We start from the raw sequence: 57,671 nt of genomic DNA, 5'->3' as shown, positions 1-57,671 counted from the left end.
TGCTCAACTAATGCATAATCGATATATTGCATGGATTTAAGAGCAATTTCTTTAGCCTGAGCAACATTATTTTTATCAAGTTCCGACAATACTGAACGAACGATATCCAAGGAATAAGCTACTCTTTGAATAGTGCGTATAATAAGGACTTTACGAATATCAGCTGGACTATACATTCGGAATCCACTCTCATTGTGACGTTTAGGTTTTATTAACCCCTCCTTTTCCCAATGTCTAATAGAGGAAGTAGAGACTTTTGCTTCTTTAGCAACCTCTCCAATCGTAAATGAATTTTTATTACGATACTTTGGAATATCAGTTAATTCTTTTAAATCTAGCATTTCAACAGTTCGCTGTGCAGTTTCCTTTTCTGCTTGAAGGTCAACTTGTGCCTTGTTAATTAACCACAAAGCATCAAGTTTTTTTTCATTTATAATAAGTGGCATAACCTCTCGAACCAAATCCATCCCAAATCCAGAATATAGTGCACGAATACATTGAAAATAAGCCTCATGTTCCTTTGTATAGATTCGATAACCATTTTCTGCTCTCTCAACTTTAGGAACAAGTCCCCAAGATTCATAATGCCTTAATGCACTCGTGCTTATATTTAATTTGTTCGCTATTTCAATCCCTTTCATTTGAAACCCCTTCTTTAAAACTATAATTAATAATTAAACTACATGACAACTTTTTTTAAAAAACACCTTAATTAAAGGGTTAAAAAACCTCAAACATTATCATTTGCATGAATATTGTATTATAAAAGTATACGTTATTTCACAATCTTAATGGAGGTTGAAATTTTGTGGATAAAATCATTCCAATTTTGCCATGTCAATCAATAAGGGAACAAGTTTCATTTTATGAAAAACTTGGTTTTGAAAACGTTGAGGTTTATACTCGTCCAAATCCATATGCAGTTATGAGATACGGTACACTTGAGATGCATTTTTATGGAAGTAAAAAAACAGTGCCTTCTGAGAATCCCCATATGTGTTATTTAAGAGTAGATGATGTTAATCGTGTTTATGAAACATTTACTACCGGCTTGAAACAAAATATCGGAAAGATTCCACGTTCTGGCATTCCGAGGATTTCAAAATTGAAAGACCTAAAGGATGATAGAAGATTCAATATAACGGATGTTGGCGGCAATACGATTTTTGTTGGAACGCCAAATGCCGAGTTATCTGATGATGGTACTTTTTTTAGAACCATCGAAAGCAAGGAGCATGCCAAAAACTTTGAAATACTCTATGATTTGATTTACTCTAAAGAGGATAGCACTGTTGCACATAATATGTTAATGAAGTTCTTCCCTGCAAATTTAGATTCATTGAATATTGGGGAATTGGACTTAGCAAAAATATTATTAGTTGCGTTAGAGGTTCATCTTGAGAGAAATAAGATAATAGATAAAGAAATTAATAATAAACTTAAAAAGTTAATTAATGCCTGTGATAAAAAAAGGAATGATTGGAAAAAAATTATCCAGAAATATAATGAAATGATTATGGAAAGTTAAATAAAAGAGCCTACTAACAGATGATCTCGATATTGTGACGGGGTCATCTTATTTAATCTCCACTTATTGAAGTAACCTACATCCTTCAATCCTTCATAAACTCCATACTAACGTTAAGATAAATATCCAATTTCCTTGTTGAATATTATTCCAGAAAATGGCCCTAAAATGGAAAATGAGCGCTATATTAACGGACTGACCAATGCCATTCGAGGGCTTTTTTTTCTATTTTTTTGACAAAATCGTTTTTACCGTCACCATAGCCATCAATGTCAGTGGGATATTTTTCAGCTAATTTACTTTTTAATTCTCCATATTCTTTGCTTATTTCTGGATTTTGGCGAAGATAATCTCTAAACGATAGGTGTCTTTCGATTTCTTGAATATTATCATACTGGAAAGCATGAATTTGATGTGTCCGATTATCTCCGCCTTTACGGAAGTACTTTCTTCCTTCAATTCCAAATTCACCCATGACTTCATAACCAAGATTTTCAAATTGTTCAGAGTAAGTATCTAATTCACTGATGTCTTTGACCACAAGCAGAATATCGATGATAGGTTTTGCTTTTAGACCTGGAACTGATGTACTGCCAATGTGAAAACTATTTACCAGTTCTTCTTGAAGGAAAGTCTTAATAGACAGTTCTTCTTTTTTATACTCATTGTTCCAATTTTTGGTTATAATCTACAACTCTTATATTCATTAGATGCACCCCATTCCTTGATATTTAACATTTTTCCACATAAAAATCCGAATACATATAAAGATAAACCCTTCTTCCTTTGTCACTACTGCTGATTGTTAAAACTCCTACAAGGGTAATGAACAATTCATAAAAACTATTATTTTAAATCATAGAATTTCATATCATTGACTAGTGATAATAGAGAATTGAAAAGACCGACTTGTCTTTGGTCATCCCACCCTTCTTCAAAATCTGCCATCAACCAGATTACTTCATCCAAAAAAACATGTTTTACAACATCTTGCCAATGTTTTCTTTCAATATCAGTAATCTTCACAAACTGAAAATATCCCTTTTTAAACAAGAACCATTGTTTGATATCAAATACACGGCCGGGTGCTGTATCCAATACATTGTGAAAAAGGAGTAATGTTAGTGCTAAATCATAGATTCTTGGTAAAAAGACAGCGTTATCCGGGTCAATGAGATAAGGTTTTACACTGTCATTATAAATAAGATTATCTGCCTTATAATCATAAGGTGTAGCAACTGATGGTAAATCCAAAGCCTTTAAGGTGTCCTGCTTTTCAATAATTCTTAGCATTTGTCTTCTTAAATGACCTTCATCCAGTGACAATCCTCTTTTTTCAGCATAACCTTTTATTTTTTCCAGATCCTCCATTATTTCCTGTTCTTCTAAATCAAACTCATTATAGGTTCTCAGACCTTCTTCGTTATTCGTCGATGATAAGGAATGAATGTGGCCAAGCAGCATACCAGCCTCGTATATTTCCTCATCTTTTCCTGTGTAGGACTTGCCCTTGATAAAAGGATAAACGACCCAGACTATTTCATCTATTTGTTGTGGATTGTCAACACCAATTGGAACTGGGGTAACAATAGGAACACCAAGTTTACGCAATCGCTCAACAAAACTTGCAATCCTCATCGCCTTTTCAATAGGTGCACGCGTATTCTTTACAATGTAAGACTTATCTCCCTGTTCAACCTTGTAAACAGGAGAGAATGGATAAATACTTTTTGGTTCTTCAGTTACATCAAACAGAAATGTTTTTAACACCTTCTCCCCACTCATAAACACACTTCCTTATATTTTATTGGTCTATAAATCTAACAACGAAGATGCATCATGCCCGATGGTTCGTCATTTTTCATGCCGCAGTGATTTGTATAGCGTCTGTTGCCACTGATCTTCTATTGTCCATTCAATTCAGCCTTTGCTTGATCCATGGCTGACCAATAGATTTGATAAAATTCCTTGGATTTCTGTTCTTCAGCTGGCGTTTTGCCGTACAGCCAATGACCATTTACGCTGCTCATCAGCGTCTGGCCACCAACCTTGACTTCATAGTCGTAGCCACCTTGTGAATTGATGCTAGAACTAACGGTACCACCTGCTAGTTGCGTCGTATTTTTAGTATAAATCTCGTCCATTTCATTTAAATAATCGACAAGCGTCAACTCACGTGTCTGAGTCGGTTTTTCTGCTTCATACTGCTTAATCACCCTCATAGCTTGCTCATGTAGCGCTTTTCGATCCGGTGAGACGGGCGACAGATATTGCGTATGCAAGCGATTGAACTGGGCATGTAATTGATCAACATCTTTATGATACGGTGCGTTGGCCATCTTGGTAGCTAGCGCCTTGATTTGCGCAATCAGTTCTTCTTGTGAGGGAACCTGCATCCCTTTCGTCGGAATAAGGCTCCAATCTGGTTTATTAATATCTGTCGGCAACAACAAATTCCGACTATAGGTTGCCGAAACTTCCGTCACTGAATAATTCCACGACGGCTCTTGTGTCGATTTCGTATACGTTTCGTGCTGCACCGTTTGCTGACTTTGTTTAGACTTTTTATGTGCACTATCTATAGTCTGAGACTGTATAGGTAATGAATGTGTAATTTTCATCGCGTTTCCCTCCATTGACATAGTCGGGCTTGGCAAGGATAAATATACCCCTCTATAATCGCTTGATTTAATTAGTCATCAATACATTTTATAGCTGCCCTTTGTTTAACTAATAGACTATCGAAACACTCTTTCTTATTTAAAATAATAAAGCAATCCGGAGCATAGTCCGAGATTAACTCTCGGCACATACCACATGGGCTGACAACCTTTTATTCTCTTTCCTCTTCATCTGAACATGGGTGCCTTACAGCCACAATTGTATCAAAGCCTTTTTTGCAATTGCCCCTGCATATCCTGTGATACACCCTACATATGCCTCTATATGTACTGCAGAAACTACATTTCCAAATTTTGTTCTTAACGCTGCACCAACATGGTGTCTATCATCCTCATATAGTTGAGTAATCTTGGTTTTGGATTCTTCTAGTCATTCATAATCTATTGATGTTAATGGATAAGTTTTCATTTCTCATCCCCTTTCTTTTGAATTGACTCCCATTCATCTTAACATAAATATCCAATTTCCTTTAGAAAAGATACTCCTCAAAATGGCCCTTTAATGGAATAATTAAAATATGATCTCAATCCCTAAAATCTCTTACCTTCCTATTGAACAAACGCTACCATAGTTTAAGTATTTATCTTCATAAACTTGTGATCAAAAGACCTTTTCTTCATATATGTTTATTAACACAAAAAGGGACCATTGACTGATCCCTTATTTAAAACAAGCTATTTTAGGCAATTTCACCTTATTATTTGCTTAATTGACTTTTCTACAAATGATATTGCAAAATCTTCCGGTACTTTATTTAAAGGAAATGCAAAAACATATACCGTATTATTATCATATTTAAAAGCAAATGACATGTAATTACCTGTTTTATCTTCGGTTATTTTATAAATAACGGTATGTCCTGCGATTGTTTTTTTATCACCATATAAAAAGTAATTAATTAAGCTTCTGGTACTTACTTCTCTGCTTAAAATATGGATATAAGCCTTATGTTTTTCATTTTTTATAAAATCACCGTAAAGTAACTCAATTGGTGCTCCTCCTTTTACTCCTGGTTCTGTTATTTTTTCATATTCTTTAGCATCCGCTTCATCTGCATCTAAATTGCTGTAAGCAAGACCAGCAACTGTTGGCTTTCTTTCTATTATTTTCTCACCTACAATCATACTTTCCATCATGAGAATAGACATTTTTAATGGAAGTTCCTTATGATATGGAATATATACAGGTGTTTTCAATGCATCCGAAAGTTGTTTTTCAAGTTCGGTGTATGGGGATTTAACCTTTTCATCAGCACTTTGATTATCGTTTTCTACAAAAACAGCTAAAAAATAACCTGCAAAAATGATTAATATTCCTGACAGAACAGTTGTTAAAACTGACTGTTTATTCCACTTAACTTTTCGGCTTTTAGCTTTTTCTATCGATTTTATCATCTTAGTATGGATCATACTTTTATCTTCCCCATCTAAATCGATACTTTGAAAACCCTTAAATGCATCATCGAACTTAGTTTCTTCATTGTGTTTATTCATGTACATAACCCTCCTTTAGCATTTGTTTCTTTAAGGCATTTAAAGCTCTATACAAGGTAATTTTTACTTTCCCTTCAGACCAGTCTAAAATTTCTGCTGTTTCTTGGATTGTTAACTCCTTTATTTTCCTTAGAATGATTACCTCTCGATAGGACCTTTTTAATTTTAAAAGTGAATGGTAAAGTTCTTTCTCACTTTCTCCTAATTGTGTAACTTGCTCTGGAAGATAATCGTTTGTCGCAAGGGAGGCGTAGGAATCAACTACAAATCGCAAGGGCTTTCTTTTTCGTGCATCGTCAATTGTTGTGTTCCTTGCAATACGAAACAACCAATTTCTTACACTTGCTTCACCTCTAAAACTTTCCATGCTCTTATACGCTTTAATAAATGTATCATGCGTTAAATCTTTAGCTAATTCATGATCAGCAGTTAACATAAGGATATAGCGATAAATTTCATCGCTATAACTCCAGTACCAATCGTTTAACTTTTGTAATATCAATTCTTCCTCCAAATAATTCACCTCTTTCGAACTGAATTTCTAATAAATTTTTAGTTGCTTTAATGACGTATTAAGATACAAATAGTTACACTTTTAGTTTTAATAAAACTTTTTTGTTTACTTTCACTCAATAAAAAGGGACCGTCAAAAATAACGATCTCTTAATTAGATAAAGTATCGTTTGTGGTTTTACATTAGTTCAATATCCTTTTCTTTACATATTCCGCTATTATAGTGGAATAAAAAAAAGCGATGCTTCATTATTGAAGTATCGCACCTGGATAGAGCCCTTTAGCTGAATGCCCTATCTATATTTTTCTTTGTTGATTCCTTCTTTCAAATAAAAACACTGCTCTAAATTGATATCATATACATTGGCTTCTGAAAATAAGCATTTTTCTGATCAGACTTATAGTCCTTTGCCTTATATACATAAAGAAAGAGCGTAATTCTTGCTAATTGTGCAGACTCAGATAGGTATTAAAATTTAAGTAAACTGCAACTTTAGCTCAACAAGTTTTGTTCCAGTAAATTATCCTTTACACAAGGAATCGGCGCATTTCTTATTCCAGAAATGCGCCGATTGTAGAACAAAGAAAATTGAAGTCCTTTAGAATTAATTTTGAACCGCTGTCTCAAAATTGATCCTTTGACCCTTTTAGAAAATTCTCCGCGAATGTCTATATACATTCAAGATAACTAGCCAACTAATGACAATGATTCCTACAATGAGTAATAGTATATTACTGTACAAATAAGTCGATTGATCAACGTCAATAGGTAGCAACCTTCGATCTAGTAAGCGTACAGATAATAATCCGCCTACAATCGCAATACCCGTTCCTTCTAATAAAAAGCTGGAAAAATTAAGCAAACTCATTCCAGCACCAACTTCCTTTTGTTTCAAACTACTTGACACAATTGTAGAAATTACTGTTTTTGTGAACGAAAGCCCACCAAAAACAAAAACTAATATAATTGTCATAAGCCATGGTGTGGCTTCTATAAAAAAGGCAGCGATTATAAAGCTGATAGATAAAATTGCCATCCCAATGTTTAGAACATACAAAGAACCTTTCCTATCAACAAGTAATCCTCCAATGTAACCGAAAATGATGACACTCATTGTTCCGGGAAAGATAATCCCACTTCCAATTGCTGCAGTATTTAATTGGTGAACATCTTTCATCATATAAGGAACCATAGAGACAAATCCTGCTACTGCACCAAATATAATTCCTCCACAAAGGACTCCAATCACAAAAGAAACATTTTTTCCTAGTTCAGGATCAACAAATGGATTTGGTGCTTTCCTAATATGTTTTACAAATATCAGGAAAGACAAAAAACTAATGATCAGAAAAGAAATTCTATATGATGTAGTAAACAGCATAAAAAATACAATACCTACAGACATCAATATAATTCCTGCAATATCAAATTGATTTCTTATTCTTTCTTCCTTTTTCAAGAGTTTTATAAGGAATGGAACAGTAATAATTGTCACTGTTGGAATAAGCAACAAGTACGACCAATGGACATAATGGGCAATCATTCCACCAATAGCTGGTCCAACACCTTCCCCCATAGCTACTATAGACCCAATAAGGCCAAATGCTTTACCCCTGTTTTCTTTTGGAATATAGCGTGCAACTGTAACCATCACGAGTGCTGGAAATGCAGCTGCACCAGTCCCTTGAATAAACCGGGCTAAAATAAGTATAGGAAAGAAAGAGTGTCCAACAAACCCAATTACCGATCCGAAGCAATTTACTATAATCCCAAATAGGAATAGCTTTTTGATGCCCAACTGATCAGATAACTTTCCATAAACTGCAGTTCCAACGGAAAAGGTTATCATAAAAGCTGTGTTCACCCAGTTTGTACTCGCGGGTAGTTTATTGAAATCATTGGCAATATCAGGTAATGATACATTCAAAACCATTTCATTTAGTACACTGAAAAAAGACAGAACACACAGCCAAATTAAAACTTGGTTGTGTTGCAAAGTTGGTTGTGAATAAGAAATATTCACATATTCCCCTCCAATAATGAGGGTTGACGCAGTTTATAGGGCCTTTGATACGCTTCCCTCTTTTAAATTTACCCTGTCATATTTATTGCACTTCATAAATAACGCCTCCTAAATTTTATTGATATATTTTATCACATATAGACCAAGGTCTAAACTTTTACTATTTATACAATAGTATGACCTTTACATAAAGAAAGAGCGTAATTCTTGCTGCAGAATGGTGCCCTTTAGTGGAATATCAAATACTACCCGATATATTGAAGAATTAACCGGTATAATGCTAAGCAAAGTCCTAAAATACTCGCTTTTATTTTAGATGGATGGATTCTTTTGCTACTAAACAAGTAAATTAAAACTAGTATAAATCCCAAGGGAACCCACAGTTGAAAGACACCTTCTTTTGTACTGTGAGAAAAAATTGGTGCAATGTAAGTGCTAACCAGAAAGTAAAAGTAAACCGTAAAACGTCGTGTTTCTAATTGTTTGCTCCACCTGACTAAAAAGATAATAATTATTATTGCGATAATTGTAATATGTAAAGGGGGTAGAACAATGGCACCATCTCCAATTTTGAATTCCATTCTTAATTTCCCTCCTTTTTTAAAGTATACCACCATTTATGGTAAATTTAGGGATGCATTTTATTCGAATTCATATTTTTCTCCGTAAGACCATTTAACCATATCCATTCTTCAATTAACCTGCGTCCGTTAGGTAAAAGAGAGTGTCCCTGTTAAACAATCGCGCCCTTTTATATAAAAAAAGAGACTTAAAAAACTTTCCATACTAGCGTCATCCTAATAGTTTCCATTTTTTACACAATCAACTGAATTAGCAATTGTAACCACTCTAGCATTCTAACCCCTTTAATCTGGGAATGCAGATAGATGAACAACAGAAAGTGATTTATAGGATTTTTTCTGTTCTATCTTTGGTAAGCAAAGGAGTTAATGTTACACTAGGAATAGATTAAATGGATATATAATCCAGTAATAGGGGTTGAGAATGAAGATGATGGAAGAAGTTATATTAGAAATTACTGATTTGAAGAAGAATTATGGTTCAAAGTCAGTCTTAAATGGCGTTTCTCTTCAAGTAAAAAAAGGAGAAATCATTGGGTATATTGGTCCGAATGGAGCCGGAAAAAGTACCACTGTTAAAATCATACTTGGCATTGAGGACAATTATTTCGGTGAGATCAAACTCTTCGGTCATGATATTTCTGATGGGAATATCGACTATAAAAGGAAAATTGGTTATGTACCGGAAATCGCCGAAGTTTACGACAATTTAACCGGCCAAGAGTATTTAACCTTTATTGGCGAATTATATGGTCTTGATCTTGAGCTCGCTGATTATAAAGCAAAAAGCCTAATGGAATTATTCGGGATAGGCGAAGTCTATTATTCTCGAATTGCCTCTTACTCAAAAGGGATGCGTCAAAAGCTTTTAATTATCTCGAGCTTATTACATAATCCTGAGCTTTTATTTTTTGATGAACCGATCAACGGGCTGGATGCAAATAGCGTGATGATTTTCAAAGAAATCATGACACAGCTTTCCGAACAAGGAAAAACGATTTTCTACTCCTCTCATATTATGGATGTAGTCGAAAAAATAAGCAGCCGCATCATTCTCCTGCATGACGGTAAGATTGCTGCAGACGGGACATTTGAAGAATTAAAACAGCAAAATACGAAGGGGTCACTTGAACAAATTTTCAACCAGCTTACAGGGTTTAATGAACATAAAGAACTTGGTGCAAGATTTGTATCGGTCGTAAAGGAGATGTAAGCATGCAAGACTTTCGCACGCTGAAACTATTGGATCGTTTTGAGAGAGTTTTCAGCAGCTTTGGCGTAGATTACAAGATAATGAGAAAGATTTTACAAGTTAAGTTAACGATGGATGGCCGGCGGGTGCCCACCATTTTCTCACAAAATGCGAAAAAAAAGGACCAGGAAAGCAACAATCAATATTTAAAATCTTTATGGATTTACGTGATATTTGGCCTGTTTACGATTCCATTTGTCCTTTTGGGTGAAAATTATCTTTTTCAAATGAGTCTCTTCTATGGGATATTCACCTTTTTTGTCATGACATCAATGATTTCGGATTTTTCTTCTGTTTTGCTAGACATTCGTGATCGGAACATCCTGTTTCCCAAGCCAGTTAATCGAAAAACAATTAGCACTGCAAAACTGGTGCATGTTGCTATTTATCTTTCTTTCCTTACGATAGCGCTTGTCAGTATCCCTTTGATTGTTGGGCTTGTCAAAAATGGGCTGTTGTTTTTCATAGTTTCAACCTTAAATATCATCCTAATTGACCTGTTGATCATTGGATTAACTGCCCTTATCTATTTATTTATTCTGCGATTCTTTGATGGAGAAAAATTAAAAGATATTATCAATTATGTTCAAATTGGGCTGTCACTTATGATTATGGTTGGGTACCAATTGCTTATTCGTTCTTTTCAGTTCATAGACTTATCCGTCTCGCTTGAACCGCAATGGTGGCAAATATTTATCTTTCCGATGTGGTTTGGGGCAAATATGGAAATGATCATGAATGGTTCCTATCAGCCGTTTTACCTTCTCTTTACTGCTTTAGGAATTCTGATTCCTCTTCTATCCATTTGGATTTATATGAAATTTAATGATGCTTTTGAACAAAATCTTCAAAAGCTCACGTATCATGGAAAGGCAAAAGAAAATAAACAAGGGAAGCTCCGTCAGTTGTTCCTTAAAGTGATATGCCACACGAAGGAAGAAAGAGCCTATTTTCGATTTGCCAGTTCCATGATGAAAAATGAACGAGATTTTAAATTGAAGGTCTATCCATCTTTGGGGTTTTCCATCGTGATTCCTTTTATTTTTATCATGAACGGATTTAACAACAATTTTAATGAACTATCTACTAGCAAATCCTATTTAACTATTTATTCTAGCTTAATCATCATCCCGACCATCATGATCCTCCTAAAGTTTTCAGGAAAATATAAGGGTGCGTGGATCTACCGGGTTGCTCCGATCCAACAGCTAAAGCCAATCTTTAGTGGTACGATCAAGGCGTTCATCTTTAAGCTCTATTTACCCGTTTATTTGCTTCTAAGTGTAGTATTTATCGCATTATTTGGCGTAAGGGTAATGCCCGATCTTGTGATTGTATTTATAAATGCCATTATTTATGCTGTCATTTGTTTTATGGTTCTGAAAAAGTCTATTCCCTTCTCGGAGTCTATTGATCAGTACAATCAAAATAGCAACGCGGCCATTATATTCGGTTTAATGCTATTTGTTGCATTGTTTGCTGGTCTGCATTATGTCAGCACGTTGTTTTCTTATGGAATCTATCTATATATGGTGATTGCCATCATTTGTTTGGCTGCTCTTTGGAAACAGGCTTTCCATATTACATGGGAAAAGCTTATGGGATAGATTTGTTGGGAACCGAAGCGATATACGCCATACAAGTTAGTATTGAAATCCCAAAACGGAACTGTCCCAATAGTGGACAGCTCCGTTTTAGCTTTCAAATCTTATGTTTGCGTAATTCTTACTACAAAATCGCACCCTTTAATGAAATAGCCTTATTTCTGAATCAATGTTCATTAACTCGTTCAGTGATTTTCTGGCTTGTTGTTATTAAAAACTAATTGCCGGGCAGTTGGATACCGCGCCAGCCGCTTACTTCGCATTGGCCATATTCATTATCACCCACAGCAACCACCCTGCCGTCCAATTTAAGACCGACGGAATGGGCACAACCCGCCGCTATCGCCACAATACCTCGCCAATCACTTACATAACATTGGCCATACTCATTCCAACCCACTGCCACCACAGTACCGTCTGATTTTAGGCCAACGGTATGATTACTACCAACCGCTACCGCCACAATACCTTGCCAGCCGCTTACATCACGTTGGCCATATTTATTATCACCCGCAGCCGTCACCGTACCGTCCGATTTAAGACCGATTGTATGAAGATAACCCGCAGCGACCGCTACAATATCATGCCAGCCGCTTACATTGCATTGGCGATACCGATTATTACCCACAGCCATCACTGTGCCGTCCAATTTAAGACCGATGGTATGCCAGTCACCCGCCGCGACCACCACAATATCATGCCAGCCGCTTACATTGCATTCACCTTCATTATTTCGGCCCACTGCTACCACCGTGCCATCCGATTTAAGCCCAATGGTACGACGCCAACCAGCCGCAACCGCTACAATATCGCGCCAGTCGTTTACATCGCATTGGTTATGTTTATTCCAACCCACAGCCACCACAGTACTGTCTGACTTAAGACCGATGGTATGAGCATTACCCGTGTTCGTCGCCAAATGAACATTACCAGCTGCGACCGCCACAATATCGCGCCAGCCGCTTACATCACATTGGCCATGTTTATTATCACCCATCGCTGTCACCGTACCGTCAGATTTAAGACCAACGGTATGACGACGACCCGCCGCTATGGAATCTTTAGGCCATCTTTTCACTTTTAACACCGCTTCTTTCGGTGAAATGTAATCCATGTTTTACCTCCTTGAATATTAGCAACTGTATGGTTGTGTGATAAAGAAACCATATCAAACTGTCCTTTTAGTTTATTCCATTACATAAAGAAGAGCGTAATTCTTGTTATTGTATAAAAATTTTCTTCAAATCGAGACGGATTGGCATATAACGTTTTCGCATTCAAGACCCCTGCGAGCCTGAATCTGCTTCCCTGCTTCTTCTCCTGGCGACCAAGGGGCTCGGAGAGTCCCGCAGCGTGAATGCTGTGTTATATGACGTACCCGACTTCTTCGAGTTACTTTCACACTGCTTTTCTGTTTCAATTTTTACTTCAGTAATGTATATTTCAGTAAAGGCTTTTTATAAAACGTCACTTTACTTATTTGTTACCGAGTTGTTCCGCCAAACCGATTAGAAGTCCTTCGGTTCCACGAATGTAGCAGAGCCGATACGAGTCCTCGTACTGAACCACTTCGCCAACGAGCTGAGCACCATACTTAGTGAGTCTGGATACCATTTCGTCAATGTCTTCAACGGTGAACATGACGCGTAGATAACCGAGGGCATTTACAGGAGCAGTCCGGTGATCTGATATAGTAGGTGGGGTGAGAAATCGCGAAAGTTCAAGTCGGCTGTGGCCATCTGGGGTAACCATCATAGCAATCTCTACGCACTGAGAACCCAATCCGGTTACGCGACCAGCCCATTCACCTTCGACAGTAGCTCGCCCTTCGAGGTTCAAGCCAATCTCCTCGAAGAAAGAGATTGCGTCATCAAGGGATTCTACAACGATGCCGACATTGTCCATTCTTAGTAATTTGTTTTTTTCCATAGTTTTATCTCCTTATGTGTAAAAATTTATTATCTGATCATCTTCATAATTTTTCTATTAAAAAGTTACAAATTCCTTCCAAAAAAAACACCTTGTCACAGTTCATGATAACAAAGAAAAGTCACAGTATAGGAAAATGTGAAATTAGGTTTTCGGGTATGTCATATAACATCTTGTTAACGAACAACAATTCGTAAACCCTCTACTATTGGAATATTCGCGAACCTTATTTCGTGAATGCCATCATGTTCAAATAGTTTCAAAAATTCGATACCGTACTTGCTATTCAATAAAACAACTTCGACTTCCCCACAAAATATTCCTGCCCTGTACTCCATTAAATGGCCCTTTAATGAAAAATGAGCGCTTATCCTTATTCATGGATAGCACCCTTTATGAAATAACTGAGTAGTTTCTATTTAGCTTTTTTACTTGAAAAACAATAATGAAAATAGGACTGCCGACACAGCAATCCAATTAGTTTTTACTAAATATCCTCATGAAACTAGGTCGTTCTAAACAAAGCACTAAAAGTTTTAGGTCAGTCCTACTATTTTTTATAGTTAGGTTTTGCATATTCATATAAAATTATCCACACCAAATATAACAGCAGTAAACATAAGAAGTTTCCTCCTAGCATCTAGTTATATTCAAATCCTAGCCAAAAATAGGACTCATACAGAATCTCTCTCCAAAATGCGATAGGGGATTTTCACTTTTTTTCTAGATTTCTTTATCACTAGGCTACAAGCTTGTTCACCCACTTTCGTTAGCTGGTGATCCACTGTCGTTAGTCCCAAACCGATACCCACTGGCTGATTTTCTTGACCGATAATCACTAAATCAGCAGGAACCTTCATTTGTTGCGACTTCGCATATAAATACATACCGCCAGCCACTTCATCTCCATTCGCATATATGGCTGTTGGTCTTTCTGGCAGCTGCAAAAACTGCTTCGCTGCTTCATATCCGTCTTCTAAGCATTGACAATCTGAAATATGATAGCCTGGTGGAAGTTCTCCGAAAATCTGATTATAAGCATCAAGCATTTGCTTCGTGCTATTGCTTTCTAGTCTAGCTGTTGTGAAAGCTGCTGCACGATGCCCTTTGTTTTTTAATAATTGAAAGGCATTTAGAAAAGAAGAATACCGGTCTATATAGGAACAGCCAATTTCCGTATGCTCCGTATATTCACAAGATACGATTGAACCATAATTGCTATACGGGATGATTGTTTCCCAATCATTCGCTCTTGAAGTGATAATGATGCCATCAAATAGCTTGCTTTTCAATTTTTCCAAGTACTCCATTTCCTTTTCTTTGCTATATTTTGAAGGAAGTACCGTTATCAAAAAATCATCTTCTAAAGCCTTCGTTAGAATTCCATTTAATAGTTGATCAAATGAGGGGTTGTTGTTGTATGGGATAATCACGCCTATTGTTCTTGTTTCTCCTCGAATTAAATCAATCGCATTTTTGTTTGGTGTATAGTTCATTTCTTCAATAACTTTTAAGACAGATTCTCTTTTATTGCTGGCAACATACTTATAATTGTTAAGGACTCTAGAAACAGTAGAGACAGAAACGCCTGCTAATCTAGCAATATCGTTAATATTTGTCATAACACAGCTCCTACATATACCATAAGTCAAGAAAACCTACACATTCACATTCAATTGCTGAAACATCTTCCTAAAGGTAAGGAGGTTTCCTCTGCAGATCCATCTTACCGTAATCTGATGTTCTCCTACAATGAGTGCAGAATGTCCAATATCTCTCATTTCTCCTTCAAACCACAAAGATTCTTCCACATTTATTAGATTTTTGCTTACTATATATAATCTTTTATTGGTTAAAAACAACTCTCCAAAGTAGACGTTTTGAATTCCATCAAAGATTTCAAATAGCCCTGTAAGGGCAGATAGGACATTTTCATCTTGTTGAAGGGGAATTCTTCTGTTCATCATTTTTCCTCCTTTAGTTGAAAATAGCTTACTTTCACTCTAATTTATGAAATGCATTTCAAGTCAAGGAAAAAAATTAAATTAACTCGATAATAAAAGCGGCTACTCTGAAACAGTATACACTTTGGTTAAGTACTAATGTTAGCCATTCTTAGACAATCCTACCAGATAGTTTTAGCAAAAACTCTCACTTTCATGTTCAGGAATCAAAGGTACCTTCAAGTAAGTCCCCTGCTGAAGATCAAGGATACGTTTTCAAATGCTTATAACTTATTAGTTTACCCATTGTATTTATTACAACCTCATCTTCCCCATAACTGATATGAGCACGATAATAAGGATGTACTTTTAGCGTTAATTCATATAATCCGCCAATCCCATATAACTGCTTTATCTTTAGGATTTCTGTGTCATATGATGCCCAAGTAAGACCTTCTGGTGCATTTTTGTCTTCCTTATAAATTTCAACGATTGCTTTATCAACTGGTTCTCTTAGGCTGTTTATAAGTGCATATTTTAACGTTTCACTTAAATTTGTATCAGCTTCATTTATTGTTTTTGCATTTACAATTGTATTAAAGATTACTAAAAACATTCCTACCAAAAGCACCACTACGAATTTTTTCATAATTTTCACCTCATTTTAGTTTCCTAAAAACTAAAATGATTAATGCAATATCCCAACTGTTGAGTGAAACCAATTATTTCAAAATCAGACATTCAACTCAATTTTTTTCGTAACAAAATATGCTTACCTTACTACAGATAAGCGCCCTTTAGTTGAAGATTATATTTTGTAGAGTTATTAACAGATGAATTAACTCCCATTGTTTAACATAGCCTTTTAGTTAATTTGAAGAACGCCAAAATAATAATAAAGTTAAAGATTAACCCTTCTATATAAATTTAAAGTTATAATATTTTATAAGCCATCTGTACAATCAAAAAGAACATAATTGTAATTAATAATGACTTTGCTATTTTCAATGAAACTTTAGGTAAAACAAGTATGCCTAATTGCGAGCCAATAATGGAACCTATAGCCATTGCTAAAGCATATGACCATTGAATGAATCCAGTTTGATAAAAAATGATAAATGCTCCTGCACAACTTCCAAAAATTAAAACCCTTGTTAGTTGAACAGCTTTTAAATAAGTCTGTTCTTTTTTCATGTAATACAAAATACTAAATGTGGAGGAGCCGGGACCGAATCCTCCATCATAAGCTGCTATAGAAAAGATAACGAAATATGTCCATATTCTTTTAGTTGATTCATGATGAGCACCTTGAGCCGTCTCAATCCATCCCTTATTTTTTAACGTAACAACTAAGGCAAAAAACAGAAGAATAATTGCAATCATATTCATGTTTTTTTCAGAGAGATGTGTCGTAATTAGAGCCCCTCCAACTCCTCCTAAAAATGCTACAAATAAGTTTTGAATAATTGTTTTAATACTTAGTTGCTTCAGTTGGATAAGATAGAATACACTTGAAAATGCAGCAATACCTGAGGAAAATTTATTTGTCGCAATACTAGTCTGAATAGGAATACCAGTTAACATCATCGCAGGAAGTGTAATCAGTCCACCACCACCTGCTAAAGTTCCAATAAAAGAAGAAATGATTCCGATAAAGAATAGGATAATTAAGTGATAGTTTAAGGATGAAGCACTCACTAAATACAGAGCTAAGATAAGTAAAAGTAATATAATTATTTGTTTTTTCATCATGTTCTCCTTTTTAATCGTCATTGATAATAAAAGGATATATAATGATTATTAATAAATCTAATATATATTTTTAACCAATTCATAAATAAAATTTATGAAAGGATTTCGAATATGAATCTTCATGCGTTGCGCCTCCTTATAAAAGTAGCTGAATTAAAAAGTGTTACAAAAGCAGCTGATGCCCTTTCAATCAGCCAACCGGCAGTATCCGTTCAAATTAGAAATTTGGAAAAGGAAACGGGACTAAAACTAATAGAAACAGTGGGAAGAGGGATTAAGCTTACAAAAGAAGGAGAGTTTTTGGTTGAACGTGCTCAAAACTTATTTGATATGGAAAAGGATATTGAAAATAAGCTTTTTCAGCTAAAAAATGGTGAATTACAAGAACTGCGAATAGCCTCCACATATTTGCCAGCTAATTTTTTATTACCTGTATGGCTAGCAAAATTCAAAATGGATTTCCCATCTGTTAATGTGAACCTTTATAGTGGCAATTCCAATCAAGTATTAGAAAACTTACTTCACTATAAGTCTGATATTGCTTTCGTAGTGAAAGAAGAGTGGAATAATCCTGATATTCATCTTGATCACTTAATGGATATCGATTTTTGGTTTATTGTTCCACATGGTCATAAATATGATGGACAAGAAGTTTCATTAAGAGAATTGATGACGGAGCCTTTTTTATTAAGAGAAGACGGAAGTTCTACAAGGGAAATCCTATTTTCATTATGCAAAGTTTATAGTGTCCCTATCCCCAGAATTGGATTGCAATATCATGGCCTAAATGAATCAATTCGTTCTGTCGTTGCTGGATATGGTACTATGCTAGCCCCGGCACTAGCAGTTAGAGGATATTTGGAACGAGGGGAAATAGGCAGAGTGATTGTTAAAGAAATTGAAGTAAGACGACCTGTTTATATTTGTAGCCGTAAAAATGACAAAGAATTTACCATAAATCTCAATAGATTTATTGGTTATGTAAAAAGCAGGTATGAGGTACAAAATTCTATATAAAGTAAAATTATATAGATGAAAACAGTCTGAAGCCGCATTTTCTAAAAAGAATGCGGCTTCTTTGTTATGATAATTTTATCTTAATCCAGTATATGGCCCTATAATGAAATATAAGTTGAGTATTTTTAATAGGTGATTAATGTATGTTTTCTAATTAAATCTGCAAACTCACTTTAAGTAATAAAAAAGGATGGACAATGGAAGATCGTATTTGGTCAAACTTTAACAAATTCTGTTAACTTGTTAGTTGAATATATATTTAAAACAAAAATTGAAGCCACTTATGTTCTGGTTCATGCAATTCTAATGCATACCGAAGCCATTGTTTTTTCTCATTATCGAGATAATCCTTTACAGTCATAAAGTCTTGATTATCTTTTTCTCTTGTATTTTTCGCCTTATATAAAAGGACAATTTCTGGATTCAGATAAGGAATACCTGTTTCAGAATAACTCCATACTGAATCAAGTGGGGATGAAATCCTTAAATCTCTTCTGAATTTCCAATCATTATCTTTTGTTTCATTTAGAAGTACTTCTATTTTATCGCCATTTAACTTATTCCAAGCGTGTATTTCGTGAATGGGTAACTCTAAAAACTCATTTTCCCAAGTCTGGAATTTACCTTTACTTACCTTTTTAAACTCCCATTCTTTAAGATAATCTTTAAGATTTAGTTGGTCTTTTCGGAATAAAGCGAGCTCTATATCATTATGTTCCCTTGTTTCTTTACCAATAAAAAGGTCAATTGCCCATCCACCAGCAAAGAACCATGTTTTATTAAATCCTGCCATGAATGAGGTCATACTCTCGCATTGTTCAAATGACATATAAATCCCCCCAATATTTATTATCATCGAACCTAAAAAAACTGTTATTTTCAGTTTATCTAATGCTACCCATTTGTTTACGTACAATCCTTCATAATCATAAACCATAAGCAAAAACGCCTAAATTAGTTGAGTCGGATAATTTATCAGCGGCAATTTATTTGTGATTTTTTAATCTCTTTTCCATCAATTCTGCCATTTGTTTCGAATTTGGATTTCCTTCATTTTGTAATTTATCAATAATGTTACTATAATCTGTCTCACTTCGATTTTGACTTAATTTATAAGCTGCCTGAATTTCTTCCACTTTAATCTTAAAACCAACAATCCCTTTTAGCTGAGTTTCTAATAGTTTAGGAGAAAGATTATCCCACAAAACTGGATTTCCACCCATTTTGTTCATATTTTCCCAACATTCTCTTTAAGTCTTCTATTAACTCATCTTTCTCTAAAATACTTCCTTTTCCATACATATGGATAGCCTGATAATTCCAAGTCGGAACATTTTCATGGGAATACCAGGAAGAAGAGACATAAGCATGCGGGCCCTGAAACATAACAAGCACATCTTCACAGGTTTCAAATGTTCTCCACTGAGGATTTCCATAAGCCATATGCCCAGTAATATAGTAATCATCATCCTTTTTATTTAACCCTAAAGGCAAATGCGTGGCTGTTGGTTTCCCTTGATCTGTTGTGATAATTGTACCAAAAGAGTTTTTTTGAACAAAATCCCAAATTTCTTCAGCATTTGTGATCTTGAAATATTTTGGAATATACATTATAATCCACCTTTCCAAAAAGCTATATGAGTGTTTTGGTCATTATATAGTCTATTTGCTCTTCATCACCCATAAAAAATGAGTGGGCTCCTGTTTGAACAAATCCCATTTTCTTATAAAAAGCAATCGCATTTTCATTTTTTTCCCATACACCTAGCCAGATTTTCTTTTTATTACGTTCCATCGCAATTTCTATAGCATGATTTAGCAGATATTTACCAAGCCCATGTTTTTGAAATTTATTCTTAATATAAATCCTCTCGATTTCAAGCGATTCTTCATCCATTTCTTCCGATTGAGCATCATCGGTATTAACCTTTAAATATCCAGCGACTTCATTATTAAAATAAACAAATAAGAATTGCGAAGAAATATTGGCTAATTCTTTTTCTAATTGTTTTAAGTTAAATGCCTTTTCCAAATAGGCATTCATATTTTCAGGTGAATTCTGATGCTTAAAAGTTTCATTAAATGTTTCATAACTAATTTCTTGAAGTTGGCGTGAATCTTCTAGGGCACACTTTTTAATATTTATAGTCATTTTTGTATGTCGCTCCTTTAAATAATCAATAATTTCTCTTGTTTCCCTTCTTTACAAATTCCCAGTCTTTTTCTATATTTTCTCTTACTCTCTGAAGAAGATTGAAAATGGTTTCTGCTTCTCTTTCGGAAAATCCCTCTAATGCAATATTATTGGAATAATCATTTTCTCTTTTGATAAAAGGATAAACATTATTCCCTTTCTCTGTTGGAAAGAGTTTTTTTATTTTTTTGTTATTTTTATCATCTTTTTTTTCAATAAAGCCATTCATTTCAAGTTTTTTTATAGCGCGAGATGCTGTTGTTCGATCTACTTTTATCATCTCTGCTAACTTTTCTTGTATGATTCCTGGGTTTTCACATATTCGCACAAGGTACAAATACTGCCCTTTTGTAAGGTCATATTCTTTAAATTCTATATTACTAATAGAATCTAAAGCCCTTGCTATCATTCCGATTTCACGAAGAATTTCCTTCATCATTAGCTCCCTCAGTTCGTACTTATATTGCAAATGCAACAAAAAGTGGAATATGTTTATTCTATCCTTTTTTTTGTTGCATTTGCAATAAAAAAATAATAAAGAGGTCATAGCTGCTACTGCAGCTATTCTTGCTGCAGAACTGTACCCAATTAGTTGAATAGCAATAATAACCCCTTGCATAAATGGCAGTTCAACTACACTGCGCCGCTAGCCATCCATGAAGTGCAAAAAGCACGCAATTTAGTCATAAAAAAACTGCACCCCCATATAGTGTCTAACGATCGGGGTGCAGTTCAAACGACATAGCAATAACTGCTTCTTTTGTTTTAATTAAATAACCAAACCAACAATTATAGCCGTTAAGATACTAACAAGTGTAGCTCCGTACAACAACTTTAAGCCAAAACGAGCAACTACATTCCCTTGCTTTTCATTCAACCCTTTTACTGCTCCGGAAATAATACCGATAGATGAAAAGTTTGCAAAGGATACAAGAAATACAGAAATAATGCCCAGTGTATGTTCACTCATTGACTTAGCTATTTCTCCAAGGCTTATCATTGCTACAAATTCATTCGTTACTAATTTAGTTGCCATTATTCCTCCGGCAGAAATAGCATCTGCCCATGGTATACCCATTAGGAAAGCTATTGGTGCAAAGATATAACCCAATATTTCTTGGAAAGATATACCGATTAATATTTCAAATAATGAATTGATTAAATCCATTAATGCTACGAAACCGATTAGCATAGCTCCAACAATGATGGCTACTTTAAATCCGTCCATGATATATTCTCCAAGCATTTGAAAGAAAGCTTGCTTATGCTCATCTTCAATCGTCAAGATATCTTCGTTTTCTTCTACATTATACGGATTAATGATTGAAACAATTATAAATCCACCAAACATGTTCAACACAATTGCCGTTACTACATACTTTGGTTCAATCATAGTCATATATGCTCCAACAACTGACATAGAAACGGTCGACATTGCTGATGCGCATAATGTATACATACGCTGTGGAGCAATCTTATCTAATTGTTTCTTTACAGTAATGAATACTTCAGATTGACCTACCATTGCAGAAGCAACAGCATTGTATGATTCCAATTTTCCCATACCATTTATTTTACTTAAAAGTAATCCTATCCATTTCATAAAGAAAGGAAGAATTTTAAAATGCTGCAAGATCCCTATCAGTACAGATATAAAGACGATCGGTAATAATACACCTAGAAAGAAGGGAGACTCTCCTTTATTCGCTAAACCTCCAAAAACAAATGATATACCCGTATTTGCGTAAGACAATAAATGATCAAATACATTTGTTATTCCTTTAATTAGAATATAACCAAACGTTGTATTTAGCAGTAAAGCTGCCAATATAAATTGGATGATTAGCATAATAATTATATTTTTATATTTTATCTCTTTTTTGTTTTTACTAATTAACAAAGCTAAAGCAAAAACAAGTAGCAATCCACAAAAAGATATTAAGTATCTCATAAGTTCCTCCATAAATAAACATGATTAATTTTGGGCGTTCGAATCCACGACTACAAATTCATTCCTTTCGCTCATTATGCTCCTATATCAAAAATTTGAAGAACAGCCAAAGATCTTAATTAGAATATAATTGGTCAGACGTCAGACAAACAATTTCACTATAACAGTATTTCTACTATCTATTCAATAGTTAATAGATAAAAAAGTATGCCACATAGCATACAAGTAAGACAAATACTGTATCAGAACAAAATTATCGTTTTATAAGACCTTCATAAATATGATTTCTTGAATGAACGACCTTTAATTCTCCACTCTTTTATTTCTGAAAGGACAACTAAGCTAAAAAAAGAAATAGGCCTTTAAAAACAAACTTCAATCATAGAAAATCTTTTTTTATTGTGTGAAACTTTTGAAATATTATGTCCATCGATTTAAATAAACTAAAATAGGCATAATTAAACAAACCTGCTATGAAAGTATAATAAGAAAAGGAACACTTATTAAATTGAAAATCTGTAGTGCCGGTAATTTTTACGCCTGACTGATTTATCAACAATCTTCCCCTAAAATAAAAATATGCGCTGATCCTTATTACAGGAAAGTGCCCGATTGTTAACATTGCAGATTGAAAGAAAGTTGCATCGATTTGTCTCTTTGAGATAAAATTTTCTAAAAGAGGTGTTATTAGATGACAGCAGATAAAGTTCCCCGTTAAGCCCGTGGTCCCCCTTGGCCATTAATATATTTTCTCATTAATTATTTTTATTAAAAAAAGGAGAAACGGTATGATTGGTCCAAGAAAAGTTACTAGAGAAGAAAGAATGAATATCGCCTATATAATAGCAAATCAATTGTTGGAAAAATACGGTACAGATGTTGAAGCTATTGGCATCTATGGTTCTTTAGCTCGAAAAACAGATGGTCCATTTTCAGATATTGAAATTAAATGTATTTTAAATTCTTTAGAAGATGGCTTTAGCTATGAATGGACTTCAGGAGATTGGAAAGCAGAAGTAAACCTTGATAATAAAGAAAGTATTGTAGAAGAGGCCACTACAGTAGAAGAAGATTGGCCACTTACTCATGGACAATTCTTCACTATACTCCCAATTTATGATCCGAAGGGATTTTTCGAAGAGCTAAGACAAAAAGCAAGTTCTGTGGATCACACCATTTTTAAAGAAGCGATTTGTAAAACATTAGTTGAGGAAATGTACGAATATGTTGGTAAATTGAGAAATATAAAAGTTCAAGGACCTGAGACATTTTTGCCTACTTTGGCTATAAAAATAGCAACTGCTGGTGCCATGATTTTAGGATTACACTATCAACGATATTTTACGACAGCAGCTCAAGTATTGCCAGAAGCTTTAGTATTATCAAATAGGCCGTGTGGGTTTGATAAACTTTGTCAACTGGTGATGTCTGGACACCTTTATGACTCTAAAAGGATACTTGATGCATGTGAAAACTTTTGGAATGGTTTATTGGTCTGGTCGAAAGAGAATGGTTATATTATACGTTTTTCTAACTGTGTACCCTTTTGATTCGTCTAAGAAATGGGATGCTATTAACAATCCATTATAGTACTTCCAATGAACCATTTAACAGGTAGCGTCAGAAATCACAAGATTTTTAAACCCAATTTCTTAATGTAATGTTGAGAAATTGGGTTTTTTGTAACCTAATAAAATGGCCTTAATCCTGCTTGTTAAACATCCAGACCGTTATTTTAAGTGTATAGCTTCACAATTTTGAATAAAAGCAAGTGTTTTTTCAAAGAGTTTTGGTTGAATTTCTGAATAGGTAAGATTATTAGGAAGACCATCAAATAGTTTTAATTCATCTATTTCTGAAACTGGCAATCGACCAATCTCTTTTATCCTCCCCAAATATAACCTTCCAAAAGTTTTAGTAACAGAATCATCCATCGAATAGTCGCAAATTGGAGTTAAATCAACATCTATACAACCAGTTTCTTCAAATAACTCTCTTTTTGCTGTTTCTTCGATTGTTTCCCCCTGTTCCCTATGACCACCCGCAATTTCCCACGTTTTTCTTTCTTTATGTCTAACATAAACCCACTTCCCCTCATAAATAGCACTTATTACTGCAAATTTTAACTCTATTTCATTTACAGAACCTGACTCATAATATTCGATTTTCATCTTTACACCTCCATTTTAATCATTGTCCAAGAAGTGCCTGATGAACCACAATGTTCAAATCCAAGTCCTTTTCTGGAATATAGCTATTTATGAATAACCTTCCCCGTTCTTACTATAAAGTTCATAAGCAACATATCCAAATAATAACCCTACTTCAGCTCCTAAACTAAAAATAATTAGAAGCAAAAAGGATACTAATGGAGTTTTACTTTACCACATAATCATCTTGATTCATTTCGTTATCTTGCTATTACATTCTAATAGTCTTATTTTTTCCAATGTATGAGGTTATATTGTTAGGTATCATGATTAAAGGAGAAATGAAAATGTTTCAGGATATACAAGCGAGAATAAAAAGCCTAAATTGGGAATCCATTCAAAACGAATTAGATGAGCAAGGATTTGCAAAACTTCCAGCAATTTTAACAAAAGAGGAATGCGACTACTTCATAGAACTCTATAGTGAGGAAGGGTCATACAGAACCACCATCAATATGACTAGATATCGATTTGGGAATGGAGAATATAAATATTTTTCATATCCATTACCTGAAGCAATCCAAAGGTTAAGAGAATCTTTTTATCCAGAGCTGTCCAAAACCGCAAATAGATGGTTGGGTTACTTGAAGAAACCTGCACAATTTCCAGATAACCTTCAAGAGTTTCTAAAAAGTTGTGAAGAATACGAGCAAACAAGACCAACACCTTTAATTCTAAAATATGAAAAAGGTGGATTTAATTGCTTGCACCAAGATTTATATGGAGACGTATTTTTCCCGTTTCAAGTAGTATTTGTATTAAATCAAAGAGATAAAGATTATACGGGCGGTGAATCCCTATTAGTGGAACAGATTCCACGCGCTCAGAGCAGGGCGCATGTCATTACGTTGGAACAAGGTGGCGCGCTGATTTTCCCTACTAACCATAGACCTTCTCTAGGCAAAAAAGGATATTACAAGAATACAGTTCGTCACGGAGTAAGTACGGTTACTACTGGAGAAAGATACGGTCTTGGAATTATTTTTCATGATTCTAAATAAATTTCACTATCTTGCTATTTTATCCTTTGTCTAATACGTACTGAATTTACAGGGTGTATAATGTAAGGAGAGGTGAGGTAAATGACGGACAGTGCCAATAGTGGATTTCAAGAGAACCATGATAATGGGATGATGACAGATAAAAAATGGCAAGCAATTATTAACAATGATGCCTCGTATAATAATCAATTTTTCTATGCTGTAAAGACCACAGGGATCTTCTGTAAACCGTCATGCAAATCTCGCGTTCCGAAAAAGGAAAACGTGCGTATTTTTCAAAACGCCGAACAAGCTCTCCAAGCAAATTTCCGCCCTTGTAAACGTTGCAAGCCTACTAATGAGAAGTTGCCTGATAGTGAGTGGGTTGCTCTTATCACTGAATACATTGATAAAACTTTCATTGAAAAACTAACACTAGAAACATTAGCGGATATAGCTCACGGAAGTCCCTATCATTTGCATCGAACGTTTAAAAAGATTACAGGCATCACGCCAGTTGAGTATATACAACAAGTTAGAATAAACGCAGCTAAAGAGTACCTGATTCAAACAAATATAGCGATTGCGGATATCTCCATATGTGTAGGAATGCCTAACACGCCCTATTTTATTACTCTATTTAGAAAGAAAACCGGACATACACCAGCACAATATCGTGAATTACATCGGTCAATGAAAAAAACGGAGGAAATTTAATATGAGATCAGAGAATAAACCAACACTTTATTGTTCTTTGCTAAATTATAAAGATTGGAATTTTTATATCGCTTCGACATCCAAGGGGCTAGTGTTTGTTGGTTCACAGAACAAACCATTTGAGGAATTGTCTGAATGGGCTATGAAACGCTTTCCGGGAAGTCCTCTTGTTGAAGATGGTGAAATGCTCAAACCTTATGTGGATGAACTCACCCAGTATCTCGGAGGAAAACGCCAAACCTTTACCATCCCCTTTGATTACAATGGAACAGTCTTCCAGTTGGCAGTTTGGAACGCACTTCGTGAGATCCCATATGGAGAGAAAAAGACTTATTCTGACATCGCAAACTATATTAACAAGCCAACAGCAGTTCGTGCTGTCGGTGCAGCCATCGGAGCGAATCCAGTATTAATCACTGTTCCCTGTCATCGTGTAGTAGGAAAAAATGGAGCGTTAACAGGCTATCGTGGCGGGTTAGAAATGAAGACAAAGCTTTTAGATTTGGAAAGACAGGAGTCATCTAGCAATAAGTAAAATTCTTGTACAATGATTGGAAGCGAGGTTTCCCCATGAAAAGCGAATTGTTCTACAAAAAACCAAAAACCATTTTAAATAAAGGAACAGGCTTTCTTTCGGGATATACTCATTCACTGAATCCTTATACGGGCTGTTCTTTTGGGTGTTCCTATTGTTATGTACGCCAAATGCCTGTATCTCTTTTTCGAGAAGGGGAATGGGGAAATTGGGTTGACGTGAAAATCGGAGCAGCGGCTATACTCACTAAAGAACTTCAAAGAGCAAAAGCAAAAGGGAAAGTGACGATATTTATGTCGTCAAGCACGGATCCCTATCAACCCATCGAACAGAAAGAAAAAGTCACTCGTTCGTTATTACAGGTGATAGTAGATGACCCACCAGACTTCTTATTAGTGCAGACGAGAAGCCCGCTTGTCAGTCGAGATATCGATTTGCTACAGCACTTAAAAGACAGAGTACGGGTAAGTATAACCCTTGAGACGGACTCGGAAACGATTCGTAAACATTTTACTCCAGAGGCCCCCCCTATTCAGGCACGTTTTAAGGCATTGCAAAAATTAGCAGATGCAGGAATTCCAACCCAAGTTGCAATAGCCCCCGTATTACCGAGTGGAGAATATTTTCCTGATAAATTGAAACCATTCGTCAATCGAATATGTATTGATGACTATTTTATGGGCGATGGCAGTGGAGGAAAACGCACAAAAAAACTAGAAATGGAAAAAAAATACGCTGAACTTGGCTTAGAAGAATGGTATGGACCACAAGCCTATAAAAAAGTATATAAGAGGCTTTTGGGTATATTTTCGAAAAACCAGATATATGTTAGTCAGTCGGGGTTCGAACCGTAAAGATAACAGGAAGTGATTGCATGTGTGAAAATGATGAAGAAAGTACTGTTAATAGAAATAGCAAAACGACATTCACCTTGTTAGGTTCCGATATGCGTCCATATCAGAGTGATACATCAGGTGTTTTTGGCGGTAATCGACAAAGCAAATTGTACGGAAGATTAGATTGTCCCTCAGCACTTCGAGCCATAGCAAAAGGTGGATGTATAAAACACCGTGTATTTTTCCCCGATGAACAGACGGCGATCTCGGCAGGTTTCAGGCCGTGTGCCGTTTGTTTACCTGAAAAATATGCAGCGTGGAAGAAAAAGTTTTTGAAATGATACAAAGACTTAAAACTTCATGAACCTACATATTTTTCAAGCTACTTTGATTTCTTTAACTCAATCTTCGATTCCTACTTCCTTTTCATACTGCGAATGAGAGTTTTCGTTTCCTGATCCACACGATTAGACTCCGAAATTTTTTGTATAGCTTTATTATACGTAAAATCATCGAGCGTGTTGTTTCTCAAATATTCCATTGTCGTATCAGGAAATTTCACATAACAGATAGAGACAGCCCAAGCTACCGCCATTTTGGCATAAACCCCATCATGCTTTGCACGATTCAGGAGGATTAACACCCTGTCGATATATTCAATCTCAATATAGAAGTCTAGGAGCATGACCACTCCAAATCGTATCTCATATTCTTTCTTGGAAGACAAATATGGTTGTAAAAACGTCCATACACGCTCCTTATTTTCCTTTGTAAATTTAAGACCTGTACAAAAGCTATCACATACCGACCAATTATCAATTTTTGGCACCAACGAAGCCACATAAGAAAGAATTTCTTCAATATCCGTCTTAGCATAACCAATGACCATGCCTTGCAGCATGATTTCCTCAAAATATTTATCTTCTGCAGTTGCAAGGTAAGTGCGCCAGTCCCCCTTTGCAATTTTTTTAGCTAGTTTACGAAGCTCTGGCAGCCGGACACCTAAAACATTATTTATGTTAGGGATGAGAGCTGTTGAAAACTTTTGATAATCTGGATCAATAAGTTCAAAGATTTGTTCTCTAATTGTATTTTCCATTGGATCCACCTATTTTCCTTATATCTAACAGTTTCACTATAACTGATTACCTTTTGAAAAAGTAAGAAAATGAATGTAAAAGCAAGATATCGAAAGTGTATGGGGCGATGCAATTCTTCAATAGAGATATAATCTTATACAAAAGACCTTTTTTCAATTCGGCACATCTCTCAAAATTCAGTCGCTTCTTTCTTTAGTTTTGAATACGATTCTAATTTACCTATGATGTGTCGTGTTTTCCGGACCGATAGCCTCTTGAACTCAACCATTTGAAAAAAAATAAGAAAAAAACCGAACCATTTTCTGATAGAGAGACAATATAGTGTGTAAGCCGCTTACTCAGGAGGGCCCTCTGAATGCAAAGTGAATATATGTACCAATTACTCACAAAAATGAAAGATGGTGATCAACAGGCGTTTCATACGATATATGATGCCACCTATCAGGATGTCTACCGGACAGTCTGCTTTATGGTGGATCACCAGCAGGATCGAGAAGATATCATGAATGAGATCTATATGCAAATGTGGACCTCACTTGCTAACTATGATACGAACCGTCCTTTCCACTTTTGGCTACACGGATTGGTAATCCGTCAAGTGCAGAGATTTCGGGTCAAGAGCTGGCGGAGATTCCGAATTTTCGAACGCATCCGTGGCTTCTCTCAGGAAGAATCTCATTGGGATCAACCTACTGTGTTGACGGATGGGACAAACCAACTGATATCGCAAGCAATCCAAAAACTGACCGATAAACAACGAGCGGTAATTATCCTCCGCTTTTTTCACGACTACACTCTTGAAGAAATCGCGACATTGCTCGATATTCCGCTGGGTACGGTCAAGTCCAGATATCATGCGGGACTCCAGTCGCTTCGAAAAAATAAATGGATTCTCCCCTCGGAAAGGATGGAAAAGATCAATGACTATTGAACGCAAAATCCGTGAACATCTGCACAAACAGGCAGAAACGATGGAGTGCCCTACGGCCATTTCCAAACGAATAGAACAATCCTATTCTCAATATTTGCAACAAAAAAGGAGCGAAAAAACCATGAAAAAACGATTAATAGGTGGAATAGCTGCTGCTGCAATTTTGATTCCAACCGCTGGATTTGCGGCCCCTCCCCTGATTGAAATGCTTACAAGAACACCAATGACTGCTGAACAAGTCAAGGTGGATGAGGTTGGCGAAGCAACACTTAAAAAGCTGTATAGCGCATTTCCCGAAACAAAATCATTTGAGATTATCGATGCAAGCTACGTTCAAGGTGTCCAAACAAGCATCATACTGCAGGAAAAAGGAGGAACCGGCAAAAAAATTACCCTTCATACAAACGGGATTACGGGTGAGATTGAACACGTGAATCAAGAGAATTGGGAGCCTAAGGAGAAGCCACTCATTACTTTAACTGATCAGGAGATCAAGGCGAAAGTAGATGTTCTCATTGATAAAATGTATGGCAACATCGAAGAGTACGAGTTTGATATGGAGCAAATGGAGAACCCGGATCAAAAAACGTTTATGTTGAATTACATCAAAATGGGAGAAAAAACACCGTTCTACCAGGTATTTGTTCAGGGCAATTCAATTAGTGCTTCTCTTATCGGAGGTGAGACTGCACCTTCAAACATTCAAGTAGAAGGTTTCTTCTCATTAAATGGCAAGCCTGATTATACTGCTGATGCCTTTATAAACGATGAAAAACTCTTTTCTTTACTAAAAATGAACCCGACAGAATTAAAACAAGAATTAGCCAAAGGGAAATCTGTTGTCGAGATTGCAGCATCTAATAATGTCTCTAAACAACAAGTGATTGATGTAATTGCAAAAACACAGGTTGAAAGACAAATGCAAGCTGAACAAAATGGAGAGATTCCTAAAAATAACCAATCAAATGAACAATTAATAAAAGCGATAGAACCGAAAGTATTACAAGTTATTGAACACAAAACTGAAACACCATGGTAGAAAAAACAAGTCAATGTAAATGAGGTTTGCTAAACATCGCTTGAGAAGCTGTATTCTTTTTTTCTTCTTGGGTAGCATCAGGGATATGAGGATTTATATCAATAAGGAGTTACAATAAATAAAACCCAATTTCTCAGTGTAAAAATTGAGAAATTGGGCTTTATTCTTTACTCAATAATTACGATCTTAAGTTGAACAAGGCCGATTCTAAATAACAGCATTTTTTTGCCAAATTCAGCTATAAAGATGTGAAGAAAATAACTATATAAACTTCAATGAATTTGAAGGTTTCCATGATTTCGTCGATGGTTGCCCCGGCATTTAAGCAGCCTTCTAAGTGAATAGCAAATGCATTTATCGCAGTTGCTGACTATTGATTCCGCTAATCCCATAATAGTATAGTCACCCTAACTGGCGTTTAAATACTTTACTGGCAAAGAAGTAAGCGATGACCATGATACCTACGCACCAGGCAAGTGCGATCCAGATATCGTTGCCAACTGATCCTTTATACAAGAGGGCGCGAATCGCATTCACGATTGAAGTCACGGGCTGGTTCTCAGCGAACGCACGGACAATTTTAGGCATGGTTTCGGTAGGGACAAAGGCCGAACTAATAAACGGCAGAAAAATCAGCGGGTACGAGTAGGCTGTCGCCCCTTCCATAGACCTGGCAGTCAATCCGGGAATGACTGCCAGCCATGTGAGCGCCATCGTAAACAGTCCGAGTATCCCAGCTACGGCGAGCCAATCCAGGATATCAGCGCTGGAACGGAAGCCCATCAAGAAAGCTACGAGGAAAACCACCACGACAGTAAGCGCATTGGAAACAAGCGAAGTCATCACGTGAGCCCACAATACCGACGAGCGCTTGATAGGCATGGTAATGAAACGCGCCATCAAACCGCTCTTTACATCATTAAACAGACGCAGTGAAGTGTAAGCGATGCCTGATGCAATAGCCATCAGCAAGATTCCCGGTAATAAATAATTGACATAGTTGTCCGTTCCTGTCTCTATGGCGCCGCCAAATACGTAGACAAACAGCAGCATCATCATAATCGGTGTAATCGCCACCGTGATAATCGTATCCGGACTGCGCATGATGTTGCGCATTAAACGCCCTAGTAATACTCCTGTTTTGCTTTTCATTTACATTTCCTCCTTTTTGCCGATGATCGCAAGGAAAATTTCCTCCAATGTCGGCTGCTTCTCGATGTACTCCACTTTTGCTGGCGGGAACATCTCTTTGAGTTCAGAAAGGGTACCGGTCGTGATGATTTTTCCGCCATGGAGGATGGCGATACGGTCCGCCAGTTGTTCGGCTTCCTCCAGGTACTGGGTCGTCAGCAAGATGGTCGTGCCGCTGCTGGCAAGCTCCTTGACGGTATTCCAGACTTCAATCCGCGCTTCGGGGTCAAGGCCTGTCGTCGGTTCGTCGAGAAAAATGACTGCTGGCGTCCCGATCAGGCTCATGGCGATGTCAAGCCGGCGCTTCATCCCGCCGGAATAGGTGTCCGCCCGGCGGTTGGCCGCGTCACGCAGGCTGAATCTTGCAAGCAGATTATCGGCGACCCCGGCGGGATTGGAAGCTCCCCGCAACTTGGCGATCATCAACAGGTTTTCCCTTCCTGTGAGCATGCCGTCTAAAGCTGCGAACTGTCCTGTCAGACTGATGCTCTGGCGAACATGATCCGGTTGACGCTGGACGTCAAAGCCGCAAATACCTACTTCGCCGCCATCAGCCTTCATCAGCGTCGAGAGAATGTTGACCGTCGTCGTTTTGCCCGCTCCATTTGAGCCCAGCAATGCGAAAATTTCGCCACGCCTCACCTCAAAATCCACCCCCTTTAAGACTTCCTTGTCTTTAAATGATTTTTTTAACCCTTTTACAGAAATCACTGCATGGTTCATCCTTTTTCCTCCTTATAAAAAGTGCTTGCGAAGCTAAATTGTATACTCTCTTCTATTTAGTCTGACTGATAATCTGTATAACTTAGTACTAAGGTAAAAATATAACTGAATAGCAAATGTGCAATTCACATTTGTAACCAGCTATTCAGTCTGTATTATTTATTGAATTTATCTTTTCCCAATCGCTTCATGATACTCTGATTCAAATCTTCACGATACTTGGCAACATAGGTTTTAGCGTTTGCCACTAGTTCGTCGGCAAAGGATGCCACGTCGTCCCCAGTGATTTCCAGCACTTGTCTGCCATCCGCCGCACCGGCTTCGAACAACTCGATTAATTCATATTGCATCTGCAGCATATCCATCCCGTTGCCCGCTGTGAAATTCCACATGTAGTTTTGAATTTTCTTAAATACAAACTGGTAGTCCTCTGGCAAGGCATCAACCCGTGCCATCATCATCTTGTATTCTTTTTTATCACCAATCATTTTTTTGAACATTTCCATCATGTTATTTTCCTCCTTTTTTATAATGCTGAACAAGTCACTCCAAAAATATCGGATGGAATATCTTATGAAGCTAGATTGACTTCAAGACGTTGATTTTTGAAGATACAAAGTCCCATTTTTTCCAAAACAATTCAAGTTCCTGTCGACCCTCCTCATTAAGTGAGTAAAACTTACGGGGCGGCCCCATATCTGATGGTTTTTTTTCTATGTTCACCAGCTTTTTCTTTTCTAATCGCACGAGGATGGTGTAGACCGTCCCTTCCACGACTTCGGTAAACCCAAGCTCGTTAAGAAGGCGGGTAATCTCGTAGCCATAGGTTTCATGGCGGCTGATGATTTCCAGTACGCAGCCTTCAAGTGAGCCCTTCAGCATTTCAGTTAAATTTTCCATGTTAGGAACCTCCTCTATTTCGTCTGACTTATATTCAGTATAACTTAGTACTGAGGGAAATTTTACTTAATAGCTTTTCGCTATTAAGTGTCGCTCATTACACATACATCGTAACACTGAGTAGTAAGGATGTCAACAATATTTTTGAAAATATATTGCAGCATCACTATTCAGTGGTGTTAGTATTCAGTATAACTTACTACAAGTATACTGTAACACGCAGTAGATTGACTGTCAACTGGATTTTCTAAATATTTTTAATATCCTAACTTACAAAAAATATATTAAGTCTCTTTTTGATCTAAAAATTATATTTTTACTATAACCAAAATTAGTTTTTTTATTTTTATGGAGTTTGCTTCTTCTCTTGAGTCACCACTGCAAAAAGGCAATTGGTGCAGTCCGTAGAGACCAATATTAAAGCCCTCTATAGCTCAAATTGGAGTTATAGAGGGCTTTAACTCTTTATTCTTCACTTCGAATGAACCACGATATATACCGAAACGCGGGTACGATGGTACGAGAGATCGGAGTTAAAATCTTCTCTGCCTACTCGATTTGTTTTTATTGTAACTGAGTATTTGCAGGAGATTGATTATTTTGGTTATTTGCACCTTGTCCGCCACTCATATTTGATAGCTGGGGTATCATATTTTGCAGTTGGCCTCCCCTGCCGGTCATCATACTATATGCAGCAGCTCCGATTCCAATGGATGCAATAATTGGCAGTATTTGAATATTATTTCTCATATATAGTCACCTCTGCCTGATTGGTTTGCTCGATGAGCATTAATAGAATTTGTTAATTCCTATTAAAAATTTCATGTATTTCTTGGAGTAAACGGCAGTAACATTCATGAATAAAACCATTAATTTTTTTTTAGATTGACATAGTAAAAAATCTTCCCTACATTAAATTTCCACTAATAATATTTCTGTTGAGATAAAAAATATGATAGATCAAACTAATGAAGGCGAGGCTTGGAAAAGTTGAGAGGCTATGTTCTTTCCATATGGAGTATTATTGACCCCCTTTATATTTTTTTTACAAGGCTTACATACCTTCATAATAAATCAGGGGAAACCCAAATTTTAAGAGTGAGATTAACAAAATATAAAGGGAGACCCATTGTTCTTTCAGATGGTACGAAAATTAATAAAGGAGACATATTAGTTAAAATTCATCTCCACAATATTCGACTCTTGAAAGAAATAAGCTTGATAAAAAGCGAGGTAAAAAAAGCAAAAATTATTTACCGCTATGTTTTTACTTCTTTACCAGGAGTAGAGCAGTTTATCCGAAATAATCAGCATGCAAAGGATATTAAAGGAATTATTGGAATCACACTTTTAAACAAAGGATGTGAGCGTTTAGGGTTTGAAGTAATCGAGCCCTCTAACCGATTATATATTTGGTTTAAATGGTTCGCTTTTTTGCCAATAGAGATTCTTTCAAATCAGCATTCCATTGTACATGACCTAAAACACCGTAAACCAAAATATTTATTTATGTCAACGAAAAAGTTAGTAAGCCTATATAAAAAATAGGCTTTGTCATACCTGGCTGAAAACTGCTTCCCGGTGACGAATAACCAAACTTCCCCCATATGCTTCACAGTGGGCTTGTCAGGTTCGTTTTTTTGAAAGAAGTATTATTGATTACTGCTCGAAAATCAGATAAATTTTCCACCTAACACAAAGAAACTAAAAAAAAGCTGCAATTATGAACAGCTTTAAACATTAAATAGCTTTGGATCTTTCTTCTTGAGCTATATTTAAGGAAAATTCATGTAAAGTAATTTCAGGACGGCTGCCAACGCGTATATTTACACCTGTTTGACCAAGCCCCTCGCTTATATAATATGGTTTTCCATCCTGACTATGAAATCCTTTAGTAATATTCATTCTTGGAAGTTTTCCCATCTTCACAAGATGAAAGGCTTTAGGATAACAAATTTGTCCACCATGGAAATGACCAGCAAGCAAATAATCAAAATGATAATCCTTCATATGAAGGACAATGTTTGGATCATGGGTTAATACAAGGTTTGTTCCATCATTAATACCATTATAGGAAGCGTTAAGATTGCTACGATTCGTACTAAAATCATCAATACCAATAATATTAACGGGATTCCCATTTACAACTATTAAATCATTTTCATTTTTAAGGACTTTACAATTATGTTCTTCAAGCATATCAATTAATGTTTGTAGGTGCCGGTCTTTAAGGACATAGTCATGGTTGCCGAGTACCGCATAAATTCCGTATTTAACCTTTAGTTTATTTAAAACCTGTAAATATGGGACGAGCCTCGGGATTGTTCGTTTTCTATCAAGAAAATCACCAGTAATTGCAATTAAATCGATCTGTTCGTTTTTTAACCTATCATAAAGCTCATCGGGAGAAATGGATATATTTTCAAGATGGAGATCGGATAACTGTAATATATTTAAGACCGGACCAGGTCCGTTTATTGTTACTTTATTAAAAACAATATCTTTCGTATTTTTATATGCCTTGAAAAAAAGATAAATAAGAGTCAGCACAAAAGCTGTAAACAGAATGATCTTCATATTATCACTCCTTCCTTAGAACATTATACACGAAAAAATAAGCCATTTTTACAAGCAATAGCTGGTATTCATGCCAAGGAAAAAATAACTAATGAAGAGTTAAATGGGGGTTCATGATGAAGAAATCTATTCTTTTTTTACCTTTTTTACAAATACCTTCTGGCCATCATCATGCTGCTAATGCGTTAATTGAGGGAATTCAACAGATCAATCCAACTATACACTGTGAAAAGGTAGACATCCTTACGTATAGCTATGGAAAAATGGAAGCAATTGTTTCTAAAGTGTATTTGAATTGGATTCATGCCTTCCCGCAAATTTATAATAAGATCTATCAATTTTCAGTTTATAGAAGAATAGAGGATAATAAGCGCTATCAAATATACGAATGGCTATTCCTTCCATTTATGAAAAAACTTATTGAGGAAAAGCAACCCGATTTAATCATATGCACCCATTCTTTACCTGCCTATATGCTGAACTTATTAAAGACTAATAATGAACTTAAGATTCCCGTTATTAATGTGTATACCGATTATTTTATTCACAGTTTTTGGGGAGTCGAGCATATTGATTATCATTTTGTATCTTCCATTGCAATGAAGGAGTTTCTCATAAAAAAAGGAATTCAAAAGGAACGGATTTTTATTACCGGTATACCTATCAATCCTAAAATTTCGAAACAAATTAGAAATAAAGGGCATTTAAAGAAATCTAAATATTCTATATTAGTATCTGGGGGGAACCTTGGGATAGGGGCAATTGAGTGTCTATTTAATACAATTTCCGATACAAAATATGAACAGCAGCTACAATTTTATGTGCTGTGCGGCAAAAACTTAAAATTGTATAAAAAATTAAAAAAACTGAATAATGATTATCTAATTCCTTTTACATATATTGCATGCAGGGAGCAAATGAACCAGCTGTATAATCAAATGGATGCCATCATTACAAAACCTGGCGGGGTGACGATAAGTGAAAGCCTATTTAAAAGAATCCCTATTTTCGTTGTTTATGCTTTACCTGGTCAAGAGGAGATTAATCTTATGCAGTTAAAAGATTTAGGACTAGTATTCCATATAGAAAAAGCTGAAATAGTCGATCAGCTGATTGCAAAGCTGAATGATGAAAATACTCTTCAAGTCTATCAAGCACAAGTAGATCGTTTTCATTCACATCTAGATCAGCAAGAGCCTTCAGAAATTATTATGGAATATATTTTGTCATAGGACGAAGAATACAAAATTAAACCCCTTAAAAGGAATACTGGTTTTATTGTTGTTTTTGTTAATCTAAGTAATAGCTTTTTATCATTAATTGCTAGCAATACGAGGGGACTGTATCCACTAAGGAACTTATTAGCAAAATTTTATTGGGGTATCTTCAGCACTTTTAGGAATAACTACGATTGTAATAGCCACGATATTCAGCGCTTACCTTTAACCCTCATTAAAAGTTAACATGATTAATAAAAATGAGAATACTATAGATATGAATGGCAGATGAAAAACGATACAGGAATGGGGGATTGTATGATCCAAATATCAGGGTTCCCGTTTCAGCCGAATGAAGATTGGCAGCTAGGAAGTATTGAGAAAACCATTATTCAACAGATGGAGAATGCTCCCGATTTTTATTCTTATAATTTCGTGGATGAATTATTGTTTGAACTTAAAGTGCGCAAGAACATTATCCAAAGCGCGAACGAAATGAACAAAAGTCAAGCAGAGTTTACAATCTTTGAATATGCCCGCTGCAATCCAAGATTCTGGCAATTAACAAGGGCAGGTGGGTTCCTTTTGAGACCCGATGTGCAGCCAGCCGATGCTATACTGGATATTTATCGGAACAGTTCACTCTATGCATTTGAATGTGCAACTGCTATTCCAATCATCTATTACCATGCCATATTGAATAGTATTGGCAGTACTTTATTTAATTCACTGTTTCGAAATCTATATATTTACAGCTGGCATACAGATACAGACCTAGGTATCATCACCTTCTATTCCAATCATTTTTTACCCGGAGATGTCGTCTACGTTAATAATCCCGAATTTAATCGAAAAACACCACAGTTCAGAGGTGTTAATGCTGTTCTCCTTAATGATGGAAGATTGTTTGGACATGGATTTAATATTAGAACATCAGAAGAAATGATTCAAATACTTAATGAAAAAAGAGAACCGGGCAGTCATCAATCAGCCTATATAACAAAATTGGTTACAAGGCCATCTTTTAAATATTTATTCAGAGTGGCAAGCTGGTACAGTAATGGTAGAGCATACAAAATACATCGTCCGATCGTGCACCATAACAAAAGTTCCATTTCCTATGTTCACTATCTTTATTACTTAATGTAATTTCTTGTAATTTCTTGTAATTTCTCAAACCATGACATTTACCCATTTTTTTATAGACGGGCTCAAAACCCACCTCCGAGAGTATTATATAGAGAAATTCCTTACTCGAAGGGAAGTGTGATTAGATAATGTATTCAAACCTTAACGCCCCACCGACTCTTGGTGCAAATGTTCCTCCAAATATTGCTCCAAATGTTGCTCCATTCCCGACCTATACAGCTCCTTCTAATGGTTGTGGATATTCAGCTCCTGTTTATAGTTATGAATGCCCTAGTTATGGGAACGATTTTATCTTAATTGTAGTATTGTTTATTTTACTCATCATTGTAGGTGCAGCTTTTTGCGACTTTAGCAAGTGCTAACTTTAAGAGCGCAATTCTTTTTCAGGAATTGCGCCCGATCTGTTGAAAATAATTGTGAAACTAACCCCATTGTTTGTTTAATAAAGCACTATCATCTTTAATTCTTGCACCCATATGAAGACATTCTTTGTTATTTTTTAAGTTTCTTGATACTAAGATATTCCTTTATTCTTTAACCCTCAACAAACGCAATGAATTTAGCACAACAATTAGTGTAGCACCCATGTCTGCAAAGATAGCCATCCATAAGGTTAGCCATCCTGGAACAATTAAGATTAATGCCAATAATTTGAGCCCAAGGGCGAATATAATATTTTCCTTAATAATTCTTAATGCTCTGCGGCTTAACTGGATCGTATAAGGAAGTTTGTTTAAATCATCTGCCATTAATGCAATGTCGGCTGTTTCGATCGCAGTATCGGTCCCAGCTCCTCCCATTGCTATCCCTACAGTTGCAGTCGCTAAGGCTGGTGCATCATTTACCCCATCCCCGACCATTGCCACTTTCCCATATTGTTCTCTTAATGATTTAATGGTTTCTAATTTATCTTGAGGCAATAGATCGGCCTTTACCTCACTTAATCCTACTTGTTTTGCTATTGCTTGACCTGTCGCTTGATTATCACCAGTCAACATTACGGTCTTTTGAATACCAATATCAAGCAATTTTTGAATCACTTTTGAACTGCTGTCTCGTACTTGGTCGGCAACAGCTACCATACCGATGATATCTTGATCTGTGCCTACTAGCATGACGGTTTTACCTTGTATTTGCAATGCTTTTATTTCATCTTCGATGGAAGTGGGAAGATGATTCATCTCCTTAAATAAATTCGGACTCCCAATATAGTACAAATTGCTATTTACTATTGCTTTTGCTCCTTTTCCTGTAATGGATTTGAAATCTTCTGCTTTATAATCATTTAAGGAAATTCCTTTTTCTTCGCCTTTGCGAATAATCGCCGAAGCTAAAGGATGCTGTGAGAATGTCTCAATGGCCATAGAGATTCCTAATAGTTCATCCTCTTCATGTCCTTTTAATACTTTAATATCAGTCACTTCTGGTGTTCCTTTAGTTAATGTGCCGGTTTTATCAAAAGCAATTACTTTTAAACGACCTGCCTCTTCTAAATGAATACCACCTTTGATTAATACCCCTTTTTTCGCTGCATTTCCAATGGCTGTGACAATTGCAACTGGAGTAGAAATGACCAATGCACATGGACAACCGACAACTAAGACAGCAAGCCCGCGATAAATCCATTCGGACCAATCTCCACCAATAAATAATGGAGGAATAACGGCTATTAATAAAGCAATGAACATAATCGCAGGAGTATAGTATTTGGCGAATTTATCTACAAATGCTTGAGAAGGTGCGCGTTCTGCCTGTGCTTCTTCAACTAAGTAGATTATTTTGGAAATCGTTGTATCTTCCACTCGTTTTGTGACTTTTACTTCTAATGATCCTTCTTCATTTAATGTTCCAGCAAATACTTCATCACCAATTGTTTTTAATATAGGGATGGATTCACCTGTAATGGCTGCTTGATTAATGGAAGATTGCCCCTTTATTACTTCTCCATCCATTGCCAGCTTTTGCCCTGGTTTAATAATTAATATATCTTCTAATTCAATGTCTTCTACATCCAATTCCATTTCTTGATTACCACGTCTAATCAAGGCGGTTTTTGGAGCAATATCCATAAGAGAGCGAATGGATTCACGTGCTTTATCCATCGAATAGCTTTCTAAAGCTTCACTTAATGCAAATAAGAAAACGACAACTGCCCCTTCACTCCACTCTCCTATAATGGCAGCGCCAATAATCGCGATTGTCATTAATGTCTTCATATCAAATTGAAGCTTTGTGAGGTTCTTTAACCCCACTTTAAAAAGGTCAAATCCACCGATTAAGATAGATAAAGCAAAGATAAAGATTGTTGCCAAGTGGTCTTCTCCCAATGAGTACATGGAGGCATATCCAAAGATTAAGAAGATAAGTGAAGCAATTGTATTTTTATTTTCGGCTTTCTTCCAGAAAGGGATTTTTTCTTCTTTTACTCTTTGATTCTCCGGAAGCACTTTAATTCCATCAAAAGCCCCGGCTTCTTCTAATTGTTCAATCGTTGCTTCTCCGATAACTGTTAATTTTGAAGCGCCAAAATTTAGTTGTACATCGTTTACTGTTTGAATCTCACGAATATTCTTTTCAAATTTCGCTGCACAGTTTGTACAGGAAAGACCTTGTAAACGGTATATTTCTTTATTATTTTCTAGTGCTTTCCCCATTACTTCCACCCTCTTTAGAATGAATTAATGCGATCGATACTAATTGATGAACATGATCATCAGCTAGTGAATAAAAGACAAGCTTTCCTTCTTTACGGTGCTTGGCTAAACCCAAATCACGTAATAAACGTAAATGATGGCTTGCTGTTGCAGTTGAAGATCCGATAATATTTGCAACGTCACAAACACATAACTCATTTTCTATTGTTAGAGCATAAGCAATTTTAATTCGAGTAGAATCAGACAATGCTTTAAACAATAGCTCTACACCATTTACTTCATCTACTCTCTTTTGAATTCTGTTGACTTTTTCTTCATCAAAGCAAAATGTATCACACGTGTCATGTGTGTTGGACTTTAAATATTGTTGAGTCATTTTAACACCTCATTCAAACGTCCGTTTGATTAATAATTAATATTAGTTTATGTTAGAGTCTTAAAAATGTCAAAAATATATTCAAATATTCGTTTGAATATATTTTTTATTTTGTTAAAATAAGAACTGAAAAATATTTGAAGGTAAGCATGATAAGAAAATTATTTGTCTTTACATTTATTTTCTTCTGTATTTTTACTAGTAGTACCTTTGCTCACACTGGATTAAAAAGAATATACGGATTCTTGGATGCTATCATATGGACAAGCTTTATTGGTTAAGCATTTGCTGATTATCCCTTTATTAATGTTTGCATTCAGTCATCAATGATTGGTTTATTAGAAAGAAATTAACAAAAGACATTCACTTTAATCCTAAACCATGGGCAAAAGTAGAGAGTATCATGATTCTTACTATTTTTTCAGTAACAGCAGCACTTGGGCAAGCTGCACCTCCTCATGATATTGTGACTACTCTAAAAACCGTTGGAGCATCTAAATTATTCACTTTTATGTATCAATGGAACTTCCAGCCAGAAATGACAGTTCCATTCGGGTTAAAAATTAAAAGCTTGGCTTTTGGCACGATTTTAATATAAAAAATTGTCGTATAAATAGAACAAAATAAGGGAGAAGAGAAAATGACTAATAAAGGTAATTCTTCATTTAAATTTGTAGTGATCATCACTCTGCTAATTTTTGTAGCCTTGGCTGCATTTGTTATGTTAAAGAATAAAAATACGGAAACAAATAATGATATAAGCTATGATAAACAACCTTCCATTGAAGGACAGCCAACATTAGGAGAACCGGATGCTCCTGTTACAGTTGTTGAATTTGGGGATTTTAAATGCCCAGCATGTAAAGCATGGAGTGAGCAATATTTTCCACAGTTAATGAAAGACTATGTTGATAAAGGTGACGTCAAATTTTCGTATGTTAACGTACTATTTCACGGTGAAGAGTCAAAGTTAGGTTCTTTAGCTGCAGAAGCGATCTATAAACAAAGTCCAGAAAGTTTTTGGGTTTTTAATAAGGAGCTTTTCAAAGCACAGCCCAATGCTGACCACGATTCTATTTGGATTACGATGGATAAAATTAATGAAATTGCTGGTTCTATTCCTGGCATTAACCTAGAACAGTTACAGAAAGATATGCAGGATCAATCAGTGCTTGACGAAGTAAATAAAGATGCAAAGCTAGTAGAAGAATTTAAGGTTCAGTTAACTCCGAGTATTATGGTAAATGGTACTATGCTTGAAGATCCGTTTGATTACGAAAAGATTAAGGAATTGATAGACCAAGCATTAAAAGGTAAAGACAAATGATAAATAAAAATCAAATATATTTATATGTGTCTTGGCTAGCATCTATTATTGCGACACTTGGAAGTCTTTATTTTAGTGAAATCAGAGGTTTTATTCCATGTGAATTCTGCTGGTACCAACGAATCCTTATGTACCCCTTAGTATTAATACTTGGAATTGGAACATTCCAAAATGACTTTTCAGTGAAAAAGTTTGTATTACCAATGGCACTTATTGGCTGGTGTATTTCCTTTTATCATTACCTACTACAAAAGGTACCTGGTTTAGCTGAAATAAAGCCATGTGCTAATGGTGTTCCTTGTAGTGCACAGTATATTAATTGGCTTGGGTTTATAACCATTCCCTTTTTAGCTCTAATGGCATTTTCTATTATAATAATTCTGATGTTTTTATTAAAAAAGCCATCTGAAGGTATGAGTAAATAATTTTTTCTAAATTAACTACTAGGTACAGAAACTGAATAATGATTACTAATAGAACAATAAATAAAACGGCAGTTCACTGTGAACTGCCGTTTTATTTATTGTTTTTATTTTAAGAATGAGCTTTACTCTACAAAATTAAATTCTGCTTTGGGCATAGTATACATGTCCCTAGCTGTCACATGAGCAATTACAAAGTATTTCCCTGTCTCATTAAAGGTTTCTTTAATGTAATGATTCCCTGTGTAACATTTGCCTGCAACTCTACTTCTTTATTGATCATAATTTCTGAAGGTAATTCAACTTTTACCTCAATTAGTTCAGGCAGTTCACTTTCTTTGCTACAACCCGATTTGAATTTCATTATTTCCAAAATAATTTACTTCGTTAAATGGCTCTTATCCCAAAAACAGAGCGCCAATCCTTATGCAAGAATGGTGCCCTTTAATTGAATAACCAAAACATAATCTCAGTCCAAAAATTTCTTAATTCCTTTTTCATTATTGAATCATTTTATACAGTTATTGGTGTTTTAACTTAAATTATTTCCCCACAAAACATTTAAAACCAAAATATATAGCGTGAAAATAAAAAAATGAGTTAACACAGTTAACCCTTTCTTTTTTAATACTCCTATTGTCTGGAAAGCTATTGAGTTCATTCTTCGGAAAGTATCAGCTTTCTTAACTTCTCTGTCATTTGCGGAGAAGTAAGATAAACAGAGTCATCAGTAATATACATAAACGTACTCTTTTCATTTTCTTTCCCTAGCCATAAATGAATGCCATGTGTTGGCAATTCCCCTTCGTTTGATTCGTATTCCACCATTACATCGTACTCAGGTTCAGATATATCCGCCTTCCCTGGCTGCTTACTAGCAGTTGTTATGGCCTTTTCAAAAATATCTAAGGATTTCTTATCTTTGAAGGACAAAATAATATCTTCATTCATCCCTCCGAATCCCTCTGATTCTGAAATTTTAACCTCTGAAATTTTTTCATCTAAAAGAACCATTGTTTCAGCTTGCTGTGTTTGACAAGCTGCCATAATAATTGCAGCACATATAATTGATAATATTGAAAATATAGCTTTCATGTTGCTACACCACTTTCTTTTTTGTTCACTATTAGATATTTCGTAGCCCTTCTTTACCAAACAGATAATCTTGTTCTTGTGTCATGATCATCAGTGATGTATTGAATATTCTCAAAACCAAGTGACTTTGCATTTTGATACAACGATTCAATATCTTCTTTTTCTTTACAATAAATTGTTACATAGGCACTATCGACAATTAAAAGCACCAATTGGCATTTACTGTTTACAAACTCCTCATATGTCTCAACATTTCTTAAACTTTCTCCACTTGGAAATGCCTTTAAATCAGCAAATATTAAATAATATGTATTATTCTCCAAATAATCTCTAAGACCCATTCCAGCCATTCCGTTTAATTGTTGTGGAAAAAGTTCGTCTGCTAATTGGTCTTTCACAACCAAATAGGACTCTACATTCTCAACATGCCAATTTAATTTGGACATCTCAATAGGTTTTAATATCTTCCCAAGGAAATTTCCATATTTATTTGGTATCTCAAAACTGATTCCTCTCTTCATAATTATCACTTCTTTCATCAAACTCAACTGGAATCATAAAGAAACCCCCATTTCTGATCTTCCCTCAAGATTTCCAAAGAATACTGCTATATAATAAAGGAAAATCACTTACATGAGGTGCTGCACTTGAAACTTCTTGTTCTATTTCTTGCCATCAGGCTTTGCCTGTAATTGTCTAATTTTCTCTTGGGGGACTCTTATGGGCTAAGCCATTCCCAAGGAGTGTGATGGCAAGTGAAACCGCATCAAAAAAATCGTAGTCGTTCATATTATCGACATCATCGAAACAGAGTCATTCAACGCAAAATAAAGATTGCCAAACAATTAGAATGGCAATCCCGCTTCACAGGATATTTTGCAAAAGGAAAAGTACATTGTTCATGCTGGATGTGTACTCAGAAAACAAATAGAAATGGATATCCTCATTCGCAAATCATGCAACTGGAACGCTTAGAAAGTCTACTATGTGATTATTTTAATGAAGGAGAGTTTTAATCCTTAAACTGGGCAGGGTGATATTTCTCCCTGCTGCTCCTTTATTATCAATAAGCTAACATTTATAACTGGACCATCATCCGTTTATACCTCGATAAAAATTAATCCTTAAAACTAATTGTCCTATAATAAAACTTTAAAAATTGTAAACAAAGAAGTTTAGACAATTGTATTTTGAGATAAAAATAGTTGATACATTAAACATTCTTCATCAATAGATTTTGCAATTTCAAACGCATCTTGCTGATTTTTTTTATTGTTAATGATCTCGTACATAAATCTAATCACAAACATTAACGATGAATTCCCATCAATATAATCGTCTGGTGCTATGTAAGAATGACAGCCACATTCAAGGAATGCATTTGCTAATTTTTCTTCTCCTAACGTACATCCATTTGCAATGATTTTTATATTTTTTAAATTTGTATATCGCTTTACATCATGAAAGTCAAAAAACTCTCCTCTTGGTTCATCAGGCTCATAGACTTCTTCTCCCAATTCTGGCATACACAATCTTCCCTCATCTCCATGAAATGCCAAGATTAAATAATCACACCTTTTATCCAGCTCTTCACCAGATAAGACATCAATTAAATCATTAGGTCTCCCAATCCAATGTACTGTAACCTTTGCTCCAAAATATTCAAGTGTTGAACGCATAGCAAATACCTCCATATCACAATTAGGTCCAACAACTAATGTAATATATAACTCTGGTCTACTCACTTTATCTCACTCCTTGCTTCAAAAAGTTTTTTTACCTATGAACATAACTTTTCACCTAATCTAATTCCCCCACAAACCAAATTTCATTTTCAAACAGTTCCCCATCTTCATCCGTTATTTCTTCTCTTATTCCTAAACAGCTCATACCATGAGGAATTGATAGATCCCATTCACTTGCAATGTTCCTTTCAATGGATAAAGGGATCCACTTTTGGTAATCCTCATTTCTTTCAAAAAAACCTTTAAAATGGCTGTCTCCAGAAAAAACGATGATTTGGCTATTCCATAAATCAGGTAAATCAATTGCCACAACCATCCTAAAACTCTGGTTAGATTGAGGTTTTATTCTCTTTAAATGCTCTGCTCTATCTAGCAATGTCTGTATACATAGGCGTTTTATCGCTTTAGGGGATTTATTTGAAGTGATAGAATCTTGTGCAACTGGTAAATGAAGATGCCAGTATCCATTATAAAATTCAGAAGGGAAATTCATCGTTTCCTGTTCCATTCTGTTTACCATACTTTTCGTTTTACGTTTCAGTCCTCGGATTTTTTTGTCAGACATATTCCGTTCTCCCTATGTTTCTAATAAATCTCAATATAAGTGATATTTTTCTTTTACTAACTATATTAGGAGGTTCATCCTCCTTGTAGTAATAAAAGCCTGTTATACCGTTGAGAAGCATGAACCTCACCTCTCCTTACTCATTCAATCGTCCGTAAAATCTCCATCGCTGTTTCATCAAGCTCTTCTAATTTTTCCCCAGCTGTTGGTCTTTCAACAAGTCTAATTAATTCACTCTTTAAATCCAGCCTTACAACTTCAGGCAATCCTTTGATTAAAATTTCTAGACACCAATACTTCCACACATCATCATGTGTGGCTAAAACCTCTTTAATAAGCGGAACTATATCATTCGGGAATGTTAATAGCAGCTCTGCGACCTCATTGGCAATCGGCCCATTCATATCCTGAATCCATTCCATTAGACCTGGCAGCAAAGGCAAGAGTTCTGTTCGATCCATTTTCTTTAAGTTGTACACGCTATCAAAATCACGCTTATTCTTTGGCAGGAAATCAGCGTAATGATTCATTTTGCCCCCCATATTTTCATGCAATGATGCCTAGCCCACTCCACATAATCTGATGACTGTACTGTATCTGAATATTTCTTGTAAGACAATTCTAAAAGTTCTATTTCTATTCCCCCTCACAGTGGGAACCGTACACTATAATACCGCATCGCTTTCAAATTCCCTTCCATCTCAAAAACGCCTTTTTCTATTAGCTTTCTTAGACGATATTCGAAAAATTCATCCCCCATATATTGGTCTAAATGCCCGATCACTTCTCCTATTAATCTTGCAGATTTCATAAACTCTTCATGTTCTTTTACGCGTTCTCGCTCTATCTGAAGTTTTTTTGCCATATTGATCATATACTGGTCATAGTAGTCCTCACTGACACTCTTTATCTTTTCATTTTGCCAAACTCGCAAGGTTTCCTCAGTTTCCGCAAGATCTATCCACTCATCTTCAAGTGCCTTTCTTTCATCTTTTGACATAGATGCACTTGATTTACTTTCTTCGTAAATAACTTGTAATTTTTCTGGGATGATTTCTCCTGTCTTTATAGCTATGTATTCGATATCAGGCCGATTAAATTTTTCCGCAGCCATCTTGGTTGAATTAATCACTTTAATGTCATTTATTTTATTCTTTAATAAGTGAAGAACATATCGGAGTCCCGTTTGTTCATGGGAATTTTCAGCCACCCATATGGTTATCGGCACATCCTCTGGAATAGAAATTATTTGATTAATCGTCTCATAGAATTTCTTTTGATAATCTCGAAAATCGTCATTTTCATCATTCATAACCTTTTGCATAAAGCCAAATCTTGCTTCCTGTCCTGCCTTTTCATGTAACCTCCAGATTGGACCAACCGAGAACATGTCCCAAAAGGAAATGACCTTTTCTTCTTTAGATACACCCATTTCCTTTAAAGCATATTTTAAAGACCCTGCCGGGGAATCACCGAAAAGAATATGGATCATTTGAAAATTCCCCTCTTGACTCATTTCCGCCCTTTCTCTTGATCTATCGAAAACCATATCATATATATTTTCAATATCACTTACAAACTCTTTCTCCGAATACTCTGTTTCTCTCAAAAGATTCATTCTTAGAAGGACGTGAAAGAGCAGTGATTTCGCTTCCTCTTCTGGCAGCTCCTTGATCGCTTTTTTCAACTTATCTATTTCCATATGCTGTACCTCCTGAATATACCCAATTAATTTAAATCTATCGGTAAAATTAATCTATTAATAATCATTCTATGTTATTATTTGTTATTAAGAAAGTCATTTGTAAAATACTTCAAAATAAATACAGAGGTGATGTTTTGTGGAGGAAAATCATTATATAAGAGGCTTAAAACTAAAACGTGACAGCATCGCTTCTTTTAACAACTATCCCTTTCATTTGCCAAGCATAAAGACATTAGATGAACTATCCTTTCATCCAAATGTAACCTATTTCGTCGGCGAAAATGGGATGGGCAAATCGACCTTATTAGAAGCGATTGCGATTGCAGCTGGATTTAATCCAGAAGGAGGTTCCTTTCATTTTAACTTTACTACCTTTAATTCTCACTCCCCGCTGGAAAAACATATTAAGCTGATCAAAGGAATCGAAAGGCCCCAGGATGGATTTTTCCTTCGTGCAGAGACCTTTTATAATGTGGCAACGAACATAGAGGAATTAGACAGGGAACCAGCACCAGGACAAAAAATTATTGATTCATTCGGAGGAGTATCACTGCATGAGCAGTCATATGGAGAGTCCTTTTGGGCAACATTTGTGAATCGTTTTCGCGGAAACGGCATTTATCTATTAGATGAACCAGAGGCTGCCTTATCCCCTCTAAGACAGCTATCCATGTTAGCCCACATGGATGAATTAGTCCATCAAAATTCACAATTTATTATTGCTACCCATTCTCCAATCATCATGTCCTATCCAAATGCTAAAATTATCGAACTTACAGAGGAAGGGGCAAAAGAATCATCGCTTGAAGAAACAAATCATTATAGCATTATGAAACAATTTTTTGATAACAGAGACAGATTGCTGCATCATTTATTAAAACAATAACATCCCATTCAGCCAGGCATTTTCTACATTGCTTTCTACAGGCTGATTTTTTCTCATTGTATAGAATAGCTATTCTTCCCTTTTTTCCTTTGCTTAACTAAATAAACAATTCCAGCAGCCAAACAAAGGATCATTGCTATTTTGATCCCACCAAGATGTAAAAAGCTTTTCATTATAGCCAATAAAAAATTCAATCCCATCTACTCCCACTCTTCAAAAGATAAATTTGCATGTCACCCAATCGATAAGAAATCCTTTAAAAACTGAGCAATCATATTGCCTGCAAAAAACTTTCCAGCGATAATAGCTGCCGCAAATACGATACCCGTGACAATTCCAACCGTTTGTTTTTTTGAATTAAGCATACCATCCTTCCTTTCATAAACTATTAATCATTCTTCAAATGATAAATTGACAGGCTCATCTAAAAGGTCAGAAGAAAAATCAATGTTCGTTGTCGGTATTTGTTTATCAACTTCCTCAAATTTTAATTCATCTATCCACACTTGCCCATTTCCTGAAAGTAAAACTCCAAATGCGATGACTGCGCTATTGTCTGGCACATCCAGAACAATGTGATAATGATTCCACTCATTATTGCCTACAATTGGGCGATCACTCATATTATCAAATTGCAGTACATCCCCAAGAGAATCATCTACACGCATCCAAAATCCACAGAATCCATCAACATCTCGGGTTTTTATAAACCCTGACAGCTTTAATCTTTTGCCAAGATACTTCTCTGCCTTAAACTCCTGCATCATAGTTGCAAATTCACCTTGAGAATGGACGGTAACTGACTTTAAGAATCCCGATGCCTTCCCTTTATGAAAGATTTCTCTATCAATTCCCATCTGATAGTTAAATGGATGACTACCACTTAATGTCCACCCTTTTAATAGCTGTTCATTTTTCAAGCTAATTTCCTCCTTTTGTAAAGTCAATTTACTCATCATTTTACGATAGTGTCCTGGCGGCAATTGATAAAACTTCTTAAACGAACGAGTAAATGATTCTTGAGTTTCAAAGCGATAATAGAGAGCAATATCGATGATCTTTTCATCCGTATAAAGCAGCATATTTGCTGAGTTAGCTATTCTTCTATATCGAATATATTCAGAAGCAGTCACGCCAACCTCCTTATGAAAAATACGATGATAGTGATACTTTGAAAATCCTGCATACTGAGCAACACGTTCTAAAGATAGCTCTTCATGTAAATTCATTTCTATATACTCAATTGATTTCTGTATGATGGGACTGTAGCTCATTCCATGAACCTCCTTACTAATAAGATAACAAAAGAAAGCACATTTTTTTTGACATATATTGCTTTGTTTAGCCAATCCTGCAATTTTTTTACACAAAAAAAAAGAGAGAGTTCTTACTCCCTCTATTAGTTGAGTATACGCTACGATAGGTTTGGTAAAAAAACCACTTCCCTTATTTTTTAGGAAGTGGTTTTCGCTTTTGAAAATAATAGTTTAATTACTAAGTTCATCCATCCATTCTATTCTGCAATTAAACCGTAAGCAGAAATCTTCTTTATTCTTCGTGATACAATCATTGAGACAATGTTAGCTAAAATAAAGATTCCTGCGCATATCATTAGAATAATAGGTACATGAATGATAAAATCCAACCGTTTTACCCCTGCACTTGAAAGTAATATGGAAAGCATAGGATTAGTAAAAAAATAGCCAAGCAGCCCACCAATGACAACTCCTGTAATGATGACAGGCAGAAAACTGATTGATATTTGATTCATCAGCTGAATCGTTGAATAGCCTATTGCTTTCATCACACCAAACTCTTTTTTACGCTTTATAATCATCGTTTTAATAACCAGGTACAGAATCATCACAACAACTAAAACGGTAATTGCCAAAACCATCAGCATGACAGCAAACACGGCAGCTGTATACATACCTGTTTGGCTCTCTATATTTTCATCGATATCTAATGTTTCAATTATAATATCCCCATACTGTTCATGGACATTTTTGATAAAGTCATTGTTTGATATACCGTCTAGATAGACATAAAGGGTTGACCCTTTATAATCTGAACGTAATTGTTGCATTCCTCCCATTGTTAATGCGGCTACCTGACCTGAATTACCAATGGATTGACTGATGCCAGTTACTAAATAACTGCCTGCTTCATTCCCAAATTCTACTTCAACCGTATCCCCGATCCCTTTATTGATTTGACTTGATACAACCCAGGAGATGGATATTTCATTTTCAAACTTCGGCTGACGCCCTTCATAGACAATATTATTCTCTAACTGGTCATAATGATCAGTAACGTTTGTATAGACAGTTTGCCCATCAATTCTTGTTTCAATTAAGTCGAAAATATTTACTTTCCTTACATGATCCATTTGCTCTATGTTGCTCAAAAGTCCTTTTGTATCTGCATCTGGCTTAACAGCTATATATATATTAGCTGGTTCTGCACCGAATAAGTTAACAAATGCCGTTTTATCTGACGCTATGTTATAATAAAGAACGACTGAAAAGATGGAAGCAAAAGTTAATGCAATCATGATTAAAAGAATCATCACATTTTGTTTTGCATGTGCCAGCATTGATTTAATAGCAAGTAAGAAATGTAGACTCCCTTTTGCTTTCTCCAAAGGAAAGTAGTTTTTTCTAAAGCTGTGAGTTTGAATACCCCCACGAAGTGCCGCAACAGGAAGAATTCTTCGAACTCGAATAGCCGATAGTAATGTAACGACTACAACAGAAAATGTAACAAGGAAAATACTGACTAAGTTAATCATAATATCAACTGTTTGATGCCAGATTAATCCTGATAAGGATGAAATAATCCCTCCGAAGAACGGCATTAGAATATATGACAACGCAATCCCTGCCACACTCGCACTAAATGCAATTAAGATAAATTGTAAAATAATTGATGCTAGAATTTGCCTGCTTGTATAGCCAATCGCTTTTAGTACTCCAATATTCGCCATTCCATCTTCAATGCTATTTGAAACTCGGAATTTAATAACAATTAGGGAAACAAGCACGATAATGGCTGCAAAGGCTACTAATATTGTCGCTACGATGTTAATTGTTAATGTATTTACACTCTTCACCAATTCAACATCTAATCCCTCAATATAAGAATTGGTTTCTTCTGTTGATTGCTGAAATTCTTTTATAAGATCATTTTTTAACTTCGATGATTGAGTTTGGTCTTCCGTCATAACAGATAAGACCATACCTTCAGATTGATGGTCTAATTCGTCTACCAATTTTAGATAGGAAGGTTCGGGTAACATAAATTTCATAACGCCAATGTTGTTCGTACCCATCATCGTTGTTTCAAAGAATCCGCCAATTCGATATTCATATTTCTTGTCTTGATAGGTGATGGTAAAGTTATCACCTAATTCATATCCCCCACTTGTCTTAAAACTGTATGGGACAAAAATTTCATTCGTACTCGATGGTTTTCGTTTTTCAACAAGCTTTAACGGTCCCATTCTTCGTTTAGCATCTGCATTAAAAATAATCACACTACTAGACAATTCACCATCGCCAAAAATAAATTTAGCCATGTCTATATTAATACTCTTCTCTTCTTCTGTTTCTGTTACCCCAGGCTGGTTTGCTGTAAATTCCCTAAAATTCGAATGATAGCTTGCTTGATTCATCATAATCGTTACATGAGGATCGTTTAATTGTTCAACTTTCCTATCAAAAAACGCATTTATTTGCGTAATAACCATTAGACCTATATTTAGAAGCAGCGCAGCAACCACAATAAAAATAAATAAGGAAGCCGCAGCAGATTTACTTTTTCTAATATTAGCCATAGCCAGATACATAATATTCAACTTACCACCCCATTTCTGCAAGGAAATGTTTTAGCTTTTCTTGACGCTCATCATTCTCTTTCTCACTGTATGCACCTAACTGCAAGTCACCGCAAATAACACCATCTCGTAAATATAGAATTCGATTTCCGCGCAAGGCTGTTTGAATATCATGGGTTACCATGACAACGCTTTGCCCATTACGATTTACATTCGTAAATACATCTAAAACGCGCTCACTAGATGCTGAGTTTAATGCACCAGTTGGTTCATCTGCGAATAGTATTTTCGGGCTGTTAATTAATGCTCTAACAATCCCGACTCGCTGGGCCTCACCACCAGAAAGCTGAGCAGGAAATTTAAACCATGAGCTTTCATCGATTCCTACCTGTTTTAGCAGTTCTTTGGATTTCTTTACAAGCTCACGCTTATTTTTATTTACTAAAAGACCGCTTGCTAGTACATTGTCAAGTACGCTCATATTGTCTAGTAAATATATTTGCTGAAAGACAAAGCCGCAGTGATTTCTTCTAAAGACTGCCAGTTGATCATTGTTTAATGTTGATAAATTTTTTCCGGCAAAATCGATATCACCTAATGTTGGTTTATCCATCCCGCTAATTGCGTAAAGTAAAGTGGATTTCCCAGACCCTGAACTCCCCATTATGATCGTAAAATCCTCTTCAACTAAATGGATATCTAGATTTTTTAATACATGCTGCTGTATTCCACTGGTAGAAAAGGTTTTACACAGCTTCTCCGTTTTAATAATGGTCTTTTTCACGATTGATTGGCACTCTCCCTTTATAAAAAAAAGACTGTAAAGTAGATTACAGTCTTAGCATACAAAATAAATTCATAGTAAATCTTTAACCAATTCTTAACTAATTCTAAAATTTTAAACAAGCTTGATTTTCAAGACGACTGTAAAACCATCATTTCGGTTGTGACAGCTAATTTGTCCTTGCATGTTTTCCATGAAGTACTTTGATATATAAAGACCAAGGCCTGAACCATTCTTGCCTTCTACATTTTTCCCACGATAATATTTATTAAATAAGAGTGGCAGTTCTTCTTTACTGATTCCTGGTCCAAAGTCTAGAATGTGCAGTTCGAGATACCCCTGATTTATTTGAGACTTAATTGTAACCCTTGTTCCTGCATACTTATATGAATTACCTATAATATTGTCTATGACCTGCTGCATACGGACGACATCCATTAAAATTAGACATGGCGGGATTGGTTCATAGATGATTTGATTGTCATAATTGGCATTTTCAATGATCCCAGCAAGTACTTCACTCGATTCTTCGGTTATTGTTAATTTTAACTGCTGCAGTTCTTCTAGAGTGGCGTGAAACATATCCGTAACAAGTAAATTAATTTGCTCTGCTTTCGAATAAATGGTATTCACTTGCTTAATAACCTTTTCATCTTTTACTTGCATAAGCATCAATTCACTAACCGCTTTTATCGAAGCAACAGGAGTCTTAATATCATGACTTAATGTCGCTACAAGCTCTTTCTTGCTGCGGTTGGATTCATACTCTCTTTGGCGTGCAGCATGAAGTTCCTCACGCATTAAATCAAAACTTTCCGTGAAGGCACCAAAGTAATTGTTCCGTGTTATATTTAAAGGCAGATCTAGATTGCCTCGAGCTACATTCGCAGCAAAATTTTGCAGCTGTTGAAATGGTTTCAATAACTTTCTATGTATATAGAGAAGATATAAAATACCAATCATCATTAATAGACTAAATATCAAGCTGATAGATACGATCAGTTCATTTTTCATTTGCTGCAATAATTCTTGTTCTTCATTACGGATAATAATTTTCCCTACAATCTTATCGTTTTGCTCCACGTCTATAACTGTATCTCTATTTTTTATTGCTTCGTATAAATTGATAAAATGATTACCTGGTGTTTGATAAATCACATTTCCCAAATGATCTACGATAGAGAATGGTTGTATTATGCTGCTGGTGTTAAAAGCTTCCTCGTTAATATGTCCCCAGTTATTTTCAACAATCTTAACCACTTCATTAATGGCTACAAGATCCACTTCTGAAATATTTTTATTCTTTATTATTACTACGGAGATGCTAATTCCTGCACCAAAAACTGCCAGTATCATGACAATGGCCAATTTTATTCTCATTGACTGATATCCTCTAAAACATACCCTGTTCCCCAAACTGTTTTAATAAATTGCGGATTCCTAGGATCCTCTTCAATTTTCTCTCGTAAATGCCGAATATGTACATTAAGGGTCCCATCACCTACAAAGGAATCTCCCCATACATGTTGAAACAATTCTTCTTTTGTAATAATTCGATTTTTATTATTCACCAAATAAGACAAAAGTTTATATTCCATCGCTTTTAATTGAATATCCTCACCATTTACTCGGACACGATGAAGCTTCGTATCCATTTGGATTTGTCCAAACGCTAAAACTTCTTGCGAATTGTTCATGCTGCCACTATATCTTTTTAATACAGCTTTCACTTTAGCCAGTAAAATACTTAATGTATATGGCTTTTGAATGTAATCGTCTCCACCTATATTTAGAGCAATCAGCACATCGTCATCACTAGAACGTGCACTGATAAATAGAATAGGAATCTGCGTTGATTTACGTAATTCTTTACATAAATCAAATCCAGAAGAACTTCCAAGATTTATATCAAGGAGAATCAATGATGGCTCATTTTCCTCCAAAAAACGTTCGCACTCCTCAGCACTTGTCACAAACGCTGTTTTAACCTCAAACATATTAAAATATTCACAAGTTGTTTCAGCTAAAGCAATCTCATCATCAACAATCAAACAATCTAATTTCATAGCAAATCTCCTAGAAAAATACTATCCTACATTTATTTTCCGGACATTTACAGTATATCATTACTTTTTATAAGCAAGTGCAAATTTATGGGTCTTAATATTAAAAAAAGACGCTGATTTTTGCTCATAATACGACTATTAATAACAGTGGATTTAGCAAAATTCACTAGTAAATAAACACAAAAAACCGTTCCCCACATTGTGAGAAACGGTTGATATGACGATATTATTCACGTTAAAATTACTGATTGTTACTAAATGTTGATACCGGTGGTCGGGGTCGAACCGACACTCCAGAAGGAACACGATTTTGAGTCGTGCGCGTCTGCCAATTCCGCCACACCGGCATATTAAATTATTTCTCGGAAAGTGCCGAGGACCGGAATCGAACCGGTACGGTAGTCACCTACCGCAGGATTTTAAGTCCTGTGCGTCTGCCAGTTCCGCCACCCCGGCGTATCTATTTCATAAGCTAATGATTAGTAAATTATGGAGGCGGCAACCGGATTTGAACCGGTGATCAGGGTTTTGCAGACCCATGCCTTACCACTTGGCTATGCCGCCATAAAATAAATTGGAGCGGAAGACGGGATTCGAACCCGCGACCCCCACCTTGGCAAGGTGGTGTTCTACCACTGAACTACTTCCGCAAAATGGCTGGGCTAGCTGGATTCGAACCAACGCATGTCGCAGTCAAAGTGCGATGCCTTACCGCTTGGCTATAGCCCAATAGTTATTCATATTATATGTAACAAATGTAGATTATGTGAATCGTAATATGGGGCGACTGATGGGAATCGAACCCACGAGTGTCGGAACCACAATCCGATGCGTTAACCACTTCGCCACAATCGCCATAATCAATTTATTCATTCATAAAATTATGGGGCGGCTGATGGGAATCGAACCCACGAATGTCGGAACCACAATCCGATGCGTTAACCACTTCGCCACAACCGCCATAAATAATGGCAGGGGTAGTAGGAATCGAACCCACACTGAAGGTTTTGGAGACCTTAGTTCTACCTTTAAACTATACCCCTATAAATAAATGGTGGAGGGGGACGGATTCGAACCGCCGAACCCTAAGGAGCGGATTTACAGTCCGCCGCGTTTAGCCACTTCGCTACCCCTCCGAAAAAGTGTGAGACATGCCGGCCAGAGGACTTGAACCCCCAACCTACTGATTACAAGTCAGTTGCTCTACCAATTGAGCTAGGCCGGCACAATATAAATGGTGGCTCAGGACGGAATCGAACCGCCGACACAAGGATTTTCAGTCCTTTGCTCTACCGACTGAGCTACTGAGCCACTATATAAAAATGGCGGTCCGGACGGGACTCGAACCCGCGACCTCCTGCGTGACAGGCAGGCATTCTAACCAACTGAACTACCGGACCAGATTGCGGGGACAGGATTTGAACCTGCGACCTTCGGGTTATGAGCCCGACGAGCTACCGGACTGCTCCACCCCGCGATAATCTTATTTCCATATGTACCTATCAAGTAAATATGGTGGAGGATGACGGGATCGAACCGCCGACCCTCTGCTTGTAAGGCAGATGCTCTCCCAGCTGAGCTAATCCTCCTAATAATGGTGACCCCTACGGGATTCGAACCCGTGTTACCGCCGTGAAAGGGCG

Annotated in this window: 62 protein-coding genes, 15 tRNA genes and 1 pseudogene (2 of these 78 cut by a window edge); 20 read left to right on the top strand and 58 right to left on the bottom strand. The window is 36.0% G+C overall.

What is annotated here, in order from left to right:
* Window positions 1–641, bottom strand: partial view of a MerR family transcriptional regulator gene (locus AN957_RS06120; RefSeq protein WP_053474673.1) — the 5' portion only. Its footprint begins 61 nt before the window's first position; only the first 641 of its 702 coding nucleotides appear in the window; the start codon lies at window positions 639–641; its stop codon lies off the left edge, out of view.
* Between the two features lie 167 nt (window positions 642–808).
* Between AN957_RS06120 and AN957_RS06115 the strand changes: the two genes are divergently transcribed.
* The gene (locus tag AN957_RS06115) at window positions 809–1,528 is read left to right on the top strand and encodes a VOC family protein (RefSeq protein WP_056682865.1); all 720 of its coding nucleotides are present in this window, start codon (window positions 809–811) and stop codon (window positions 1,526–1,528) included.
* On the opposite strand, the gene AN957_RS29085 is transcribed toward AN957_RS06115, so the two are convergent.
* The 8 genes from AN957_RS29085 to AN957_RS29080 all read right to left on the bottom strand — a co-directional run bounded on the left by AN957_RS29085 (window position 1,525) and on the right by AN957_RS29080 (window position 8,336).
* Window positions 1,525–1,617 (bottom strand): IS3 family transposase, encoded by a 93-nt coding sequence (locus AN957_RS29085; protein WP_075209093.1) that lies wholly within the window; start codon window positions 1,615–1,617, stop codon window positions 1,525–1,527. The genes AN957_RS06115 and AN957_RS29085 overlap by 4 nt on opposite strands.
* Window positions 1,618–1,715: 98 nt before the next feature.
* Window positions 1,716–2,168, bottom strand: a complete 453-nt coding sequence (locus tag AN957_RS06110; protein ID WP_342668510.1) for a GrpB family protein — start codon at window positions 2,166–2,168, stop codon at window positions 1,716–1,718.
* 206 nt (window positions 2,169–2,374) lie between these two features.
* Window positions 2,375–3,313, bottom strand: a complete 939-nt coding sequence (locus AN957_RS06105) for a phosphotransferase enzyme family protein (RefSeq protein WP_056682862.1) — start codon at window positions 3,311–3,313, stop codon at window positions 2,375–2,377.
* 119 nt (window positions 3,314–3,432) lie between these two features.
* Complete coding sequence (locus tag AN957_RS06100; RefSeq protein WP_056682857.1) at window positions 3,433–4,149, bottom strand: hypothetical protein; 717 nt, start codon at window positions 4,147–4,149, stop codon at window positions 3,433–3,435.
* Between the two features lie 750 nt (window positions 4,150–4,899).
* Window positions 4,900–5,703, bottom strand: coding sequence for a hypothetical protein (locus AN957_RS06095; protein ID WP_056682856.1), 804 nt, complete (start codon window positions 5,701–5,703; stop codon window positions 4,900–4,902).
* A complete protein-coding gene (locus AN957_RS06090) occupies window positions 5,696–6,205 on the bottom strand; it encodes an RNA polymerase sigma factor (protein WP_053477446.1) in 510 nt (169 codons plus the stop codon). The genes AN957_RS06095 and AN957_RS06090 overlap by 8 nt, the downstream gene beginning before the upstream one ends.
* A gap of 658 nt (window positions 6,206–6,863) precedes the next feature.
* Window positions 6,864–8,240, bottom strand: coding sequence for a Tet(L)/Tet(K)/Tet(45) family tetracycline efflux MFS transporter (gene tet, locus AN957_RS06085; RefSeq protein ID WP_053474667.1), 1,377 nt, complete (start codon window positions 8,238–8,240; stop codon window positions 6,864–6,866).
* Window positions 8,241–8,273: 33 nt separating this feature from the next.
* On the bottom strand, window positions 8,274–8,336 hold the full coding sequence (locus tag AN957_RS29080) for a tetracycline resistance efflux system leader peptide (RefSeq protein WP_142108989.1): 63 nt from the start codon (window positions 8,334–8,336) through the stop codon (window positions 8,274–8,276).
* Window positions 8,337–9,254: 918 nt separating this feature from the next.
* On the opposite strand from AN957_RS29080, the gene AN957_RS06075 reads away from it, so the two are divergent.
* Complete coding sequence (locus AN957_RS06075) at window positions 9,255–10,034, top strand: ABC transporter ATP-binding protein (protein WP_053477445.1); 780 nt, start codon at window positions 9,255–9,257, stop codon at window positions 10,032–10,034.
* Window positions 10,035–10,036: 2 nt separating this feature from the next.
* Entirely contained in the window at window positions 10,037–11,680 is a 1,644-nt protein-coding gene (locus AN957_RS06070; protein WP_053474665.1) for a hypothetical protein, read from the top strand.
* A 214-nt stretch (window positions 11,681–11,894) separates the two neighbouring features.
* Here AN957_RS06070 and AN957_RS06065 read toward each other — a convergent pair whose 3' ends face one another.
* The 6 genes from AN957_RS06065 to AN957_RS06035 form a co-directional block, all read right to left on the bottom strand.
* The gene (locus AN957_RS06065) at window positions 11,895–12,791 is read right to left on the bottom strand and encodes an RCC1 domain-containing protein (RefSeq protein ID WP_056682849.1); all 897 of its coding nucleotides are present in this window, start codon (window positions 12,789–12,791) and stop codon (window positions 11,895–11,897) included.
* 362 nt (window positions 12,792–13,153) lie between these two features.
* Window positions 13,154–13,606, bottom strand: a complete 453-nt coding sequence (locus AN957_RS06060) for a VOC family protein (protein ID WP_053474663.1) — start codon at window positions 13,604–13,606, stop codon at window positions 13,154–13,156.
* A 674-nt stretch (window positions 13,607–14,280) separates the two neighbouring features.
* A complete protein-coding gene (locus tag AN957_RS06050; RefSeq protein WP_056682846.1) occupies window positions 14,281–15,228 on the bottom strand; it encodes a LacI family DNA-binding transcriptional regulator in 948 nt (315 codons plus the stop codon).
* A 36-nt stretch (window positions 15,229–15,264) separates the two neighbouring features.
* On the bottom strand, window positions 15,265–15,570 hold the full coding sequence (locus tag AN957_RS06045) for a hypothetical protein (RefSeq protein WP_053474661.1): 306 nt from the start codon (window positions 15,568–15,570) through the stop codon (window positions 15,265–15,267).
* A 241-nt stretch (window positions 15,571–15,811) separates the two neighbouring features.
* On the bottom strand, window positions 15,812–16,198 hold the full coding sequence (locus AN957_RS06040; RefSeq protein ID WP_053474660.1) for a DUF3888 domain-containing protein: 387 nt from the start codon (window positions 16,196–16,198) through the stop codon (window positions 15,812–15,814).
* Between the two features lie 284 nt (window positions 16,199–16,482).
* Window positions 16,483–17,298, bottom strand: coding sequence for a sulfite exporter TauE/SafE family protein (locus AN957_RS06035; protein ID WP_075209092.1), 816 nt, complete (start codon window positions 17,296–17,298; stop codon window positions 16,483–16,485).
* Between the two features lie 114 nt (window positions 17,299–17,412).
* Between AN957_RS06035 and AN957_RS06030 the strand changes: the two genes are divergently transcribed.
* Window positions 17,413–18,318 (top strand): LysR family transcriptional regulator, encoded by a 906-nt coding sequence (locus tag AN957_RS06030; protein WP_053474659.1) that lies wholly within the window; start codon window positions 17,413–17,415, stop codon window positions 18,316–18,318.
* A gap of 259 nt (window positions 18,319–18,577) precedes the next feature.
* Here AN957_RS06030 and AN957_RS06025 read toward each other — a convergent pair whose 3' ends face one another.
* From AN957_RS06025 to AN957_RS06005, 5 genes and pseudogenes are all read right to left on the bottom strand, one after another.
* The gene (locus AN957_RS06025; protein WP_053477443.1) at window positions 18,578–19,147 is read right to left on the bottom strand and encodes a nucleotidyltransferase domain-containing protein; all 570 of its coding nucleotides are present in this window, start codon (window positions 19,145–19,147) and stop codon (window positions 18,578–18,580) included.
* A gap of 157 nt (window positions 19,148–19,304) precedes the next feature.
* Window positions 19,305–19,929 (bottom strand): annotated as a pseudogene (locus AN957_RS06020) (FMN-binding negative transcriptional regulator).
* Between the two features lie 22 nt (window positions 19,930–19,951).
* Window positions 19,952–20,470, bottom strand: a complete 519-nt coding sequence (paiA, locus tag AN957_RS06015; RefSeq protein WP_056682844.1) for a spermidine/spermine N(1)-acetyltransferase — start codon at window positions 20,468–20,470, stop codon at window positions 19,952–19,954.
* Between the two features lie 25 nt (window positions 20,471–20,495).
* Window positions 20,496–20,948: a MarR family winged helix-turn-helix transcriptional regulator gene (locus AN957_RS06010; protein ID WP_053477442.1), complete on the bottom strand. Its 453-nt coding sequence runs from the start codon at window positions 20,946–20,948 to the stop codon at window positions 20,496–20,498.
* Between the two features lie 333 nt (window positions 20,949–21,281).
* Entirely contained in the window at window positions 21,282–22,463 is a 1,182-nt protein-coding gene (locus tag AN957_RS06005; protein ID WP_053474656.1) for a NupC/NupG family nucleoside CNT transporter, read from the bottom strand.
* A 788-nt stretch (window positions 22,464–23,251) separates the two neighbouring features.
* Here AN957_RS06005 and AN957_RS06000 point away from each other — a divergent pair.
* Entirely contained in the window at window positions 23,252–24,013 is a 762-nt protein-coding gene (locus AN957_RS06000; RefSeq protein WP_053474655.1) for an ANT(4')-I family aminoglycoside nucleotidyltransferase, read from the top strand.
* A gap of 180 nt (window positions 24,014–24,193) precedes the next feature.
* Here the strand turns inward: AN957_RS06000 and AN957_RS05995 are convergent, their stop codons facing one another.
* Window positions 24,194–24,634, bottom strand: a complete 441-nt coding sequence (locus AN957_RS05995; protein ID WP_053474654.1) for an NUDIX hydrolase — start codon at window positions 24,632–24,634, stop codon at window positions 24,194–24,196.
* A gap of 326 nt (window positions 24,635–24,960) precedes the next feature.
* On the opposite strand from AN957_RS05995, the gene AN957_RS05990 reads away from it, so the two are divergent.
* The 5 genes from AN957_RS05990 to AN957_RS05970 all read left to right on the top strand — a co-directional run bounded on the left by AN957_RS05990 (window position 24,961) and on the right by AN957_RS05970 (window position 28,082).
* Window positions 24,961–25,674 (top strand): 2OG-Fe(II) oxygenase, encoded by a 714-nt coding sequence (locus tag AN957_RS05990; RefSeq protein ID WP_053474653.1) that lies wholly within the window; start codon window positions 24,961–24,963, stop codon window positions 25,672–25,674.
* 81 nt (window positions 25,675–25,755) lie between these two features.
* Complete coding sequence (locus tag AN957_RS05985) at window positions 25,756–26,370, top strand: bifunctional transcriptional activator/DNA repair enzyme AdaA (protein ID WP_056682840.1); 615 nt, start codon at window positions 25,756–25,758, stop codon at window positions 26,368–26,370.
* Window position 26,371: 1 nt separating this feature from the next.
* Window positions 26,372–26,905 carry a methylated-DNA--[protein]-cysteine S-methyltransferase gene (locus AN957_RS05980; RefSeq protein WP_053474651.1) on the top strand — a complete coding sequence of 178 codons (534 nt, stop codon included), beginning with the start codon at window positions 26,372–26,374 and terminating at the stop codon, window positions 26,903–26,905.
* 35 nt (window positions 26,906–26,940) lie between these two features.
* Window positions 26,941–27,759: an SPL family radical SAM protein gene (locus tag AN957_RS05975; protein WP_056682837.1), complete on the top strand. Its 819-nt coding sequence runs from the start codon at window positions 26,941–26,943 to the stop codon at window positions 27,757–27,759.
* A gap of 20 nt (window positions 27,760–27,779) precedes the next feature.
* Complete coding sequence (locus AN957_RS05970) at window positions 27,780–28,082, top strand: Ada metal-binding domain-containing protein (protein WP_056682833.1); 303 nt, start codon at window positions 27,780–27,782, stop codon at window positions 28,080–28,082.
* Window positions 28,083–28,156: 74 nt separating this feature from the next.
* Here AN957_RS05970 and AN957_RS05965 read toward each other — a convergent pair whose 3' ends face one another.
* Complete coding sequence (locus AN957_RS05965) at window positions 28,157–28,840, bottom strand: DNA alkylation repair protein (RefSeq protein ID WP_056682830.1); 684 nt, start codon at window positions 28,838–28,840, stop codon at window positions 28,157–28,159.
* A gap of 356 nt (window positions 28,841–29,196) precedes the next feature.
* Between AN957_RS05965 and AN957_RS05960 the strand changes: the two genes are divergently transcribed.
* Entirely contained in the window at window positions 29,197–29,772 is a 576-nt protein-coding gene (locus AN957_RS05960; protein WP_056682827.1) for a sigma-70 family RNA polymerase sigma factor, read from the top strand.
* Complete coding sequence (locus AN957_RS05955; protein ID WP_172797621.1) at window positions 29,762–30,811, top strand: hypothetical protein; 1,050 nt, start codon at window positions 29,762–29,764, stop codon at window positions 30,809–30,811. The genes AN957_RS05960 and AN957_RS05955 overlap by 11 nt, the downstream gene beginning before the upstream one ends.
* Before the next feature lie 402 nt (window positions 30,812–31,213).
* Here the strand turns inward: AN957_RS05955 and AN957_RS05950 are convergent, their stop codons facing one another.
* The 5 genes from AN957_RS05950 to AN957_RS05930 all read right to left on the bottom strand — a co-directional run bounded on the left by AN957_RS05950 (window position 31,214) and on the right by AN957_RS05930 (window position 34,375).
* Window positions 31,214–31,963 (bottom strand): ABC transporter permease, encoded by a 750-nt coding sequence (locus AN957_RS05950; protein WP_053474646.1) that lies wholly within the window; start codon window positions 31,961–31,963, stop codon window positions 31,214–31,216.
* Window positions 31,964–32,725, bottom strand: coding sequence for an ABC transporter ATP-binding protein (locus tag AN957_RS05945; protein WP_056682824.1), 762 nt, complete (start codon window positions 32,723–32,725; stop codon window positions 31,964–31,966). It abuts the gene before it with no gap.
* 155 nt (window positions 32,726–32,880) lie between these two features.
* Window positions 32,881–33,234, bottom strand: a complete 354-nt coding sequence (locus AN957_RS05940; RefSeq protein ID WP_053474644.1) for a DUF1048 domain-containing protein — start codon at window positions 33,232–33,234, stop codon at window positions 32,881–32,883.
* A 70-nt stretch (window positions 33,235–33,304) separates the two neighbouring features.
* Window positions 33,305–33,625, bottom strand: a complete 321-nt coding sequence (locus tag AN957_RS05935) for a PadR family transcriptional regulator (RefSeq protein ID WP_053474643.1) — start codon at window positions 33,623–33,625, stop codon at window positions 33,305–33,307.
* A 564-nt stretch (window positions 33,626–34,189) separates the two neighbouring features.
* The gene (locus AN957_RS05930; RefSeq protein ID WP_053474642.1) at window positions 34,190–34,375 is read right to left on the bottom strand and encodes a hypothetical protein; all 186 of its coding nucleotides are present in this window, start codon (window positions 34,373–34,375) and stop codon (window positions 34,190–34,192) included.
* 240 nt (window positions 34,376–34,615) lie between these two features.
* Here AN957_RS05930 and AN957_RS05925 point away from each other — a divergent pair, with 240 nt between their 5' ends.
* Window positions 34,616–35,173, top strand: coding sequence for a YkoP family protein (locus tag AN957_RS05925; RefSeq protein ID WP_053477440.1), 558 nt, complete (start codon window positions 34,616–34,618; stop codon window positions 35,171–35,173).
* Window positions 35,174–35,365: 192 nt separating this feature from the next.
* On the opposite strand, the gene AN957_RS05920 is transcribed toward AN957_RS05925, so the two are convergent.
* Window positions 35,366–36,202, bottom strand: coding sequence for a metallophosphoesterase (locus tag AN957_RS05920; protein ID WP_053474641.1), 837 nt, complete (start codon window positions 36,200–36,202; stop codon window positions 35,366–35,368).
* Window positions 36,203–36,318: 116 nt separating this feature from the next.
* Between AN957_RS05920 and AN957_RS05915 the strand changes: the two genes are divergently transcribed.
* The 3 genes from AN957_RS05915 to AN957_RS29075 all read left to right on the top strand — a co-directional run bounded on the left by AN957_RS05915 (window position 36,319) and on the right by AN957_RS29075 (window position 38,930).
* Window positions 36,319–37,434, top strand: a complete 1,116-nt coding sequence (locus tag AN957_RS05915) for an MGDG synthase family glycosyltransferase (RefSeq protein ID WP_342668462.1) — start codon at window positions 36,319–36,321, stop codon at window positions 37,432–37,434.
* A gap of 303 nt (window positions 37,435–37,737) precedes the next feature.
* Window positions 37,738–38,568, top strand: coding sequence for a protein-glutamine gamma-glutamyltransferase (locus tag AN957_RS05910; protein WP_053474639.1), 831 nt, complete (start codon window positions 37,738–37,740; stop codon window positions 38,566–38,568).
* A 182-nt stretch (window positions 38,569–38,750) separates the two neighbouring features.
* On the top strand, window positions 38,751–38,930 hold the full coding sequence (locus AN957_RS29075) for a YjcZ family sporulation protein (RefSeq protein ID WP_425388938.1): 180 nt from the start codon (window positions 38,751–38,753) through the stop codon (window positions 38,928–38,930).
* Window positions 38,931–39,095: 165 nt separating this feature from the next.
* Here the strand turns inward: AN957_RS29075 and AN957_RS05900 are convergent, their stop codons facing one another.
* Window positions 39,096–41,222 (bottom strand): heavy metal translocating P-type ATPase, encoded by a 2,127-nt coding sequence (locus AN957_RS05900; RefSeq protein WP_053474638.1) that lies wholly within the window; start codon window positions 41,220–41,222, stop codon window positions 39,096–39,098.
* Entirely contained in the window at window positions 41,200–41,598 is a 399-nt protein-coding gene (locus tag AN957_RS05895; RefSeq protein ID WP_056682815.1) for an ArsR/SmtB family transcription factor, read from the bottom strand. Before AN957_RS05895 ends, AN957_RS05900 begins: the two co-directional genes overlap by 23 nt.
* A 403-nt stretch (window positions 41,599–42,001) precedes the next feature.
* Between AN957_RS05895 and AN957_RS05890 the strand changes: the two genes are divergently transcribed.
* The 3 genes from AN957_RS05890 to AN957_RS05880 are packed head-to-tail and all read left to right on the top strand — an operon-like array spanning window position 42,002 to window position 43,350.
* Window positions 42,002–42,196, top strand: a complete 195-nt coding sequence (locus AN957_RS05890) for a hypothetical protein (RefSeq protein WP_053474636.1) — start codon at window positions 42,002–42,004, stop codon at window positions 42,194–42,196.
* A 42-nt stretch (window positions 42,197–42,238) separates the two neighbouring features.
* Window positions 42,239–42,925 (top strand): DsbA family protein, encoded by a 687-nt coding sequence (locus tag AN957_RS05885; RefSeq protein ID WP_056682812.1) that lies wholly within the window; start codon window positions 42,239–42,241, stop codon window positions 42,923–42,925.
* Window positions 42,922–43,350: a disulfide oxidoreductase gene (locus AN957_RS05880; protein ID WP_056682809.1), complete on the top strand. Its 429-nt coding sequence runs from the start codon at window positions 42,922–42,924 to the stop codon at window positions 43,348–43,350. The genes AN957_RS05885 and AN957_RS05880 overlap by 4 nt, the downstream gene beginning before the upstream one ends.
* 654 nt (window positions 43,351–44,004) lie before the next feature.
* On the opposite strand, the gene AN957_RS05870 is transcribed toward AN957_RS05880, so the two are convergent.
* From AN957_RS05870 to AN957_RS05845, 6 genes are all read right to left on the bottom strand, one after another.
* Window positions 44,005–44,442, bottom strand: coding sequence for a YhfM domain-containing protein (locus AN957_RS05870; RefSeq protein ID WP_056682804.1), 438 nt, complete (start codon window positions 44,440–44,442; stop codon window positions 44,005–44,007).
* 53 nt (window positions 44,443–44,495) lie between these two features.
* Complete coding sequence (locus tag AN957_RS05865) at window positions 44,496–44,963, bottom strand: DUF2691 family protein (protein WP_053477438.1); 468 nt, start codon at window positions 44,961–44,963, stop codon at window positions 44,496–44,498.
* Between the two features lie 654 nt (window positions 44,964–45,617).
* Window positions 45,618–46,187, bottom strand: a complete 570-nt coding sequence (locus AN957_RS05860) for a hypothetical protein (RefSeq protein WP_053474632.1) — start codon at window positions 46,185–46,187, stop codon at window positions 45,618–45,620.
* 55 nt (window positions 46,188–46,242) lie between these two features.
* Window positions 46,243–46,752 (bottom strand): DUF3916 domain-containing protein, encoded by a 510-nt coding sequence (locus AN957_RS05855; RefSeq protein ID WP_053474631.1) that lies wholly within the window; start codon window positions 46,750–46,752, stop codon window positions 46,243–46,245.
* Between the two features lie 140 nt (window positions 46,753–46,892).
* Entirely contained in the window at window positions 46,893–47,282 is a 390-nt protein-coding gene (locus AN957_RS05850; protein WP_053474630.1) for a DUF5071 domain-containing protein, read from the bottom strand.
* A 116-nt stretch (window positions 47,283–47,398) separates the two neighbouring features.
* Complete coding sequence (locus AN957_RS05845; protein WP_075209090.1) at window positions 47,399–48,454, bottom strand: DUF1835 domain-containing protein; 1,056 nt, start codon at window positions 48,452–48,454, stop codon at window positions 47,399–47,401.
* A 139-nt stretch (window positions 48,455–48,593) separates the two neighbouring features.
* Between AN957_RS05845 and AN957_RS05840 the strand changes: the two genes are divergently transcribed.
* A complete protein-coding gene (locus AN957_RS05840; RefSeq protein ID WP_056682797.1) occupies window positions 48,594–49,343 on the top strand; it encodes an AAA family ATPase in 750 nt (249 codons plus the stop codon).
* Between the two features lie 53 nt (window positions 49,344–49,396).
* Here AN957_RS05840 and AN957_RS27540 read toward each other — a convergent pair whose 3' ends face one another.
* From AN957_RS27540 to AN957_RS05740, 22 genes are all read right to left on the bottom strand, one after another.
* A complete protein-coding gene (locus AN957_RS27540; RefSeq protein WP_156319081.1) occupies window positions 49,397–49,537 on the bottom strand; it encodes a hypothetical protein in 141 nt (46 codons plus the stop codon).
* 39 nt (window positions 49,538–49,576) lie between these two features.
* Window positions 49,577–49,708 (bottom strand): hypothetical protein, encoded by a 132-nt coding sequence (locus tag AN957_RS28765; protein ID WP_256376282.1) that lies wholly within the window; start codon window positions 49,706–49,708, stop codon window positions 49,577–49,579.
* Window positions 49,709–49,735: 27 nt separating this feature from the next.
* A complete protein-coding gene (locus AN957_RS05835) occupies window positions 49,736–50,617 on the bottom strand; it encodes a helix-turn-helix domain-containing protein (RefSeq protein WP_053474628.1) in 882 nt (293 codons plus the stop codon).
* A gap of 239 nt (window positions 50,618–50,856) precedes the next feature.
* The gene (locus tag AN957_RS05830) at window positions 50,857–53,190 is read right to left on the bottom strand and encodes an ABC transporter permease (protein WP_231690108.1); all 2,334 of its coding nucleotides are present in this window, start codon (window positions 53,188–53,190) and stop codon (window positions 50,857–50,859) included.
* A 10-nt stretch (window positions 53,191–53,200) separates the two neighbouring features.
* Entirely contained in the window at window positions 53,201–53,962 is a 762-nt protein-coding gene (locus AN957_RS05825; RefSeq protein ID WP_056682795.1) for an ABC transporter ATP-binding protein, read from the bottom strand.
* Between the two features lie 114 nt (window positions 53,963–54,076).
* Window positions 54,077–55,342, bottom strand: a complete 1,266-nt coding sequence (locus AN957_RS05820) for a HAMP domain-containing sensor histidine kinase (protein WP_053474626.1) — start codon at window positions 55,340–55,342, stop codon at window positions 54,077–54,079.
* Window positions 55,339–56,028, bottom strand: a complete 690-nt coding sequence (locus AN957_RS05815; protein WP_053474625.1) for a response regulator transcription factor — start codon at window positions 56,026–56,028, stop codon at window positions 55,339–55,341. Before AN957_RS05815 ends, AN957_RS05820 begins: the two co-directional genes overlap by 4 nt.
* 265 nt (window positions 56,029–56,293) lie before the next feature.
* Window positions 56,294–56,375: transfer RNA gene (locus AN957_RS05810), tRNA-Leu, on the bottom strand.
* Between the two features lie 23 nt (window positions 56,376–56,398).
* Window positions 56,399–56,484, bottom strand: a tRNA-Leu gene (locus AN957_RS05805).
* Window positions 56,485–56,518: 34 nt separating this feature from the next.
* Window positions 56,519–56,592 (bottom strand) — tRNA-Cys (locus tag AN957_RS05800).
* 11 nt (window positions 56,593–56,603) lie between these two features.
* Window positions 56,604–56,678 (bottom strand) — tRNA-Gly (locus tag AN957_RS05795).
* A gap of 4 nt (window positions 56,679–56,682) precedes the next feature.
* Window positions 56,683–56,757, bottom strand: a tRNA-Gln gene (locus tag AN957_RS05790).
* 50 nt (window positions 56,758–56,807) lie between these two features.
* A tRNA-His gene (locus AN957_RS05785) sits at window positions 56,808–56,883 on the bottom strand.
* Window positions 56,884–56,912: 29 nt separating this feature from the next.
* Window positions 56,913–56,988 (bottom strand) — tRNA-His (locus AN957_RS05780).
* A 9-nt stretch (window positions 56,989–56,997) separates the two neighbouring features.
* Window positions 56,998–57,071, bottom strand: a tRNA-Trp gene (locus tag AN957_RS05775).
* Between the two features lie 9 nt (window positions 57,072–57,080).
* Window positions 57,081–57,164: transfer RNA gene (locus tag AN957_RS05770), tRNA-Tyr, on the bottom strand.
* 16 nt (window positions 57,165–57,180) lie between these two features.
* Window positions 57,181–57,253, bottom strand: a tRNA-Thr gene (locus AN957_RS05765).
* A gap of 10 nt (window positions 57,254–57,263) precedes the next feature.
* Window positions 57,264–57,339: transfer RNA gene (locus AN957_RS05760), tRNA-Phe, on the bottom strand.
* 12 nt (window positions 57,340–57,351) lie between these two features.
* Window positions 57,352–57,428: transfer RNA gene (locus AN957_RS05755), tRNA-Asp, on the bottom strand.
* A 3-nt stretch (window positions 57,429–57,431) separates the two neighbouring features.
* A tRNA-Met gene (locus AN957_RS05750) sits at window positions 57,432–57,505 on the bottom strand.
* A 36-nt stretch (window positions 57,506–57,541) separates the two neighbouring features.
* Window positions 57,542–57,617 (bottom strand) — tRNA-Val (locus AN957_RS05745).
* Between the two features lie 6 nt (window positions 57,618–57,623).
* A tRNA-Glu gene (locus AN957_RS05740) sits at window positions 57,624–57,671 on the bottom strand (it continues 27 nt past the right edge of the window).

It is taken from the genome of Cytobacillus solani (genome assembly GCF_001420595.1).
In the GTDB taxonomy this organism is placed as follows: Bacteria; Bacillota; Bacilli; order Bacillales; family Cytobacillaceae; genus Cytobacillus; species Cytobacillus solani.
Note: the sequence above shows the minus strand (reverse complement) of the source record. Positions and strands in the feature narration are given on the sequence as shown.

Bases quoted from the DNA above. Each gene is read 5' to 3' on its own strand.
- AN957_RS06105 (WP_056682862.1), bottom strand. From the start codon at position 3,313: ATGAGTGGGGAGAAGGTGTTAAAAACATTTCTGTTTGATGTAACTGAA.
- AN957_RS06100 (WP_056682857.1), bottom strand. From the start codon at position 4,149: ATGAAAATTACACATTCATTACCTATACAGTCTCAGACTATAGATAGT.
- AN957_RS06095 (WP_056682856.1), bottom strand. From the start codon at position 5,703: ATGAATAAACACAATGAAGAAACTAAGTTCGATGATGCATTTAAGGGT.
- AN957_RS06075 (WP_053477445.1), top strand. From the start codon at position 9,255: ATGGAAGAAGTTATATTAGAAATTACTGATTTGAAGAAGAATTATGGT.
- AN957_RS06070 (WP_053474665.1), top strand. From the start codon at position 10,037: ATGCAAGACTTTCGCACGCTGAAACTATTGGATCGTTTTGAGAGAGTT.
- AN957_RS06065 (WP_056682849.1), bottom strand. From the start codon at position 12,791: ATGGATTACATTTCACCGAAAGAAGCGGTGTTAAAAGTGAAAAGATGG.
- AN957_RS06060 (WP_053474663.1), bottom strand. From the start codon at position 13,606: ATGGAAAAAAACAAATTACTAAGAATGGACAATGTCGGCATCGTTGTA.
- AN957_RS06050 (WP_056682846.1), bottom strand. From the start codon at position 15,228: ATGACAAATATTAACGATATTGCTAGATTAGCAGGCGTTTCTGTCTCT.
- AN957_RS06045 (WP_053474661.1), bottom strand. From the start codon at position 15,570: ATGAACAGAAGAATTCCCCTTCAACAAGATGAAAATGTCCTATCTGCC.
- AN957_RS06040 (WP_053474660.1), bottom strand. From the start codon at position 16,198: ATGAAAAAATTCGTAGTGGTGCTTTTGGTAGGAATGTTTTTAGTAATC.
- AN957_RS06035 (WP_075209092.1), bottom strand. From the start codon at position 17,298: ATGAAAAAACAAATAATTATATTACTTTTACTTATCTTAGCTCTGTAT.
- AN957_RS06030 (WP_053474659.1), top strand. From the start codon at position 17,413: ATGAATCTTCATGCGTTGCGCCTCCTTATAAAAGTAGCTGAATTAAAA.
- AN957_RS06025 (WP_053477443.1), bottom strand. From the start codon at position 19,147: ATGTCATTTGAACAATGCGAGAGTATGACCTCATTCATGGCAGGATTT.
- paiA (WP_056682844.1), bottom strand. From the start codon at position 20,470: ATGACTATAAATATTAAAAAGTGTGCCCTAGAAGATTCACGCCAACTT.
- AN957_RS06010 (WP_053477442.1), bottom strand. From the start codon at position 20,948: ATGAAGGAAATTCTTCGTGAAATCGGAATGATAGCAAGGGCTTTAGAT.
- AN957_RS06005 (WP_053474656.1), bottom strand. From the start codon at position 22,463: ATGAGATACTTAATATCTTTTTGTGGATTGCTACTTGTTTTTGCTTTA.
- AN957_RS06000 (WP_053474655.1), top strand. From the start codon at position 23,252: ATGATTGGTCCAAGAAAAGTTACTAGAGAAGAAAGAATGAATATCGCC.
- AN957_RS05995 (WP_053474654.1), bottom strand. From the start codon at position 24,634: ATGAAAATCGAATATTATGAGTCAGGTTCTGTAAATGAAATAGAGTTA.
- AN957_RS05990 (WP_053474653.1), top strand. From the start codon at position 24,961: ATGTTTCAGGATATACAAGCGAGAATAAAAAGCCTAAATTGGGAATCC.
- AN957_RS05985 (WP_056682840.1), top strand. From the start codon at position 25,756: ATGACGGACAGTGCCAATAGTGGATTTCAAGAGAACCATGATAATGGG.
- AN957_RS05980 (WP_053474651.1), top strand. From the start codon at position 26,372: ATGAGATCAGAGAATAAACCAACACTTTATTGTTCTTTGCTAAATTAT.
- AN957_RS05975 (WP_056682837.1), top strand. From the start codon at position 26,941: ATGAAAAGCGAATTGTTCTACAAAAAACCAAAAACCATTTTAAATAAA.
- AN957_RS05970 (WP_056682833.1), top strand. From the start codon at position 27,780: ATGTGTGAAAATGATGAAGAAAGTACTGTTAATAGAAATAGCAAAACG.
- AN957_RS05965 (WP_056682830.1), bottom strand. From the start codon at position 28,840: ATGGAAAATACAATTAGAGAACAAATCTTTGAACTTATTGATCCAGAT.
- AN957_RS05960 (WP_056682827.1), top strand. From the start codon at position 29,197: ATGCAAAGTGAATATATGTACCAATTACTCACAAAAATGAAAGATGGT.
- AN957_RS05955 (WP_172797621.1), top strand. From the start codon at position 29,762: ATGACTATTGAACGCAAAATCCGTGAACATCTGCACAAACAGGCAGAA.
- AN957_RS05950 (WP_053474646.1), bottom strand. From the start codon at position 31,963: ATGAAAAGCAAAACAGGAGTATTACTAGGGCGTTTAATGCGCAACATC.
- AN957_RS05945 (WP_056682824.1), bottom strand. From the start codon at position 32,725: ATGAACCATGCAGTGATTTCTGTAAAAGGGTTAAAAAAATCATTTAAA.
- AN957_RS05940 (WP_053474644.1), bottom strand. From the start codon at position 33,234: ATGATGGAAATGTTCAAAAAAATGATTGGTGATAAAAAAGAATACAAG.
- AN957_RS05935 (WP_053474643.1), bottom strand. From the start codon at position 33,625: ATGGAAAATTTAACTGAAATGCTGAAGGGCTCACTTGAAGGCTGCGTA.
- AN957_RS05930 (WP_053474642.1), bottom strand. From the start codon at position 34,375: ATGAGAAATAATATTCAAATACTGCCAATTATTGCATCCATTGGAATC.
- AN957_RS05920 (WP_053474641.1), bottom strand. From the start codon at position 36,202: ATGAAGATCATTCTGTTTACAGCTTTTGTGCTGACTCTTATTTATCTT.
- AN957_RS05915 (WP_342668462.1), top strand. From the start codon at position 36,319: ATGAAGAAATCTATTCTTTTTTTACCTTTTTTACAAATACCTTCTGGC.
- AN957_RS05910 (WP_053474639.1), top strand. From the start codon at position 37,738: ATGATCCAAATATCAGGGTTCCCGTTTCAGCCGAATGAAGATTGGCAG.
- AN957_RS05900 (WP_053474638.1), bottom strand. From the start codon at position 41,222: ATGGGGAAAGCACTAGAAAATAATAAAGAAATATACCGTTTACAAGGT.
- AN957_RS05895 (WP_056682815.1), bottom strand. From the start codon at position 41,598: ATGACTCAACAATATTTAAAGTCCAACACACATGACACGTGTGATACA.
- AN957_RS05890 (WP_053474636.1), top strand. From the start codon at position 42,002: ATGATTCTTACTATTTTTTCAGTAACAGCAGCACTTGGGCAAGCTGCA.
- AN957_RS05885 (WP_056682812.1), top strand. From the start codon at position 42,239: ATGACTAATAAAGGTAATTCTTCATTTAAATTTGTAGTGATCATCACT.
- AN957_RS05880 (WP_056682809.1), top strand. From the start codon at position 42,922: ATGATAAATAAAAATCAAATATATTTATATGTGTCTTGGCTAGCATCT.
- AN957_RS05870 (WP_056682804.1), bottom strand. From the start codon at position 44,442: ATGAAAGCTATATTTTCAATATTATCAATTATATGTGCTGCAATTATT.
- AN957_RS05865 (WP_053477438.1), bottom strand. From the start codon at position 44,963: ATGAAGAGAGGAATCAGTTTTGAGATACCAAATAAATATGGAAATTTC.
- AN957_RS05855 (WP_053474631.1), bottom strand. From the start codon at position 46,752: ATGTCTGACAAAAAAATCCGAGGACTGAAACGTAAAACGAAAAGTATG.
- AN957_RS05850 (WP_053474630.1), bottom strand. From the start codon at position 47,282: ATGAATCATTACGCTGATTTCCTGCCAAAGAATAAGCGTGATTTTGAT.
- AN957_RS05845 (WP_075209090.1), bottom strand. From the start codon at position 48,454: ATGGAAATAGATAAGTTGAAAAAAGCGATCAAGGAGCTGCCAGAAGAG.
- AN957_RS28765 (WP_256376282.1), bottom strand. From the start codon at position 49,708: ATGCTTAATTCAAAAAAACAAACGGTTGGAATTGTCACGGGTATCGTA.
- AN957_RS05835 (WP_053474628.1), bottom strand. From the start codon at position 50,617: ATGAGCTACAGTCCCATCATACAGAAATCAATTGAGTATATAGAAATG.
- AN957_RS05830 (WP_231690108.1), bottom strand. From the start codon at position 53,190: ATGTATCTGGCTATGGCTAATATTAGAAAAAGTAAATCTGCTGCGGCT.
- AN957_RS05820 (WP_053474626.1), bottom strand. From the start codon at position 55,342: ATGAGAATAAAATTGGCCATTGTCATGATACTGGCAGTTTTTGGTGCA.
- AN957_RS05815 (WP_053474625.1), bottom strand. From the start codon at position 56,028: ATGAAATTAGATTGTTTGATTGTTGATGATGAGATTGCTTTAGCTGAA.